This is a genomic window from Serratia sp. MMO-28 (assembly GCF_037199905.1).
GTDB lineage: Bacteria > Pseudomonadota > Gammaproteobacteria > Enterobacterales > Enterobacteriaceae > Chania > Chania oryzae.
This window is the reverse complement of record NZ_JBBCVB010000007.1, coordinates 172,047-229,717: the sequence shown is the minus strand read 5'-3', so window position 1 is coordinate 229,717 and position 57,671 is coordinate 172,047. Positions and strand designations below refer to the sequence as shown.

General features: G+C 54.4%; 46 protein-coding genes and 2 pseudogenes (2 of these 48 cut by a window edge). 32 read left to right on the top strand and 16 right to left on the bottom strand.

Annotated features, from left to right (window positions below; translation table 11 throughout):
- Positions 1-128: the beginning of a LysR substrate-binding domain-containing protein gene (locus WG891_RS08790; protein ID WP_337262149.1), read on the bottom strand. 790 nt of this gene lie to the left of the window's left edge; the window shows 128 of its 918 coding nt (coding positions 1-128); the start codon lies at positions 126-128; its stop codon lies off the left edge, out of view.
- Positions 129-269: 141 nt separating this feature from the next.
- Between WG891_RS08790 and WG891_RS08785 the strand changes: the two genes are divergently transcribed.
- Both WG891_RS08785 and WG891_RS08780 read left to right on the top strand, forming a co-directional pair.
- On the top strand, positions 270-1,424 hold the full coding sequence (locus WG891_RS08785; protein WP_337262148.1) for a pyridoxal phosphate-dependent aminotransferase: 1,155 nt from the start codon (positions 270-272) through the stop codon (positions 1,422-1,424).
- 33 nt (positions 1,425-1,457) lie between these two features.
- Entirely contained in the window at positions 1,458-2,240 is a 783-nt protein-coding gene (locus WG891_RS08780) for an ABC transporter substrate-binding protein (RefSeq protein ID WP_337262147.1), read from the top strand.
- Positions 2,241-2,936: 696 nt separating this feature from the next.
- Here the strand turns inward: WG891_RS08780 and WG891_RS08775 are convergent.
- Positions 2,937-3,665 (bottom strand): DNA -binding domain-containing protein, encoded by a 729-nt coding sequence (locus WG891_RS08775; RefSeq protein WP_156293748.1) that lies wholly within the window; start codon positions 3,663-3,665, stop codon positions 2,937-2,939.
- 270 nt (positions 3,666-3,935) lie between these two features.
- On the opposite strand from WG891_RS08775, the gene WG891_RS08770 reads away from it, so the two are divergent.
- The 18 genes from WG891_RS08770 (at position 3,936) to WG891_RS08685 (ending at position 27,652) form a co-directional block, all read left to right on the top strand.
- Positions 3,936-4,898 carry a type VI secretion system protein TssA gene (locus WG891_RS08770; RefSeq protein ID WP_156293747.1) on the top strand — a complete coding sequence of 321 codons (963 nt, stop codon included), beginning with the start codon at positions 3,936-3,938 and terminating at the stop codon, positions 4,896-4,898.
- A gap of 29 nt (positions 4,899-4,927) precedes the next feature.
- Positions 4,928-5,482 (top strand): type VI secretion system contractile sheath small subunit, encoded by a 555-nt coding sequence (gene tssB / locus WG891_RS08765; protein ID WP_156293746.1) that lies wholly within the window; start codon positions 4,928-4,930, stop codon positions 5,480-5,482.
- Complete coding sequence (tssC, locus tag WG891_RS08760) at positions 5,482-6,993, top strand: type VI secretion system contractile sheath large subunit (protein ID WP_156293745.1); 1,512 nt, start codon at positions 5,482-5,484, stop codon at positions 6,991-6,993. Before tssB ends, tssC begins: the two co-directional genes overlap by 1 nt.
- A gap of 219 nt (positions 6,994-7,212) precedes the next feature.
- Positions 7,213-7,731, top strand: coding sequence for an Hcp family type VI secretion system effector (locus WG891_RS08755; protein WP_156293744.1), 519 nt, complete (start codon positions 7,213-7,215; stop codon positions 7,729-7,731).
- Positions 7,732-7,796: 65 nt separating this feature from the next.
- Entirely contained in the window at positions 7,797-8,240 is a 444-nt protein-coding gene (locus WG891_RS08750; RefSeq protein WP_156293743.1) for a type VI secretion system baseplate subunit TssE, read from the top strand.
- A 29-nt stretch (positions 8,241-8,269) separates the two neighbouring features.
- A complete protein-coding gene (gene tssF, locus WG891_RS08745) occupies positions 8,270-10,114 on the top strand; it encodes a type VI secretion system baseplate subunit TssF (RefSeq protein ID WP_337262146.1) in 1,845 nt (614 codons plus the stop codon).
- A complete protein-coding gene (tssG, locus tag WG891_RS08740; protein ID WP_337262145.1) occupies positions 10,107-11,078 on the top strand; it encodes a type VI secretion system baseplate subunit TssG in 972 nt (323 codons plus the stop codon). Before tssF ends, tssG begins: the two co-directional genes overlap by 8 nt.
- Positions 11,079-11,095: 17 nt before the next feature.
- Entirely contained in the window at positions 11,096-13,687 is a 2,592-nt protein-coding gene (gene tssH / locus WG891_RS08735; RefSeq protein ID WP_337262144.1) for a type VI secretion system ATPase TssH, read from the top strand.
- Between the two features lie 48 nt (positions 13,688-13,735).
- Entirely contained in the window at positions 13,736-16,084 is a 2,349-nt protein-coding gene (gene vgrG, locus WG891_RS08730) for a type VI secretion system tip protein VgrG (RefSeq protein ID WP_337262143.1), read from the top strand.
- 16 nt (positions 16,085-16,100) lie between these two features.
- Positions 16,101-18,314, top strand: coding sequence for a DUF2169 family type VI secretion system accessory protein (locus WG891_RS08725; RefSeq protein ID WP_337262142.1), 2,214 nt, complete (start codon positions 16,101-16,103; stop codon positions 18,312-18,314).
- Between the two features lie 25 nt (positions 18,315-18,339).
- Positions 18,340-19,443 carry a pentapeptide repeat-containing protein gene (locus WG891_RS08720; protein ID WP_156293737.1) on the top strand — a complete coding sequence of 368 codons (1,104 nt, stop codon included), beginning with the start codon at positions 18,340-18,342 and terminating at the stop codon, positions 19,441-19,443.
- Entirely contained in the window at positions 19,436-20,044 is a 609-nt protein-coding gene (locus WG891_RS08715; RefSeq protein ID WP_156293736.1) for a DUF3540 domain-containing protein, read from the top strand. Before WG891_RS08720 ends, WG891_RS08715 begins: the two co-directional genes overlap by 8 nt.
- Positions 20,045-20,049: 5 nt before the next feature.
- Positions 20,050-20,415, top strand: a complete 366-nt coding sequence (locus tag WG891_RS08710; protein ID WP_156293735.1) for a PAAR-like domain-containing protein — start codon at positions 20,050-20,052, stop codon at positions 20,413-20,415.
- A complete protein-coding gene (tssJ, locus tag WG891_RS08705; protein ID WP_156293734.1) occupies positions 20,408-20,917 on the top strand; it encodes a type VI secretion system lipoprotein TssJ in 510 nt (169 codons plus the stop codon). The genes WG891_RS08710 and tssJ overlap by 8 nt, the downstream gene beginning before the upstream one ends.
- Before the next feature lies 1 nt (position 20,918).
- Positions 20,919-22,274, top strand: a complete 1,356-nt coding sequence (gene tssK, locus WG891_RS08700; protein WP_337262141.1) for a type VI secretion system baseplate subunit TssK — start codon at positions 20,919-20,921, stop codon at positions 22,272-22,274.
- Entirely contained in the window at positions 22,271-23,803 is a 1,533-nt protein-coding gene (icmH, locus tag WG891_RS08695; protein ID WP_337262140.1) for a type IVB secretion system protein IcmH/DotU, read from the top strand. Before tssK ends, icmH begins: the two co-directional genes overlap by 4 nt.
- Before the next feature lie 11 nt (positions 23,804-23,814).
- Positions 23,815-27,276 (top strand): type VI secretion system membrane subunit TssM, encoded by a 3,462-nt coding sequence (tssM, locus tag WG891_RS08690; protein ID WP_337262139.1) that lies wholly within the window; start codon positions 23,815-23,817, stop codon positions 27,274-27,276.
- A gap of 22 nt (positions 27,277-27,298) precedes the next feature.
- Positions 27,299-27,652 (top strand): DUF6277 family protein, encoded by a 354-nt coding sequence (locus WG891_RS08685; protein WP_156293731.1) that lies wholly within the window; start codon positions 27,299-27,301, stop codon positions 27,650-27,652.
- Between the two features lie 62 nt (positions 27,653-27,714).
- On the opposite strand, the gene ddlA is transcribed toward WG891_RS08685, so the two are convergent.
- Complete coding sequence (ddlA, locus tag WG891_RS08680) at positions 27,715-28,821, bottom strand: D-alanine--D-alanine ligase (RefSeq protein ID WP_337262138.1); 1,107 nt, start codon at positions 28,819-28,821, stop codon at positions 27,715-27,717.
- Between the two features lie 185 nt (positions 28,822-29,006).
- Here ddlA and map point away from each other — a divergent pair, with 185 nt between their 5' ends.
- A complete protein-coding gene (map, locus tag WG891_RS08675) occupies positions 29,007-29,825 on the top strand; it encodes a type I methionyl aminopeptidase (protein ID WP_337262137.1) in 819 nt (272 codons plus the stop codon).
- Positions 29,822-31,528 (top strand): D-lactate dehydrogenase, encoded by a 1,707-nt coding sequence (gene dld / locus WG891_RS08670; protein WP_337262136.1) that lies wholly within the window; start codon positions 29,822-29,824, stop codon positions 31,526-31,528. Before map ends, dld begins: the two co-directional genes overlap by 4 nt.
- 66 nt (positions 31,529-31,594) lie before the next feature.
- On the opposite strand, the gene WG891_RS08665 is transcribed toward dld, so the two are convergent.
- Positions 31,595-32,185 carry a Yip1 family protein gene (locus WG891_RS08665; RefSeq protein WP_337262135.1) on the bottom strand — a complete coding sequence of 197 codons (591 nt, stop codon included), beginning with the start codon at positions 32,183-32,185 and terminating at the stop codon, positions 31,595-31,597.
- A 291-nt stretch (positions 32,186-32,476) separates the two neighbouring features.
- Between WG891_RS08665 and WG891_RS08660 the strand changes: the two are divergent.
- Together WG891_RS08660 and WG891_RS08655 are read left to right on the top strand one after the other, a co-directional pair.
- Positions 32,477-32,880: pseudogene (locus WG891_RS08660) on the top strand (acyltransferase).
- 113 nt (positions 32,881-32,993) lie between these two features.
- Positions 32,994-33,827 carry a DUF1460 domain-containing protein gene (locus WG891_RS08655; protein ID WP_337262134.1) on the top strand — a complete coding sequence of 278 codons (834 nt, stop codon included), beginning with the start codon at positions 32,994-32,996 and terminating at the stop codon, positions 33,825-33,827.
- A gap of 43 nt (positions 33,828-33,870) precedes the next feature.
- Here the strand turns inward: WG891_RS08655 and WG891_RS08650 are convergent, their stop codons facing one another.
- Together WG891_RS08650 and ygfT are read right to left on the bottom strand one after the other, a co-directional pair.
- Positions 33,871-34,368, bottom strand: a complete 498-nt coding sequence (locus WG891_RS08650) for a 4Fe-4S dicluster domain-containing protein (protein WP_337262133.1) — start codon at positions 34,366-34,368, stop codon at positions 33,871-33,873.
- Positions 34,365-36,305, bottom strand: coding sequence for a formate-dependent uric acid utilization protein YgfT (gene ygfT / locus WG891_RS08645; protein ID WP_337262132.1), 1,941 nt, complete (start codon positions 36,303-36,305; stop codon positions 34,365-34,367). Before ygfT ends, WG891_RS08650 begins: the two co-directional genes overlap by 4 nt.
- Positions 36,306-36,703: 398 nt before the next feature.
- Between ygfT and WG891_RS08640 the strand changes: the two genes are divergently transcribed.
- Together WG891_RS08640 and fdhF are read left to right on the top strand one after the other, a co-directional pair.
- Positions 36,704-38,152 (top strand): nucleobase:cation symporter-2 family protein, encoded by a 1,449-nt coding sequence (locus WG891_RS08640; protein ID WP_337262131.1) that lies wholly within the window; start codon positions 36,704-36,706, stop codon positions 38,150-38,152.
- Between the two features lie 54 nt (positions 38,153-38,206).
- Positions 38,207-40,354: a formate dehydrogenase subunit alpha gene (gene fdhF, locus WG891_RS08635; RefSeq protein ID WP_337262130.1), complete on the top strand. Its 2,148-nt coding sequence runs from the start codon at positions 38,207-38,209 to the stop codon at positions 40,352-40,354.
- A 56-nt stretch (positions 40,355-40,410) separates the two neighbouring features.
- On the opposite strand, the gene WG891_RS08630 is transcribed toward fdhF, so the two are convergent.
- Both WG891_RS08630 and WG891_RS08625 read right to left on the bottom strand, forming a co-directional pair.
- Positions 40,411-40,869 (bottom strand): (2Fe-2S)-binding protein, encoded by a 459-nt coding sequence (locus WG891_RS08630; protein ID WP_337262129.1) that lies wholly within the window; start codon positions 40,867-40,869, stop codon positions 40,411-40,413.
- A 79-nt stretch (positions 40,870-40,948) separates the two neighbouring features.
- Entirely contained in the window at positions 40,949-44,164 is a 3,216-nt protein-coding gene (locus WG891_RS08625; RefSeq protein WP_337262128.1) for a molybdopterin cofactor-binding domain-containing protein, read from the bottom strand.
- 435 nt (positions 44,165-44,599) lie between these two features.
- Here WG891_RS08625 and WG891_RS08620 point away from each other — a divergent pair, with 435 nt between their 5' ends.
- The 3 genes and pseudogenes from WG891_RS08620 to WG891_RS08610 all read left to right on the top strand — a co-directional run bounded on the left by WG891_RS08620 (position 44,600) and on the right by WG891_RS08610 (position 46,527).
- Positions 44,600-45,412 (top strand): MetQ/NlpA family lipoprotein, encoded by an 813-nt coding sequence (locus WG891_RS08620; protein WP_337262127.1) that lies wholly within the window; start codon positions 44,600-44,602, stop codon positions 45,410-45,412.
- 134 nt (positions 45,413-45,546) lie between these two features.
- Positions 45,547-45,801 (top strand): annotated as a pseudogene (locus WG891_RS08615) (MerR family transcriptional regulator); the annotation flags it as partial.
- A 159-nt stretch (positions 45,802-45,960) separates the two neighbouring features.
- Positions 45,961-46,527 (top strand): GNAT family N-acetyltransferase, encoded by a 567-nt coding sequence (locus WG891_RS08610; protein ID WP_337262126.1) that lies wholly within the window; start codon positions 45,961-45,963, stop codon positions 46,525-46,527.
- Positions 46,528-46,566: 39 nt separating this feature from the next.
- On the opposite strand, the gene pbpG is transcribed toward WG891_RS08610, so the two are convergent.
- The 5 genes from pbpG to WG891_RS08585 all read right to left on the bottom strand — a co-directional run bounded on the left by pbpG (position 46,567) and on the right by WG891_RS08585 (position 51,835).
- Complete coding sequence (pbpG, locus tag WG891_RS08605) at positions 46,567-47,496, bottom strand: D-alanyl-D-alanine endopeptidase (protein ID WP_337262125.1); 930 nt, start codon at positions 47,494-47,496, stop codon at positions 46,567-46,569.
- A 160-nt stretch (positions 47,497-47,656) separates the two neighbouring features.
- The gene (locus WG891_RS08600) at positions 47,657-48,760 is read right to left on the bottom strand and encodes an adenosylhomocysteinase (RefSeq protein ID WP_076940991.1); all 1,104 of its coding nucleotides are present in this window, start codon (positions 48,758-48,760) and stop codon (positions 47,657-47,659) included.
- Positions 48,761-49,071: 311 nt separating this feature from the next.
- A complete protein-coding gene (locus WG891_RS08595) occupies positions 49,072-49,755 on the bottom strand; it encodes an outer membrane protein (RefSeq protein ID WP_337262124.1) in 684 nt (227 codons plus the stop codon).
- A gap of 146 nt (positions 49,756-49,901) precedes the next feature.
- Positions 49,902-50,522, bottom strand: a complete 621-nt coding sequence (locus WG891_RS08590) for a response regulator transcription factor (protein ID WP_337262123.1) — start codon at positions 50,520-50,522, stop codon at positions 49,902-49,904.
- Positions 50,522-51,835, bottom strand: a complete 1,314-nt coding sequence (locus tag WG891_RS08585) for a sensor histidine kinase (protein WP_337262122.1) — start codon at positions 51,833-51,835, stop codon at positions 50,522-50,524. The genes WG891_RS08590 and WG891_RS08585 overlap by 1 nt, the downstream gene beginning before the upstream one ends.
- Positions 51,836-51,952: 117 nt before the next feature.
- On the opposite strand from WG891_RS08585, the gene WG891_RS08580 reads away from it, so the two are divergent.
- The gene (locus WG891_RS08580) at positions 51,953-52,516 is read left to right on the top strand and encodes a DedA family protein (protein ID WP_337262121.1); all 564 of its coding nucleotides are present in this window, start codon (positions 51,953-51,955) and stop codon (positions 52,514-52,516) included.
- Position 52,517: 1 nt separating this feature from the next.
- On the opposite strand, the gene WG891_RS08575 is transcribed toward WG891_RS08580, so the two are convergent.
- From WG891_RS08575 to rhlE, 3 genes are all read right to left on the bottom strand, one after another.
- Positions 52,518-53,141, bottom strand: a complete 624-nt coding sequence (locus WG891_RS08575; protein WP_337262153.1) for a LysE family translocator — start codon at positions 53,139-53,141, stop codon at positions 52,518-52,520.
- A gap of 372 nt (positions 53,142-53,513) precedes the next feature.
- Positions 53,514-54,449: a tRNA dihydrouridine(16) synthase DusC gene (gene dusC, locus WG891_RS08570; RefSeq protein WP_337262120.1), complete on the bottom strand. Its 936-nt coding sequence runs from the start codon at positions 54,447-54,449 to the stop codon at positions 53,514-53,516.
- A 177-nt stretch (positions 54,450-54,626) separates the two neighbouring features.
- The gene (gene rhlE / locus WG891_RS08565) at positions 54,627-55,982 is read right to left on the bottom strand and encodes an ATP-dependent RNA helicase RhlE (protein ID WP_337262119.1); all 1,356 of its coding nucleotides are present in this window, start codon (positions 55,980-55,982) and stop codon (positions 54,627-54,629) included.
- 325 nt (positions 55,983-56,307) lie between these two features.
- Between rhlE and cecR the strand changes: the two genes are divergently transcribed.
- Both cecR and hlyD read left to right on the top strand, forming a co-directional pair.
- Positions 56,308-57,006, top strand: coding sequence for a transcriptional regulator CecR (cecR, locus tag WG891_RS08560; protein WP_337262118.1), 699 nt, complete (start codon positions 56,308-56,310; stop codon positions 57,004-57,006).
- A 38-nt stretch (positions 57,007-57,044) separates the two neighbouring features.
- Positions 57,045-57,671: the 5' portion of a secretion protein HlyD gene (hlyD, locus tag WG891_RS08555; RefSeq protein ID WP_337262117.1), read on the top strand. The gene runs 357 nt beyond the window's last position; only the first 627 of its 984 coding nucleotides appear in the window; its start codon is at positions 57,045-57,047; its stop codon lies beyond the right edge, outside the window.

Here is a 57,671-nt window from a genome sequence, read left to right as displayed (position 1 = left end):
CCAAGGATCTGGCGGCTGACCGCCCCCTGCGTCAGGTGCAACGCCTGCGCCGCATGGGTGAAATTAAGGCGCTGCGCCACCACCACAAAAGTTTTCAGCACGTCGAGTGACGGTAACGCTGTCTGCATGGCTAACCCTCTATTAACGCAAAAAAACCTCTTACCAGACATGATCTAAACGCATGGCTAGCATGACGAATTTTCTCTTGTTCGTCGATCCTAACTCATGCTTAATCGTTCCACACTTCATTCTTTTGTCCGGAGCCCATCATGCAGAGCGCCTGCTCCCAACGCTCGAAACTGCCAGACGTCGGCACCACCATTTTCACCGTGATCGGCCAACTGAGCGCCGAACACCAGGCACTGAATCTGTCCCAGGGGGCACCGAATTTTGCCTGCGATTTGCAGTTGGTGGAAGGTGTCGCCCAAGCCATGCGCGCAGGTCATAACCAATATGCCCCAATGAGCGGCGTGGCCGCCTTGCGCGTTGCGCTGGCGGAAAAAGTTGAACGCCTGTACGGCACGCGCTACGACGCGGATGACGAAATCACGGTCATCGCCAGCGCCAGCGAAGGGCTCTATTCCGCCATCAGCGCGCTGGTGCACCCCGGCGACGAGGTGATCTACTTTGAACCGGCGTTCGACAGCTACGCGCCGATCGTCCGTCTGCAAGGGGCAACACCGGTCGCCATCAAGCTTTCACTGCAGGATTTACGGATCGATTGGGACGAGGTGGCCGCCGCGATCAACGGCAAAACGCGGATGATCATCGTTAACAGCCCGCATAACCCCACCGGCAGCGTATTCAGCGAGCATGATATTGAGCGCCTGACCGCGCTGACGCGCCACACCGATATCGTCATTCTGTCTGATGAAGTCTACGAACACGTGGTATTCGACGGGGGCATCCACCACAGCATGGCGCGCCATCCGGCTCTGGCGGAACGCAGCGTGATCGTGTCGTCATTCGGCAAAACCTACCACGTCACCGGCTGGCGCGTCGGCTATTGCATGGCACCGGCGGCGCTGATGGAGGAGATCCGCAAGGTGCACCAGTTTATGGTGTTCTCGGCCGATACCCCGATGCAGTACGCCTTTGCCGCCGCGTTGAATAACCCGCAAAGCTATCTGGGGCTGGCAGATTTCTACCAGCAAAAACGCGATCTGCTGGCCAACGCACTGCAGGATTCACGTTTTGAATTGCTGCCAAGCGATGGCAGTTTCTTTATGCTGGCCCGCTTTAGCAGCTTCAGTAACGAAAGTGACAACGACTTTGCGGTGCGTTTGATCCGTGAAGCCAAAGTTGCCACCATCCCGCTATCGGCGTTTTACAGCGATGGCACCAATACCGGCATTATCCGTTTGAGTTTCTCGAAAGATAACGACACCCTGCTGGAAGGCGCACGCCGCCTGTGCCAGGTGTAACCCATTGATTCCGTTGCATAGGAAAGAACACCGATGAAAAAAACCTTAAACATGCTCATTGCCGCAGGCTGCCTGTTGGCTGCTGGCTCGACTTTCGCGGCGGAAAATAAGCTGCGCTTTGGTATTGAAGCTCTGTATCCGCCGTTCGAATCCAAATCCGCCAGCGGCCAGTTGGAAGGGTTTGATATCGATCTGGGTCACGCCGTCTGTGCTGCGGCAAAGCTTGAATGCAGTTGGGTAGAAACCTCGTTCGACAGCCTGATCCCGGCGCTGCAGGCGCGTAAGTTCGAGGCGATCAACTCAGCGATGAACGTCACCGATCAGCGCCGTGCGGCGATTGCCTTCACCGACTCGATTTATCAGGTGCCTAACCGTTTGATCGCCAAAGCCGACAGCGGCCTGCTGCCAGACGCCAAGTCACTGGCCGGCAAGCGCGTCGGGGTTCTACAAGGCTCGATCCAGGAAAACTATGCCAATGCGCATTGGGCTCCGCAGGGGGTCGACGTGGTGTCTTATCAGGATCAGAACCAGGTGTACCTTGACCTGACCTCTGGCCGCCTGGATGCCACGCTGATCATGGCCCCTGCCGGGCAGAGCGGTTTCCTGGCGCACCCGGACGGCAAAGGTTTTGCCTTTGTCGGTGAAGCGGTAAAAGACGGCAAAATTCTGGGTGAAGGCATTGCGTTTGGCTTACGCAAAGACGATGCCGCCCTGCTGAAGCAGTTGAACGAAGCTATCGCAAAAGTGAAGCAGCAAGGGACCATTAGCGCGCTGTCGAAGAAGTATTTTGGGGATATTGATGTGACGGTGAAGTAAGTATTTCCTGCCTACGCAGTTAATATCCATTAAATTAATATGGATACTAACTGCATCCCGCAGCCTATTTATACCCAAAATAATTCGAGTTGCTTGTAGGCGGCAACTGAATGACAAATCGGTCTTTGACCGATTTGAACAGCGCTTGCGCTGGCCCGTAGGGTGAGCCTCGAAGAGGCTCATCATCCCCAGGAGCTTACTCAAGATCAGACTGGGGTGAGTGACAAATCTGCTAAGCAGATTTGAACGCTGCTTGCAGCGGCCCCGAAGGGGCGAGGCCCAATACGGGCCGAGTCACGTAGCCAACACCCAAGCAACTTGAAGTATGACGGGTATAGATGCAGCTATTAAAGCATAATCACCTGCTCACAATCGTTATTTTATGAATGACGAGGGACTAAAATGTTTCCCAGGGGTGGGCTTTATCACCACAAATCAGACACATTTTCTAACATAAAATGTACGAGCAGAAAGTATGATGGTTCAGGTGAAACCCAACGAAAACCAGCATAGGGTCATCTCTACAATCCCCAGTCCACGCTGAATCACGCGTTAATTTAGTGCTTGCTACCCCCAACCTGGTGCACCATGAACGTTCAAAGGAAGGAAGTGTGAAGGTGGGGGAAGTCCTTTCCCCCATAGCAAATCAATATGTTAGCGAAGCAGTGAAGACCGGTTTAATCACGAATTATAAAGCTAGAGGTAGTTGAGATAGCCGTTAGTAATCAGATCATTGGCCTTTTTGAGCCGATAACGAATGTTCGCCCGCAACCAGCTGTCTGATGACCATTCACTTCTTACCCTTTCTTCACCAAAAATCTCAGAGGCAATATCTTTGTGCGTAAAACCTTGATTTCTATCATCAATAGTCTTAAGCAGTTCCAGACACTGTTTCTCTTTTTCATCGGTTTCACACTGATTGTTGATGATATTCTTAATGATATCGATATTCCTGTTTATTGTGTTGGTTTTCAGGCTCAACGGAATATACAAGAATAAATTTGAGTTCTCATTCAAGGTAATACCACCATCAGCGAAAAACTGAAAGTAGTTGTTATTATTGAATATTTTTATGCAGCATGTGTCATCCATCAGCCTGAGCGTGCGCTGATGGACTCCTGGCTTACCCGTGATACTCCCCCAGGTAAAATCACCGTAAGTGCTGAGTGCGAGCCTGATAGAGCGCTTGCTGAGCCTGGGAGACCAAAAGACATCTATGGGATCAGGATTACCAGGCTCCACATACTTCATTAGCCCCCACTTTTTTTCAGCTTCAAGATCTAAAATACTTTGTGTCCTTGCGGTATCATCGGATATTCCACTCACATAACAACCCTCTTCCATAGCTATTTCCCAATCACTTATGTACTGTGGGTTTCTCCGCAAACACTCCCAAGCAAAATCAGTATATACCAACTTTTTCATGGTGACATCCTTCGATTTGCAATATCCATTTCAAGCAAATCATAGTAACGATAGGATAAGAGATCATTAGAAGGGTGAAAAGTCAGGTGATAAATTTTATCCCTACACATTACCCCAGACACAAACTATTAATTACTCCATCGAAATTTTCCACATATTATGGAAAATAATGAAATTCATCAGAATCCAATGGAATTATCTTAGATAAAAATAGCTCTACCCTAGATTAGTGCTCATTTAACCAACGGATAAAAGGACCGGGTTAATAATATGGACTTTACCTCTCCTCAAGATTTATTCGGTGTTGAATTCGATCCACTGTATAGCGAAATAGAGGCAACGCTGGCGCAGCAGGATGAATCTTCCGATCCGCTTTCTATGTCACATGAGCAGCCGAAAATCAATTGGCCGCTGATTGCGGAACAATCAACCAAGCTGTTGGAACAATGCTACGATTTGCGAGTGGCGCTCTGGCAGATTAGAGCCAAGATGCATCAGGAAGGAGTCTGCGCCTTATTTCGCGGTTTAAATAAACTGGCCGAAAAAATCGAAGAAAACCGGGAGCCTATCTACCCTATTTCTGATGATAACTCGATAAATACTGGGCATGCGGCCGCGCTGTGTTGGTTATCGACCTCGCAATGTATTGCTGAATTAAAATCCGTACGCTTAACGGCGGAACATGCATATAACATACAGGATTTATTTAACTCCGAGTTTGAGGCCAATGAATCGAACCGTTTTTTGACAGCTTCATCCAACTCGTTAGTGGCAGTAAATACTTACTTCCAACAGAACGGTTACCCCGATTTGCTTGAGCAATTTATCAGCATTAGGAATTTCATTAAGAAAATTGAGAGTTATGCTAATCAATATTCTGATGGGTATCGGTTAGATTGTGATCAATTACATGCCTTCCTCTCAAAACACATTACGCTTCTTTCACAGTCAATTACCAACATAAATAGTAATGGTATAGACCAAGATGAAATAGCAACTCTTTCACTATCCACCTCGGTAGTGAATTCGAGTGATATTAATATCCGCTCACGTCAAGAGATTATTTTTATGCTAGATCGCATTTTAGAGTATTTCCAGAACTATGAACCTAGCCATCCGGCACCGATATTTATACGACGGACCAAGCAGATGATGGGGATGGACTTCATTTCTATTGTGGAGGATCTGCTTCCAGAGTCTTCGAGCACTTTACAACTGTTTACCGGTAAGTAACTCCTGAATAATCTTATGAGGACATCGAGATGGCCAAAGATTCAAGCTCACAAAAATTTATTGGCAGAAATAATGCCCCAAGGGTGCAAATAGAATATGACGTTGAAATTTACGGGGCCAATAAAAAAGTCGAGCTGCCATTTGTTACCGGCGTGATGGCGGATCTTTCCGGCCATCGTGATAAGCCGCTCGCCGCCGTTGAAGAACGCAAATTCCTGACCTTCGATCAGGACAACTTCGACGCCCGCATGCGTGCCATTAAGCCGCGGCTCAAATTCTATGTCGATAACACCTTGAGTGATGACGAAGAGTTGCTGGATATCGAACTTGAATTTGAATCCATGGATGACTTTTCTCCCGGAGCCATTGCCCGCCGAATACCTCAAATGGACAGGCTACTCGAAGCCCGCACGCACCTGGCGGAACTGATTACTTACATGGACGGCAAAGCCAGTGCAGAAGAAGTGGTTAAACAACTTCTTGAGCAACCCGACTTCTTACAACGCCTGGCTGCCGATGCGCAGAGTACGGTTAATCACCTCGGCCAGGATCTCAATAGTGAAGCCTCTGAGGGAGACGAATAGTGGAGAACCTGCAACAAGCACCAGCCAATAGTTTACCGGACGTTGAGGTCACCTTTGCTGACAACGAGTTGGACGAACTGCTCAAACGCTCGTTCCGCCCACGTACTGATGAAGCATCATCCGCCGTGCGCCGCGCAATAGGGACGCTTGCGGCTTACGCCAACAAAGGGAAAGTCAAGGTCAACCGAGATGTTGTGCTGACCATTGAATCTTTAGTCGCGGAGATCGACGAAAAGCTTTCAGAGCAGATGAACCATGTCCTGCACCATAAAGAATTTCAGAAACTGGAATCCGCCTGGCGTGGTCTGAGCTATCTGGTAAATAACACCGAAGTCAGTGAAACGCTGAAAATCCGCGTACTCAACATCAGCAAAGATGAACTGGCGAAAACGCTGCGCCGTTATCGGGGTTCAGCCTGGGATCAAAGCCCCATCTTCAAGCAGGTTTACGAGCATGAATATGGTCAATTTGGTGGCGAACCTTTTGGCTGCATGATTGGTGACTTTGAATTTGATCACAGCCCACAAAACGTCGCCCTGCTGACGGAATTAGCCAAGGTGGCCGCTGCGGCTCACTGCCCGTTTATCGCCTCAGCCTCTCCTAGCATTATGCAGATGAACAGCTGGCAGGAGCTCGGTAACCCACGTGATATCGGCAAAATCTTCACCACGCCAGAATATGCCCCCTGGAGGCGGCTGCGGGAAAGCAATGACTCACGTTATCTGGTACTGACGCTGCCACGTTTTCTTTCACGTTTGCCCTACGGGGCCAAAAGTCTGCCAATCGACGATTTTGCCTTTGAGGAAGTGGTCAGCCCCTACTCCATCGACGACTTTACCTGGGCCAACGCGGCCTATGCGATGGGGGTCAATATCAACCGTGCTTTCAATGAATACGGTTGGTGCTCACGGATCCGCGGTATCGAATCCGGCGGTTCAGTGGAAGAGCTCCCGGCGTATGCCTTCCCGTCTGACGAAGGAGGTTACGAACTGACCTGCCCAACCGAGCTGGCCATTTCCGATCGCCGTGAAAACGAATTATCCAATTCCGGTTTTCTACCGCTGGTCTACAGAAAACACTCGGACTTTGCCGCCTTTATCGGCTCATGCACGCTGCATTCCCCCGCACTGTATGAAGACCCTGATGCGACGGCAAACGCCAAACTTTCAGCACGTTTGCCCTACATTTTTGCCACCTGCCGCTTTGCTCATTACCTCAAATGTATTGTGCGCGACAAGATTGGTTCGTTCCGCTCTCGTGATGATATGCAAGTTTGGCTGAACGACTGGCTGATGAACTATGTGGATGGTGATCCCTCCATCTCCACGGAAGCCACCAAAGCCAAACGGCCACTGGCTGCCGCAGAAGTCCGGGTTGAAGACGTGGAAGACGATCCGGGCTTTTACCGGGCTCATTTCTACCTGCGCCCTCACTACCAGTTGGAAGGGATGACGGTATCCCTACGGCTAGTTTCCAAACTCCCTTCCAGCAAAGAAGGCAAAGAGCAATAGCAATAGCAATAGCAATAGCAATAGCAATAGCAATAGGCCACAAAACGCGTGCCCGGAACCATTCTGCGCCTCACCACGCAGGGTCTGGCATCGCTATGGCAATTCATCGGCCCCATTAAGGAGGTGTAACAAAGGAAAAAATATTTTTATCCATAAGAATCAGTTTATTACCGAGAAATTTCAACACGAATTTAATGACATTAATTCAGGAGTGAAAGAATGGCTGCGTTAGTAGATTACTTTCTCAAAATTGAAGGGGTAGAAGGCGAATCACCGGATCAGAACTATGCAGGCTGGATCCAGTTACAAGCTTGGCAATGGTCAGAAGAGAACGCCGGGCGCTGGGGATTCGGCAGCGGTGGCGGTTCCGGTAAGGTTGAGATGAAAGATTTTGAATTCCGCATGGTCAGCAACAAGGCTTCGCCCAAGCTGTTTCTGATGTGTGCTACTGGCGATCATATCCCACAGGCCAAACTGGTTTGCCGTAAATCAGGGAGTGGCCAGCAAGACTTCCTGACCGTCACCTTCAGTAATTGCCTGGTTTCCTCTTTCAAAACCGTCGGCAATATGCCCCTGGGCATCGCAGAAAAGCTGGATGTCGACACCGTTCTGCCAACGGATGTGATCAGTCTGAACTTTGCTCGCATTGAGCTTGAATACAAAGAGCAAAAGAACGATGGCTCAATGGGCGCGGTGATCAAATCGGGTTACGACCTGAAACTGAACTCACGGGTTTAACACCGCTAATCAGGCTGCTCCAGAAGCCTGGAGCAGCCTACCAGTACTGCTAGGGAAGGCTAATCATGACCATTTCAGCCCCGATACTTTTCGACAAATTGAGCCTGCGCCATGAGCACACCCGCCTGCCACACTGGCGTGAAGTCCTGCTGCGGGATATTGAGTGTTTGCTGAATGACTCCGCTCACAGCGCTGCGCTGAAATTGGGGCATCACCCTCATTGCGAAACCTCAGTGGTCAATTTCGGTCTGCCTTCGCTGAGCCAACAGGTGCCGATCAACACCGATCTGATGGCGCTCGCACGCCATATACAACGCATCATCGCGACTTTTGAACCGCGTCTGGATCCGCGCTCAATCAAGGTGGTTCCGTTAATTGATAAAGACCACACCTGGGTGTTGGCCATCCTGTTTGATATCCATGCCAGATGCCATCTCCCCGGCGAAGAACAGCTGATGAATCTGCGCATCGCCCTTGATTACTCCTATGGAATGGTACGCGTTATCTAAACAATGCAGGATAAAAGGAACAGGTCATCATGCTAAGCGAAAATTTTCTCGCTTTATATAACGAAGAGTTGCGTTACCTACGTGAAGACGGGCGGCGCTTTGCACAAATGCATCCGCAGGTTGCCCAGCACCTGGGGCTGCATGTTGATGGCGTGCTCGATCCTTTCGTTGAGCGCTTGCTTGAAGGCACCGCATTCCTCAGTTCGCGCATTCAAGAACGCCTCAATAACGAGCACCCCGAGTTCGCCCTGCAAATGTTAGGCCGTCTGGCCCCTTTGTGGTACACCCCGTTGCCGTCGATTGCCACCATCGCCATGACGCCGGATCTGACTTCCCCCCAGTGGCATTCACACGTCATTCTGCCGAAAGGGAGCCGCGTAAGCTTAAACGACCAGTCGCTGAACCATCGGCGGGCCAATTTCTCTACCGGGCGCACGCTGAAAATTCAGCCGGTGACCATTGAACATGCCGACTGTAGCAGCACCCCTCCGGCCAATTTGCCACACGCGGTGGCCAGCCAACTGCGCGATGGGCAAGCGCACCTGGCGCTTCGTCTCAGCACTCAAGGGGTCGCAGCATTATCCGAGCTGGATCTCGCGCCCTTAAACCTGACGCTGGCTGGGGATATGGTGCATGCCAATCAGGTGATGAGCACGCTGCTCAACCACACGTTGCGCATTGTCGTCTGGGCAAAAACGGAACAGCGTCCGTTGATGAAGGTGCTCACTAAACAGCAACTGCGCCAGGGGGGCTTAAATCGGGATGAAGCCTTGCTCCCAAGCCATATCAGCGAACTGCCCGGCAGCCGTCTGCTACGCGAATATTTTGCTGCACCATCACGCTTTTTCAGCCTTGAACTGCACGGCCTGAATGACTTCTTGCAACAAGGTGAGCGAGTGCACGCCTTCGAAGTTCTGTTTGTCTTGAACCAACGGCCGCTGCATTTGATCGACCGGGTACATGCGCAGGATTTCCGTCTGTTTGCCACACCGATCATCAACCTGTACAAGCGCCGTTGCAGCCCGGTACTCATCAATAATGAGCACATCGAATACCCGATCATCGTCGATCAGTTGAACCCGCGTCTGTACGAAATCCATCACCTGCTGAGCGTGCAAGGATTACTGACCGATGGCGGCAATATTCCTTTCTCCCCGCTGCATGGACATGGGCATTTTGACGACGATGATAATCTGGCGGGATACAGTATCCGCCGGCGGCGTGAGTTCAGAGAAAACAACGGTCAGAAAGCGTCGCCCATGCCCCATGACAGCCTGTTTATCTCTCTGTCTCCTGGCAACACCGGCTTTGATATCGATCGCGTGAAATCGCTGTCGATCGAAGCCATGGTCTGTGAGCGCCACCTGATCCCCAATCAGTTGCAGCATGCGCAATTCCAATTGGATATTGCCCTGCCTATCGGCGCAGTTGAAATGCTGCGCTCACCTTCACGACCGCAAGGCGTACCCGATATCGCCCAAGCCTGGCGCGCCCTGCAGCTGATTGCCAATAACCCATTACGTTACGCCCAGCCAGAAGTCAGTGACTGTTCCGGATTGCTGAAAGACTGGTTATCGCTGTTTTGCCCCCCCGGTGAAGCTAGCCAATATAAACGCATCACCAGCCTCAATCATGCCAGCATCAGCCACAGCTTCGAGCGCTATACCGCCCCAGGGCCACTGGCCTGGGTACGTGGCGTTGAGGCGACTCTCGACTTAAACAGCCAGCACCACAGTGATAAAGGCGTTCTGCTGTTCGCCAGGATCCTGCATCACGCCTTAGCAGAATACGGCGAGCTGGGGCAGAGCTTACGCATGTGCGTCAAGGTTGACGGAGAAGCTGTCTCACAGTGGGGGCCGATCAGCCATGTCTAATACACCCGCCCTGATCGTGGGCCTTTCTGCCAGCCAGGATTTCTTCGAGCTGTTGCGCCGTATTGAACGGGCCACGCCGTACGAACCCCGCTTAGGAACCGCGGGCGTGCGTAGCCACCGACGCTTGAAGATCGTTCAGCCGGCAGATATGGCCTTTGCTCCGCGCGAAGTGGCCGATGTCAGACAACGGCCGAATGAACCTGGCGATGCGCCGCAGGTGACCATCACCTGTCGCCACTTCGGCTTGTTTGCCCCTTATGGGCCGCTGCCCATTCACGTCACAGAACAGGCGCGTAATGAATTGCTGGCCAAACGCAATCAGGCTTTTCAGGATTTTGCCAGCATCCTTAGCCAACGCATGGCTATTTTGCATTACCGCGCCTGGGCACAGCTCAACGTGGCGGTAGGGCATGATCGGGCAGCAGCCAACCCTTTCCTGCAGCATGTCCGTCAAATTGCGGGCGTCAACGCAAAGCAACCGTTGAACCCGCACATCGTGCGCGTTCGTACGCTTTTTCCCGGTGCTTATCTGCCCGGCCAAGGCTCTCTATGGAAACTACAGGAAATCCTGAAGCACTACTTTTCCGTTCCGATCCACCTCATCCCCCATAAGGGATTATGGATCGATGACGCCCGCCACGCAGAAAACCAGCGTCTGGGAACGTTGGGAACAACCAGGATGGGACGACGCTTTTTTGATGCTCAACACAGCCTGGTAGTCAACATCGGACCGCTATCTGCCCCTGAGTATTTTACCTATCAACGGGGCAGCGAGCGCCTGAAAACCCTGGTGCATCTGTGCCATGACTTCGTGCGGCACCGGATGATTCTGGATGTGAATCTGCTTATCCAGACGTCCCCTCACATGGCCTGCCGCCTTGGTCAAGGCAACCTTAGCCGTCACTGCTGGTTAAAACCAGGCTCGGCTTTACGTATTCAACCGCTTTACAGAACGGTTACTTAACTTTAGGAGCGACAAAGATGTATCAGCGTGAACGCCTTTTTAACCAGCTCGGCGCCTTCGCCTATAAAACCTTTGTTGAGGCAACCCGGCTCTGCCGCAGTTACCGACACGAATATGTAGAGCTTGAGCATTGGCTAAAAGTCTTGGTGGACCAGCAGAAGGGCGATGTGCCTGCACTTCTGGCGCACTATGGGCTGAATCAGGCCGTCATTTCGGCGCGCCTGGATCACATTATTCAGTGCATGCCTAACCGCAATACGGCAGTACAGGACCTCTCATCGCGGCTGGAATCCGCCGTGGAGTCTGGCCTGCTGATCAATCAGGTGATGGGAGCACGGCGCTCGATCCGAACCTCTCACATCCTGCTTGGATTATTGCAGGATGTGCAGCATCAGCGCTGGCTTTACCGCTTGTGCGACGAGTTCAAGAAGCTGCCCATCCCGCAAATTGCGCAGGAATACGAAAGCCTGCTGAACGGTTCGATAGAACATGAGGAGGCACAGCCTGACGAGGGCGCTCAAGATACCGCCTCCGGCCTAAGCAGACCCTCGGCGGAAGGCCAGGCAGCACTGGATAAATGGTGTATCGATCTCACGGCGCAGGCCACTGCCGGTGAGATTGACCCCGTTATTGGCCGCGAAGCCGAATTACGCCAGGTGATCGATATCCTGTCACGCCGCCGCCAGAACAACCCCATTCTGGTGGGGGAAGCGGGGGTAGGTAAGACCGCCGTGGTTGAAGCACTGGCCAGAAGACTGGTCAGTGGCGAAGTGCCCCCGCTATTGCGTGGAGCTCGTCTGCTGTCACTCGATCTTGGCCGGATGCAGGCCGGTGCCAGTATGCGCGGCGAGTTTGAGGCGCGCCTGAAGGCATTGATCGACGGTATCAGCCAATCTGACACCCCGATTATCCTGTTCTGTGACGAAGCCCATACGTTGGTGGGCGCTGGCGGCCAGGCGGGAACGGGCGATGCGGTTAACTTGCTAAAGCCGATGCTGGCAAGGGGAGCACTGCGGATGATTGCCGCCACTACCTGGTCTGAGTACAAACAGTTCATCGAACCGGACTCTGCCCTTACCCGCCGTTTCCAAAGGGTACTGATTGGTGAACCGAATGAGCCGACTGCGGTAGATATGTTGCGGGCCATCGCCCCACACTTTGCACAACATCACAATGTGACCATTCGCGATAGCGCCATCCTGGCAGCGGTACGCCTGTCACTGCGTAACCTGCCTTCACGCCAGCTACCGGATAAAGCCATCAGCCTGCTGGATACCGCCTGCGCCCGTGTTGCACTGAGTCAACATGCCGCGCCCCAAGCCATCGAACAGCGGGCCGCACGGCTCGGCATTCTGCACACCGAGCTTTCTTATCTGCAAAGAGAGCATCAGTTGGGGGCAAGCGTCAATCAACGGTTGGCAGAAGTTGAAGCCGATATCGCATTGCTGGGAGGTGAGTTGGCAGCATTACAACAACGTCATCAACACGAACAAGAGTTGGTCAAAACGTTGCTGCCAACGGCAGATGCGGGCCACGCGATAACGGAACATGCCCGCTGGCCGGAACTGGCTGCGCTACAGCAGGAGGCACCGTTGGTGTACCCGTGGGTGGATGAGCAGACAATCGCCGAAGTCCTGTCGGATTGGACCGGCATCCCCAGCGGCAAAATGCTGCAGGATGATATTGAATGCGTCCTGAATCTGGAACAGCACCTGAGCAGGTGTATTTTCGGGCAAAGCAGTGCCATCAAAGAAATTGCGCAGGCTGTGCGCACGGCTCGCGCCGGTATTCAACCTCAGGAGCGGCCGTTAGGCATCTTTCTGCTGGCCGGGCCTACGGGCACCGGTAAAACAGAAACCGCCAACGTGCTGGCCGATCTGCTGTATGGCGGGGCTCACAACCTGATCACTTTCAACATGAGTGAATTCCAGGAAGCGCACACGCTGTCGACGCTGAAAGGCGCGCCGCCGGGTTATGTCGGCTATGGCAAAGGCGGCAAACTGACTGAAGCGGTGCGACGTAAACCGTACTCTGTGATCCTGCTGGATGAGTTTGACAAAGCTCACCCCGATATTCACGACGCCTTTTACCAGGTGTTCGACAAAGGTTGGATGGAAGATGCGGAAGGGCGCATCGTCAGCTTCCGCCAGTGCTTCATTCTGTTGACCTGCAACCAGGGGGCAGAAGACATTGAGCAGGCCTACCAAGCCGACAACGCGATTAAAATTTCGGCCCTCAAGCCGATTGTCTATAACGCTCTCCTGCCCCGTTTTGCTCCTGCATTGCTGGCCCGGGTCAACATCATTCCTTATCTGCCGCTGCAACAAAACGCCTTGGAACAGATTGCGGCCCATTATCTCGCACGCTTGCAGCAACGCCTGGCGCATGAGATTGGCGCCACTTTACTTGCCGAAGGAGATATCCCTTTGTGGATCGCCGAGCGTATCTCAAGCCATCCAAACCGGGGGCGCGCGGTAGAAGAGTTATTGCGCCAGACCATCTTACCGGCGATCGGCAACGAAGTGTTGCGGCGAAAACAGGAAAGCGCCCCACTGCAGAAAATCAAACTGATGATTGAGGACGCCAACCTGAGCCTGGAGTTTTCTTAATCTCAGTTTATGGCCATTGCGTAACTCTTAGTTAAAAACGAGGTCATTATGCCTTTGATCGAAATAGAGAATAAGTTGTTATCGGGGTTTGACGCTTTCCCTCTCAGCTTTACGACCCAAGAGCGACTGTCGAAAAATCCACTATATAGTCTGGAGTTTCAGGCGGCTGATTCAGACATCGATCTGGTCAGCCTATTAGGCGAGATTATCAAAGTCAGAATAGAGTTACCTGACTCTGCCGGTTACCGCACTTTCTTTACCTATGTGGTGGCTGGTAATGACGAAGGGCAGCGGCAAAACCAGTTCGTCTATCGGCTGGAACTAAGCACCTGGCTGTGGTTCCTGATGCAGAATCGCAATTGTCGGATCTTTCAGGATCTGAATATTATCAGCATTATTGAACAGGTCTTTACCCGCTATCACTTCGCTGATTACCGCTTTGACTTGATAGGCAACTACCCGCTGCGCGAGTACTGCGTTCAATTTGCCGAAACTGACTTCGCCTTTATCAACCGATTACTGGAAGACGAAGGGATTTGGTATTACTTCGAGCATAGCGATGAAAAGCATACGCTAGTGATTACCGACCGACAGCAGTTTGCCCCGTTGGAAGGCAACTATGCGCAACTGAGCTTCCTGCCAGACAGTGAGGAGATGCGGGCAATTCGCGAAGGGGTGCAACGTCTCCAGCGCTCCCAACGCATCCACGCCAGCGAGGTTGTGTTACGTGACTTCGATTTCCTTAACCCACGCAGTACGCTGCAGACCCATATCGAACAGTCCCGTCAGCATCTGCAAGGCGTTCCTTTGGAATGGTACGACTATGCTGCCGGCTACACCGATACCCAGCACGGGGAAAACATTGCCCGCCTGCGTTTGGAAGCGATGCAAAGCAACGGTCAACTGCTTTCCGGTGAAAGTAACGCCACCGGCCTGATGGCAGGGCGAGCATTCACGCTGCTGCAGCACCCGGACAATAGCCGTAACCGGGCATTCAAATTGATCGCTTGTGATTACAGCTTCTTACAGGACGGGCCTGACAGCAGCAGCCAGGGGCGGAATGTGACCTGCCGCTTTATGGCGCTCAATGACGATATCGTTTATCGCCCACTGTGTGTCACCCCGCGGCCACAGGTTCCCGGCGTGCAGAGCGCCACCGTGGTAGGGGCTCGGGAGTCAGAAGTCCACACTGACGAGTTTGCGCGTATTCGTGTTCATTTTCACTGGGATCGTTACAAGACCACAGAAGAAGACAGCTCCTGCTGGATCCGCGTCGTTCAGGCGTGGGCAGGTAAAGGCTGGGGCGTTCTCGCCATGCCGCGCGTGGGCCAGGAAGTCTTGATTAACTACGTTGATGGCGATCTGGATCGCCCCATGGTGACAGGGATCGTCTATAACGGAGAAAACCCGCCGCCCTACCGCTTACCGGAACAGATCAATTACTCCGGTTTTGTCTCCCGATCGCTGCGCTTTGGCAAGCCGCAGCATGCAAGCCAACTGACCTTTGACGACAAGCGTAATAACGAGCGCGTCATGCTGCACGCAGAGCGTGACTTACAGAAAACCATTGAACGCAACTGCTCCACCGCCGTGGGTCAGGATCAATACGAAACGGTAGAGCGCACCAAGACTGACTGGTTCAGCAACCATGTTTCGTATAAAGACGTCAGTTTTTCAGTCACCGGATTCAGTGCTTCAGCAACGGGGCTCAGCCTCTCGGCGACCGGTATCTCTTTCAGTTTAACCGGATTAAGTACCGGACTGACGCTTATCAATACTTCTTTTACCGGTATAGGAACCTCCTTCACCGGGGTGAGTACCTCGTTCACCGGCCTAAGTACCTCATTCACCGGGATGAGTACCAGTATGACCGGCATGAGCACGTCACTCACCGGCAACAGTAACTCCTTTACCGGTTGCAGTAACAGCATCACCGGCAGTAGCCACAGCCAGACCGGCTACAGCAGTAGCGTCACCGGTAAAAGCACCAGTATGACCGGCTCCAGCACCAGTATGACGGGAGAGAGCGCCTCGTTTACCGGCGTCACCTTCAGCTGTGTGGGCAGCAGTACCAGCAAAACCGGTATCAGCATGAGTACCACGGGCTCCTCGACCAGCGTCGTCGGCAGCAGCGTCGGCATGACCGGTTGCAGCATTTCCACTACCGGCAGCAGCGTCAGTACCACCGGTAGCAGCGTCAGCACCACCGGCAGCAGCATCAGTACCACCGGCAGCACCGTCAGCGCGGTTGGCAGCAGCATCAGTAACACCGGCAACAGCATCAGCACCACCGGTTGCAGCATCGGTACTACCGGGTTGGGTATCAGCTATACCGCCATGGAGTACTCAGACAAAGGGGTCGATCTGAAAACCCGCGGCATGCAGATGAAAAATTAAGCAAAAGGAATCCGGAATGCGCATCATTTGCCCACAACAACTCGTTGTACTGAAAAACAGCTACCAGATCGGACGGGAAAGCTCTCTGGGGATCAGCATCGTCGCGGGGTGCTATCTCTCCACTCCCGATCACTTTATCACGGCCCCCCAGATCTGGCATGCCATACAGGCGGCCCCCCGTTCATTCCAGATGCTGGATTGCGCGGAGCCCAAGCCGTTCGCAGAATTCTTATTGGCCGGGCATGCAGGCATTGGGGAAGAGGTCCGAACGTTAGACGTTCAGGCCAAAGTCGGCTCATTGGCACGCCGCTGGCGTATTGAAGGTGAAAGCCATAAAGCAGGCCTGCACGCCATGCCATTTAGCCGTATGCCCATGGACCACCCACAGAGCTGGGGAGGAAAAGACTGCAAAGAGAATCCCCTCGGGCGCGGCTACAGCGACAACCGTAATCCGACTCTGATGTCGATAGGCTTTGACGGAGCGGCTATCGCCCGCTCTCCGCTGGCGGCCCCAACCCCGATCCCCCATGACTTTCAGTTGCGTAAAAGCCACATCGATAACGTGGCCCCGGCCATGACGGATAAACATTACCTGGAAACCTATTTCCCGGGCTTACCGCCGAATATTGATCGCCGTTATTTCCAGATGGCTGCACCTTCACAGTGGCTGAAAACCGCAGAATGGCCGGACATCATTCCTTATGAACTTCACGGTTTTCGCCCTCATGGGGAGGCATTAGCCGGGACTTTCCCTGCCGTGCGGGCTCGAGCCTTTGTTTGGCGTCAACACCAATCCTCACCACAAGAGCTGCAGCTACAGCGCAAAACGCTGTGGTTACTGCCCGATGAAAACGTCGGGCTGCTGGTTTTCACCGGCAGCGTGCCGCTGACCCACTTATTTGATGAACCGGTACACACGTTGCTGGCGGGGCTGGACAGCATCAGCACCTTGCGTGAAACCGAACATTATCAACAGGTCTATGCCCGCCGCAGTCTGGCGGGAGCACCCAATTTTACCTTCCTTAACGATTGCGAACTGATGCCTGTGGACATGCCGCTGAACGTGATCCGCAATTTGGCTGACCACCCCTATTCCCGCAATTACAGAGCCACGCCGCAATCTGCAGAAGAGAGCCAGCGCTTTTATCAGCAAGTGCACGAGGCCATTAAACAACAGCAACAGCAGCCGCAACCCGAATTACCCCCTGCTGCCAAAGCCCCTCCTGCCGAGGACAATGAGGCGGGCACCCTGTGGCTGCAGCGCAACGAGAGCAGCGCAGAAAATATCATGTTCAACGGCACTGATTTTTCGGCCTTGACGCTGAAAAACCGGCAGTTCCGCTACTGCACCTTTAATCATTGCCGCTTTTCTGACACCGCCCTGAGCGATTGCACCTTTGAATCTTGTCAGTTTCTTTACTGCCAGATCGACAATGCCAACTGGCATAACGTACAGATGAACGGTTGTTTTATGCAACACACTGATGCCTGTAAAAGCCGTTTTAACGGCTGTCAGTATGAAAAAACCGCTCTGGAATCAACCCGGTTCGTCCAATGCCGCTTCACCGATTCACGCTGGCAACACTGTATCGTCAAACAAAGCGATCTGAGTCTCAGCCAGTTTGAACAATGCACCGCAGACGGCGGTTTCTACTCTGAGACGCTGTTTAGCCAGTCTCAGCACGATCAATGCTTGTTAACATCATGCATTTTCGAAAAATGCACGGGCTTGAACGCCAAATTTGCCGACAGCACGTTGGAGAAAAGCTCATTCATCGACAGTCAATGGCAGGGCATACACTTTACCCAGTGTCAGATATACAGCTTTACCACCGGCCTTGGCGTCGATCTTTCCGCAAGCCACTTTGAGCAATGCAGCCTGGATAAGGTGGGATTCAGCAAAGCCAATCTGCAAGCCAGTACGTTCATTCATTGCTCAGTGATCGAGGGCGTCTACGATCATGCCAATCTGGATCAGGCCACCATCACTTTTTGTGATATGGCCTTATTACGCCTCAAAGATGCCTGCCTGACGCACAGTGTTTGGCAAGCAACCAGCCTGCAGCAAGGCATTCTCTATAACGCCGACCTACGTGATGCCAGTTTCCAGCGTTGCAACCTGGCGGGCGCAAACCTGGGCATGACCAGCCAGAATATGACCACTCGCTTTGAACAATGCCTGCTTGAGAAAACCCATTGGCTGCCTCGACGCTACAAAGTCCCGGCTTAAGTCACCCTCTGACAGGAGAATTAAGATGAGCGAATTAGAGTACAGCACGATCCCACCGAAAGAACCTCGGCGGATCGTGGGGAAACACTTCAAGGGGCGCACCCTGAATAATCTGGTTCTTTCCAAGGTCTATTTTATTGATTGCAGCTTCTCAGATCTTGCCATCAATAACGGCAGCGTGCGCGATTGTCACTTTGAAAACTGCCGTTTTAGCCAGATTACACTGCAGGCTGGCAGCGTGGAAAACTGCTCTTTCCGCTACAACCATCTGCACCATATCAGTGCCAGTGCGCTCTCGGCTTGCCAGATCAGCCACGTCGAGAGCGAATGGCGGCAATGCACGCTGCACCGTTGCCAGATTGAAAGCTGGCTGTTAGCCAACTGCCAGATGGAACATGCCGATTGGCAGGAGCTTCAGCTTTCTTATCTCACCGTGGCCAATACCCCGATTGCCGACCTACAGATGTTTGACGGATCTCTGCAGGATGCCAGCTGGTATGGTTGTTCTCTATCGCAAGCCAATTGGCAGCGGGTGAAGATTAGCCGCCAGGTTATGGGCTGTTGCACGCTGGATCAGTGCCGCTACCAGCAGATCAGCGGTAAGACATTGGTCTGGAGCCGGTGCGAACTCAGGCAAACCGAGTTTCACAAACTCCCCTTGGAGAACGCCAGCTTCCATAAAACGCGGTTGAGTGTATGCAATCTGAGCGACAGTAATCTCAGTTCAGCACACTTCGGTGAAGCCACTCTCGATCGCTGTGATTTCACTCAGGCGAAATTGCAGGGAGCCTGTTTTACCGATGCCAAACTGAGTACTTGCCAGCTGAATGCCGCCGATCTGCAACAAGCTTCTTTGCTGCGCGCTCAGTTAGAGCTCTGCGATCTCACCCAGGCCAACCTGAGCCGGGCCGATCTGCGCAGTTGCGATCTACGCACTTCATCGCTTCAGGCCTGCAAAATCCACGCCACCCGTCTGCACGGTGCCCAGTTACAAATGCTGGATACCCCTTTGACCTTACCAGACCCCTTACTGATGCAAATCGACAGTTGGTACGACCGGCATCAGCCAGGGCCACAAACCCGAACAGCAGTTTCCCCCATTCCTTCAGGAGCGAGTCGTTATGTCTGAACTTATTTCATCTGCCTCTGCGCGCAGTGCTGAACGTTTTTCTCAATCGACGCGCGCGCTACGCCAGATGCATGTGATGCCGAACATCATCGTCGATCAGGTCATGGCCGACGGTCCGGGCCACCTTTACCTGCAACAGTATCCCGAACTGGAAGTCATCACGGCAGCCAGTTGCCTGGTATCGCCACAGCCGGGCGATAGGGTCAGCGCGGTTTTGTACCATCACCAGGCTTTTGTCACCGCCATCCTGCAACGCCAACAGCCCGATGCACCACTGGTGTTAAACAGCGGTAATGTCCCGCTGCACCTGCTGGCACCCGCTTTAGAGATCCACAGCCCTGAGCGCGTTGAAATTCACACCGGCCACTTTTCCGTGGTGGCACGCATCAGCCAGTGGGTCGCCCAAACTCTGCATCAGGTGGTCGATACGCTGTTTGTTCAGGCCAAACATGCGCACCGGCAGGTAGAAAACACCGACGAGGTTCAAGCGCGCCACATCAGCCAGCACGCTGAGCAAAGCTTACTGATCAACAGCCGTATCGGCTCCTTAAACGCTTCCGCCGTACTGAGAATTGACGGCGGTCAAATCCATATGGGGTAAATCAAATGACAGCAGCCAATACCTGCGCGGATGGCATGAGCCTTGCCGGATCTGACGCGATGATCCCGATACCAGGCCCCAACTTCGCGCCGAATGCCAACGGTATGAAAAACGTCGGCAATTATTACAACGGCGCCAGTAACGAACAGAATACGTGCACTCTGCGTACCAGCACCATTGATACCGGCATCATTCTGGGGGCGGCCTCGGGGACCAGTTGCGCCAAGCTGGACCCGATGCAAGGCTCGACAAAATATTTTATTCATGGAAGCCCAGCGACACGTTTAGGAGATATGAGTATGACCAATAACCACAATGCGTCATCGACCCAAATCACCCCTAGCCAAACTAAGTGCTTTATCAATGTGTAGCCGGTTCCATTATCACTCTCTGCCCATTCTGATGGGATGGGCACTGCTCAGCGGCTGTAGCTGGTTTTCCTCCGCACCGGAAATCCCGCCGCAGCAGCGACAGATTGCTCTGCAGTTGAATGCCGCACCAGTGATCAACCCTGGTGCCAATGGTCAGGCACAGCCGGTGAAAATCTGCGTCATTGAAACCAATCTCGATGGCTGGACACCACCGGGCCTGTACCAAGGGACACCCTGTAGCGATATCAACGTCGGTGGTGAAGTCATTAGCGTGAGCCAATACATTCTGGCTCCGTTAGAGACACGCCGGTATCTGCGTGAAGCCCCTTTCGACCAAGAGCGCTGGCTGGTGATTGCCGCTGAATTTCAAGACGCCAGTAAGGGTAAAAACCTGATGCAACTGAAGTCCGCTGCCCGTACTGATTTCAACCCTGTGGTGAAGGTGGATGGCTGTAGTTTGCTGCTCTCCAACACCCCCCCAGTCGTTTCAAAGGAAAAGTAATATGCTGCCAAAACAACGTGTTGCCTGGGTTGAGGGAATGTTGATGGAACCACAGCATTTCCAACAGCAGGAACGCTATCTGGAACATCTTATCGATATGCGTGCGCGTAGCATGAGTGCCCTCGCCTGGGGTTTCCAGACGCTTAGTATCAATCAGGGCCTGCTGGATCAGGGCAAATTCGCCCTGAACAAAGCCAGCGGTGTATTCCCCGATGGCACCCCCTTCCATATGGAAAATAGTGAACCCTTGCCGCTGCCGTTTGACCCCGGAGAGAACTGCCAAGGCAATATCCTCTGTCTTTCCGTTCTGATGGATATCCCTGGCAATACCTACATCGACCTGACCGGGGGCAAGCAGGGGTGCCGCTTTAGCGCAGTCGACGCCGAGGTTCAGGACCGTAACCACGGTATTACTGCAGAAGGCACTCCTCAGATCACCACCTTGCAGCTCGGGCAGTTACAAACCAGATTAAATCTGCGTGGCGCTGTCAGTGATGCGGAATCCGTGTTGCCCGTCGCCCTTATCAAAGAGCGCACCCGGGACGGCCGCCTGATCCTGGATGACAATTTTCTGCCACCGATGCTGGATTTTCGTGCCACAGGCTGGCTGGAAAATGCCACCACCGAACTTTTGGGCCTGATCGTACAACGATTGGAAGCGGTTTATCGCCCTGACGTTCCGTTATCCATGGGGGGGTTATCCGAACTGCTGGAATTGCTTTTGCTGCAAACGCTCAGTGAATACAATTTAAAGCTCTCGCATCTCGTCACCCAGCGCCACGTTCATCCCGAGTGCTTGTTCCAACTGCTACTGGGGCTGCTTGGCCGGTTGAGCACCATTCCCGGGGGAGAAAAACCCTGGGCTCGCCAGGACTTGTTTTACGCACACCACGAGCCGCACAACGGTTATTTCTCACTGTTTGCCGCGCTGCGCCGCGCCTTGTCTCTGGTGATCGAAGCTCCAGCCGTCGCCCTGCCATTTGTTGAACGCGGCGACAACATTTATCTGTGCCAGAACGATGCCCAACTGCGCCTGGAAAAACTGATCTTTACCGTCAACGCAAAATTACCAGCGGACACCATACGCACCTATTTCCCAGCCCAAACCAAACTGGGCCCGGTCGAAAAGATCGTCCAGCTAATCGATCTGCAGCTTCCTGGGGCCAGGATGATGCCGATGGCCTCCCCCCCCAGGCATATCCCTTATTACCCCAACAGTGTCTATTTTGAGGTCGATCACTCCGATCCGATTTATCAGGAAATGATGTCCGGTACCGCTATCGCGCTCAGCATCGTCGGGGACTTCCCCGAACTGCGTTTTGAAGCCTGGGGATTAAGGCAAGGGAGAGTCGGATGAATGATTTTGAACGCCAGATCCGTGAGGCCATTTCTGCCGCGCGCAATGGTGTACGGCATGCGGAACAATCGCTGACCAATCCTATTTGGCAGGCCAAAAGCAGCGTGGCTTCTCTCAGCGGTATTCTGCCCAACGCTGCCGCCTCGGGCTCACCGGCGCGGGCAGAGGAACAGGAGGCCCACTATGACAAACCTGCCAACGAGGCCTTAGAACCCACGGCGGAGGGTTATCCACCTGCTCACCATTATGCAGCCTCAGACAACGTGGCCAGAAGAGCACCGGCGCAAAACAGGCCCTATCGATTAGCGACCGAACGCCCCGGGGTGTTAGCAGGCACCTGGGATAACCCCTATATCGCTGCGGCCATGCCTCTGCTGCTCCTGGTAGAACGCCTGCGCGCCAACCCTGCCAGCAGAATGGGCGAAATCAGGCCATCACTGGTGAGGGAGATCCAGTATTTCCAACAGAGCCTGCAGCGGCAAAACAGCCTGGCAGAGGATGTTCATCACCTCTCTTACCTGTGTTGTACCTACATCGACGGCATTTTCCCTAACCTGCAGACGTCAGAATCGTTCAATCGCAGTCTGTTGGTAGAATTTCACCGCAATGCCTGGGGTGGGGAGGACTGCTTTGAGCATCTGCAGGAATATCTGGAATCACCCAAGCAAAACCGCCAAGTGCTGGAGTTTTACGATCTCATTCTATCGCTGGGGTTCGAGGGCAAATTCCAGATGGTGGAACACGGTGGCGTGCTCTTGATGGACTTGCGCAACCGCCTGCATACCCTGCTCTACGGGCAACATGCCACCGAATCGCTGGCCATCGCGCAGGCCGAAACCGGTTCACCAAGACGTCCCTACGTCAAGGCGTTAAAAATATTCTGCTATGGTCTGATCCTGTGCCTGTGCGCGTACGCTATCAGCGCCTGGTATCTGCATGAACAATCGCGCCAGATCCGCAGCGATATCCTGGCTTGGGTACCGCCAGAACCCCGAAAGATCAACATCATGGAGACGCTGCCCAACCCCTTGTCGAAAATCCTGAACGAAGGCTGGTTGGAAGTACGAAAAGACCCGCGCGGCTGGCTGCTGATTTTTACTTCAGATGGTGCCTTCCGCACCGGCCAAGCCCAGCTTTCGGAAGAGTTCCTCAACAAACGCAATATCGAACGCTTGGGGGAAGCCTTGGCGCCATGGCCTGGCGATCTCGAGGTCATCGGCCATACGGATAGCCAGCCCTTCCGCAATAACTCCAGTAACTCCAACCTCAAACTGTCTGAAGCCAGAGCCATCGTGGTGGCCGACAAGCTACGGGAATCCACCGATATCAACCAGATGCATCAACGTGAAATCAATGCAATTGGGCGTGGCGAAAGTGAGCCGCTGGCCGACAACACCACCGAAGAAGGCCGCCGCCGAAACCGTCGTGTCGACATTCTTTGGAAGATCGGCAAACGCGATGCCGATCGGGCCATGCAGGAGTTTATTGATAGCAGTACCCCCGCGCTCTTGGATACCAACAGACAATAATAGGGATGGTTATGATACGCCGACTTCTGATTTTGATGATCGCTCTGGTACTTTGCTATGCCGTCTGGTGGGTAGGCCCACTGATCGCAATTGGTCCTTATTTCCCATTGGGCGGTGTTTGGGTTCGAAAAATCATTATCACACTCATCCTGTGCTGGGCGTTATGGCCCTTTGTCGCAGTGTGTCTGGGTTGGATTTTTCGCCATCTGCGAGCGCCACTGCCGCAGCGCAAGAAAAAAACCGTGCAGTTGGATCGCGTTTCCGCACGTTTTTATGATGCGCTACGCACGCTGCAACATGTCAGCCTCGCAGGCTCAAAAACGCGCTGGCAACGCTGGCGCGAACGCAGAAAACGCCAATATATCGATGAGAAACCCTGGTTTCTGGTCATGGGCCCGCCTGGATGTGGGAAAACCTCACTGATCTATGAAAGTGGTGAACATTTTTTGCTGTCGGAGCAATATGGCCTGGCGCAAACGACCGACATCGGCCCAACTCAGGACTGTAACTGGTGGCTGACCGAACGCGCCGTTTATATTGATACGGCTGGCGAATGGATCCTGCTGCACGGGCAGAGTGAAGAAGCGGGCATCGCCAAACAGAAACTGTTCTCCATGATCCGCAAGCACCGACGTTACCCAGGCATCGATGGGATCATTCTCTGCCTGGATGCCGAAATGCTGCTGCATGCTTCCCTGACCGAACGCAAGTCGTTGGCAGATACGCTGCGCGTTCGCATTCAAGAAACGGCCGCCAGTTTTCACACCGATATTGCCGTCTATCTTTTGCTGAATAATATCGACCGACTGCCGGGCGGCGAAGTCTTCCTTTCACTGATCGGCGAAGATCTTCTCGCTGAAGGGCTTGGGATCAGCCTCACCTGCGACGCGCAGGGCCACAATAACTTCGACGCCGATGAAGCGCGCTACCGTGAGTTGCAGGTTAAAGTCAGCCGCTACGTCCTGGAAATCCTGCATGACGCCCCCAGCGCAGAAGTGCGTCAGCAACTCCTGCTGTTTACAGAAAGCCTGGGCGCTTTGCACAAACCGTTGTTCAGTCTATTCGAGCAGGTCTTTCCCGCCACCCCGATCGGTTATTCCGGCTGTCTGCGGCAATTCTGGCTGGGTAGCACCCTGACGCTATCCTGCTGGGAAGACAGCTTTGAAACCCGTGCCATCGGGCCTATCTACTACCCGGCACTCAGCAACGCCATTACCGAACGCGGGATCCTGCATTCCTCAGGCCCGCTGCCATTACGCAACCGCCTGATGCTGGTGGGCCGCTACCTTCTGGTCACATTGTTACTGTGCCTGACGCTGCTGATGCTGGGCAGCCGCTATTTCTGGGAATATGACTATATCGCCTATGCCTCGGCGCGTTTTGAGGAAACCAAGCGTATCGTGCGCGATATTCCTTTAACCAACCAAATCAATGACGATCTGGTGGCCGCCTTTGAACAACTGGGTTATATCGGGACCCAGTTCCTGGAAAGTTCCCCGCCCGTTCTGACCCCTTATTTTGAACACCGTCTGCTCAATCAGGTCATGCTGCAAACCTACCACCGGCATCTGAACAAGATCTTCTGGCCTGCGGTCGAGAATTACGTCGCCAATGAGTTGCGTAAAGATTCGCTATCTGACAATGACGACGGATACGACACCCTGAAAATCTATCTGATGCTTGGCCACCCGGAACGCCGCTCAGCGGAAGCGCTGGAAAACTGGTTTATGAACCGCTGGAACGACTTTGCTCCTCAGGGCTATACCCTCAGCGAACGCAAGCTATTCAGCTATCATCTGCGCGAGCTGTTTGCTGATACCTCGGCCAATGCGCCCAAAGCCAAAATGGACGACGAACTGATCCGTACCGCGCGAATCAAAGCCATGAGGATCCCGATTCATATTCGGGTAGTGCAGCGCATTCAGGACAAACCGCTGCCGCCACGGATTGAAAATATTACGCTGGCAGATATGGCCGGCCCCAGCGTGACCCTGATGTTGCGCCGTAAAAGCCCAAGCACCGTGACAGATCTCGCGATCCCAGGTTTTTACACCCGGGCCAGCTATCACGATGTGTTTCTGGCGCAGTTGCAGGAAGCCTCCGAAGCCATGATTCAGGAGCAGAGCTGGGTGCTTAGCGACAGTAAAGACTCCGTCAGTCAGGTCAATCTATTGGCCACCGCGCAAAAGCTGTCCGATGAAGCACGGAAATATTATCTGATGGAGTACGCCAACCAGTGGGATGCGCTGCTGAATGACATCCGCGTACGCCCCATCAACGATCTGGATGATGCGGCGCTACTAGCACGTCAATTCTCCGATCCCTCCTCGCCACTCGCTAATCTGGTGCGCTTTGCCACACGGGAAACCACGCTCAGCGCCAATAGCCAGGATGATATGACCAGTTGGTTCGATTCCCAGCGTTCCAAGCTGAATCAGGCACGCCGTAATGTGATCGATCAGATGTCTGGTGAACGCTCGCGCTTTCGGCTGACGCCGGAGAAAAGCGTTGAAGATCGCTTCGAACTGCTGCGCCGGCTTGGCTACCAGCTACAGCAGTCCTCAACCAGCAACAGCGATCCCCTCGCCAACGCTTTTGAGCAGATCTACAACCAATTGATTACGCTGTCAGTTTCGCTGCGTGCAGGCCAGATCCTGCCTAAAAACAGCGATTTTAACCGCTTGCAGATTGATATGGCCCGCCAGCCAGAGCCGGTACGCAGCGTGATGATGGATCTGTTATCCACCGGCCAAAACCAAAGCCTGCAACAAAGCAAAGAAAACCTGAACAAAGGCGTCTCTTCTATTGCATCGGACTTATGTAATAAAACCGTCAGCGGGCGCTACCCCTTCAACCGTGCTGCGAGAGAGGAAATTGGTATCACCGATTTCAGCCGCATGTTCAGCCAGAATGGCGCAATGCAAAGCTTTTTTGACCAGAATCTGGCGCCTTATGTCGATACCGGCGGCAACCGCTGGCAGGTGAAGCCAGAAAGCGCTGGCGTGGTAAGCGCCAAAACGCTCGGTGCCTTCGAGAATGCTTCTTTGATTCGTGACACCTTCTTCGACGCCTCAGGCAAGATGGCGATGTCTATGATTATTCGCCCTATTTCATTGTCTCCGAACATTTTGGAAGCCGTGCTGGATGTGGACGGCCAGGTTCTTTCCTATAGCCACGGCTACAGCCAGCCGATGCGCGTTGACTGGCCAGGGCCGAAAGGCGGGGTCTATATCCGCCTGACGTTTAAAACACAGAGCGGAAAGATTGAAACCGTCAGTTTTGACGGGCCTTGGGCCATTTTCCGCATGTACGACGCCAGTAACCCGGTGAAGCTCAGCAGCAATAGCCGTGAACTGACGATCGCCATGAATGCGATCAGCGGATTTTTCAAAGTAGAACTCAGCTCAACCATGAAGGACTACCCGCTGTGGTCGCAGGCGCTGAGCCAATTTTCATGCCCCAAAAACCTGTAACCATAAAAGAAGGAAAGATGAAATGCTTGATCCGAAAACCATAAAAGATGTCATGCAATCCAGTTCCGGTCTGGGCCAGCAGGCCCAGTCTGAATTACAGAAGCCGTTTGTTAAAGGTATGCAGAATATGGAGATGTCGGGAGCCGATGCGGCCAGAAATATCATGCAATCGGTCAATCAGTCATGCCAGACCATGATGGATGATATGAACAAAATCCTGAATGGAGTCCAGGATAACGTCGACGCTCATCAGAAAATGCAACGCGAAGAGCGGCCAAAAGACTTCGAAACGGCAATGAAAGACTTACGGACCACGTTGTCCACTGGCTTTCCTGAAGAGATGAAGAATATGTTTGATAAAGTACCAAAAGTTTAATTGAATCAAAAAGTAAAATAAAAATTAATGCAGAGAGGGCCCCCTCTCTGCATGTGAAGATGCTAGGCCCGATCAAACACCGAGCTGTTCAACCCGCGATCCTGCTGATGGCGCTCCAGCGCCAACTCGATCAATATCGTGATCAACTGGGTATAACTCACCCCGCTGGCTCCCCACAGTTTCGGGTACATGCTGATATTGGTGAACCCTGGCAGCGTATTGACTTCGTTGATGATCACCTGATTATCTGGCGTCAGGAACACGTCGACGCGCGCCATCCCCAAACAGTCCAAGGCCTTAAACGCCTGCAAAGCCACATCGCGGATTTTGTCGCTGGTTGCCTGATCGATCGCCGCCGGCACCACCACCTGCGCGCCCTGCTCGTTAATGTATTTGGTGTCGTAAGAATAGAACTCATCGCTCAACACAATCTCACCGCAAACGCTGGCCTGCGGCCGATCGTTACCCAGCACCGCACATTCAATCTCACGGCCAGCAATCGCCGACTCCACCAACACTTTGTGATCAAAGCTGAATGCCAGCGCGATCGCCTGCTCAAATTCGGCCAAGTCGTGCACTTTGCTGACGCCAACGGAAGAGCCCTGATTAGCCGGTTTAACAAACAGTGGCAACCCCAGGCGCTCGGCCAATTGTGCAAAACTGTGTTGCTGGCGGTTGGCGCGCGTCAGCGTCACGAACGGCGCGATTGCCAGCCCGGCATCACGCAGCAGGCGTTTGGTGACGTCTTTATCCATGCTGACCGCCGAGCCCAGCACCCCAGCGCCAACAAAGGGAATATTGGCCATGCGCAACAGCCCCTGCAGCGAACCATCCTCCCCCAGCGTGCCGTGGACGATCGGGAATACCACGTCGAGCTGGCCTAGCGCACCGGCACCGTCGGCCGCAATCAGTTGCTGCTTCTCCTGCCCCGGTATCAGCGCGACGTTTTTATTCGAATGATTGAGCGCAATCAGCGCCGGGTTTTCCGCATTCAGCAGAAAATTTGAGGCATCGTTAATGTGCCATTGCCCTGTTTTATCAATCCCCAACAGCGTGACGTCAAACTTCTCTTTGTCGATTGCATCCAGAATATTTTTTGCCGATTGGAGCGAAACCTCATGTTCCGCCGATTTACCGCCAAAGATCACCCCAACACGTAATTTAGTCACGCCCGAAATCCTTCTGAAAAGTCATGGCAAGAAAGCCACCCATCACAATAAACGCATTGGCGGGTGCCAGCAATCATCACCTTCAGGAAAGTTCGTGCGCCGTGGAATAGCAAACGCCTCCCCCACAAAGCGTATATAATTCACCGACAAATCGCTTATGGATTGACACGAAAGGAAATAATCGGGTGAAAGAGATTGTCCTCAAAACTCCGGAGGAGATTGCCAAAATGCGCCACTCTGGCGCGCTGTTGGCCAAGGTGTTTGCTATGCTCGATGGGGTCATTCGCGAAGGCATCACCACCATGGAGATTAACGATCGCACCGAGGCATTTATCGTCGATGAACTGAAGTCACGCCCGGCCAGCAAGGGCCAGTATGATTTCCCCTACGTGCTGAATACCTCGATCGACGAAGTGATCTGCCACGGCATGCCTTCAGCCAGTAAAATTCTGCGTTCAGGCATGATCGTCAACGTCGATATCACGCTGGAAAACGGCGGCTTTATTGCCGACTCCAGCAAAATGTATGCTATCGGCCAAATAACTCCGGTCGCCAAGCGGTTAGTGAATAACGTGTATGAGGCTATGTGGCAAGGCATTCGCGCGGTAAAACCAGGGGCAACGCTGGGGGATATCGGCCACGCGATTCAGCGCCACGCCGAACAGGCCGGGTACAGCGTCGTGCGTGAATACTGCGGCCACGGCATTGGCCGCAACATGCACGAAGGCCCGGCGGTGCTGCATTACGGCCAGCCGGGAAGCGGAACGGTATTGCAGGAAGGGATGGTGTTTACCATCGAACCGATGATTAACCAGGGCGATCACCGCATCAAGCTGAAGAAAGATGGCTGGACAGTGGTCACCCGCGACAAGAAACTGTCTGCCCAATGGGAGCACACCGTGGCGGTTACCGCTAGCGGGGTAGAAATCCTGACGCTGCGTGACGAAGAGCGCCAGGCAGGGTATACAGATCGCTACTCAATCACAACAGGGAGCTCGGCATGACGCAGTCCGCCAACCAGGCATTTATCAATCAGCTCAAGAATATCGTCGGCAACACACAGGTGCTAACCGGCGATCGCAACACCGAACGTTATCGCAAAGGCTTCCGTTCCGGCGAAGGCAAGGCGCTGGCGGTGGTGTTCCCTACCCGCCTGCTGCAGCTGTGGCAGATCCTGCAAGCCTGCGTGGCGGCCGATAAAATTGTCATCATGCAGGCTGCCAACACCGGCCTCACCGAAGGCTCGACGCCCAGCGGCGATGATTACGATCGTGAGATCGTAATTGTCAGCACCCTGCGGCTCGATGATATTCAGGTGCTGGATCAGGGCAAGCAGGTGGTCGGTTTCCCTGGCAGCACGCTGCATAAGCTGGAAAAGTTGCTCAAGCCTTACAACCGTGAACCGCATTCGGTCATCGGCTCTTCGTGCATCGGTGCTTCGGTGATCGGCGGCGTGTGCAACAACTCCGGCGGTTCACTGGTCAAGCGTGGCCCGGCCTATACCGAAATGGCGTTGTACGCCAAGCTGGATGCCGACGGGCAGTTGCGGTTGGTTAACCATCTGGGCATCAAGCTCGGAGATACGCCAGAAGAGATCCTCAGTCGTTTAGAAAAAGGGGATTACCGCCCGGAAGATATCGAATACGGTGAGCTGCGCGCCTCGGACAACGAATACGCCAGCCGGGTGCGCGACGTGGATGCCGATACCCCTTCGCGCTTCAACGCCGATAAACGCCGTTTATACGAAGCCTCCGGCTGTGCCGGTAAACTGGCGGTATTTGCCGTGCGCCTGGATACCTTTGCCAAAGAAGATAAAGAACAGGTGTTTTATATCGGCACCAACGATACCGCCGTGCTGACCGAGCTGCGCCGCCATATGCTCAGCCAGTTCGAAAACCTGCCGGTGGCCGGTGAGTACATGCACCGCGATATCTTCGATATTGCCGAAGTATACGGCAAAGACACCTTTATGATGATCGACAAACTCGGCACCGACCAGCTACCGCGCTTCTTCACCCTGAAAGGCTTTGTGGATGCCCGCCTCAACAAACTGCCGCTGCTGCCGCACAACCTCACCGACTGCGTAATGCAGAAGCTCAGCAAGCTGGCCCCCAGCCATCTGCCGAAGCGGATGAAAGAGTACCGCATCCGTTTTGAGCACTACCTGCTGCTGAAAATGTCGGGCCCTGGGGTGGAAGAAGCACAGCAGTATCTGCAAAGCTACTTCGCACAGGCCAACGGTGATTTCTTTGTTTGCACGCCGGAAGAGGGCAAGAAGGCTTTCCTGCACCGCTTTGCCGCTGCGGGTGCCGCCATACGCTACCACGCCGTGCATGCCAATCAGGTGGAGGATATTCTGGCGCTGGACATCGCGCTGCGCCGCAACGACACCGAATGGTTTGAAACCCTGCCGCCGGAAATCGACAGCCAATTGGTACACAAGCTGTATTACGGCCACTTTATGTGCCATGTGTTCCATCAGGATTACGTGCTGAAGAAAGGCGCCGATTGCCATGCCTTAAAAGAGCAGATGCTGGCGATCCTCGATCGGCGTGGTGCGGAATACCCTGCCGAGCACAACGTTGGCCATCTGTATCACGCCAAACCGGATTTGCAGGCCTTCTATAAAGATGCCGATCCGACCAACAGTTTCAACCCCGGCCTGGGTAAAACCAGTAAGCAGAAGTTCTGGGGCGAGCGTAGCTGACAGCCGCAGGCATTGAACGCAAAAACCCCTTATGCCATAACGGCATAAGGGGCAGTATGACAAACGTCAGAAGAACCAGGAACCATACCCCCACAGCACCACCGTCAGCCCAAGCAGCAGCTCAAGGAGCAGAACGCCGATAGCCAACGTCGAGCTGGAGAAGATAAACCCTTCTTTACGGTCGATCCCCAGGAAATTCGGGATGCCGATATACAGCAGATAGGCGGAATAACTGAGGCCGATAATACCGGCCAACAGGCACAGCCAAAGCACCGGATACAGCGCTACGACGCCGCTGAGGAACATCGGCGTGGCCACATAACCGGCAAACACCATGCAGCGGTGCAGGCTGGGGCGAGTTTCATAGCGTCGGGCCATCCAGTGGATCACTTTCCCCATCGCCGCCACACCGGCCAGCATCAGCAGGTAAAACGCAATGGCGGTATAGAAGGCAGTGACCATATCCAGACGGATGGCATTACCACTCCCCGAGAGCCAGCCGAGCCGCGTGGTGCCGATGTAAGTGCAAACCACCGGTATCAACGCCATCAAGAGAACGTGGTGGGTGTACAGGTGCGAGATGCTTTCATTCTCGCTTTGAATGTTTTTGAACTCGGTGCGGGGATGCGCCAGCAGCCCCCAAACATGATTGACCATGGAACACCTCCTCATTTCACCGCAGACCGCGAGCGGCGAACCCAAACATACCCCCTGGCGGATAAAACACCGCATGAGGAGTGCGGCCACGGGGCGCTTCCCCTGTATCCATTATAGTCTTTGATGGAAAAAACGTACGCCACGCCAGCGCAGGGCTGAGTCACGCCCTGCAAATTTAAGTAATCGGTGTATAGTCAAGCTGTTGCACTACCTTAATCGAGGGATACCATGTCCGCTAAAATTCGCACCCGCCAAAGCGGGATCAATCAGGTCCAGGCTGGGCAGAATGTGATGGTGATCGAACCCAGCAACCTGTATGGCTGCCAACTGGGTGACGATGTTTTCGTCGGGCCGTTTGTCGAAATCCAGAAAAACGTCAGTATTGGGGCGCGCAGCAAGATCCAGTCTCACAGTTTTATCTGTGAATACGTCACCATCGGTGAAGATTGCTTTATCGGCCACGGCTTGATGTTCGCCAACGATCTGTTCAAAAGCGGCGCTCCCAATGCCGATCCGGCCAGTTGGGGGCGCACCAGGATCGGCAACCGGGTTGCGATTGGTTCCGGCGCAACCATCCTGGCCGTTGACATCTGTGATGATGCCGTAATCGGCGCCGGTGCCGTGGTCTGCAAAATATCAGCCGAAAAGGCATTTATGCCGGTAATCCGGCCAAGCTGTTGCGAGAGCTTGCCTAGGTGAATGAGGCGATCATTGATTAACTGTATTGATGTTTAGGCTTAGTTTAGTTTCCAATCGCCATAGTGATATTGATAATCGTTATCAATCATCAGCGATATGGGGAATAAAGATGCGCAGGTTTGCCTTAATGATGTTGATCCCGGCAATGTTGGGATGTAGCGCTAAAAAATCTGTCGAGAACCCGGTAGAATCAGCGCCGGAAACGGCTCACCAGCAAAGTATGACGATGAAAATGAACGATGAAACAGTAAACAAACTGCATGCCATCCTGGCGTTGCACGCGGCGGTGCCTGAGGCCGATAAAGGCCAGACGATCGACCTGCTCTCACAGGCGTTCCTCGGCACCCCTTATGTTGCCAATGTGCTGATTGGCTCTGCCACTACGCCGGAACAGTTGGTGATCGACTTCCACGGGTTAGACTGTTTTACCTACCTGGATTACGTTGAGGCGCTCAGAGAGGCCACCACTGACCAACAGTTTATTGAAAATCTGATTCAGACCCGCTATGTGAAGGGTGAGATCGACTTTCTGCATCGCAAGCATTTCTTCACCGATTGGGCGCAAAAAGAGCATATTCTTGCCGACGACATTACCGCGCAGCTTAGCCCGCATGCCGTCACCCTGGTGAAGCACCTCAATCGTAAAGCGGATGGCGATGCTTACCTGCCCGGCCTGCCGGTGGTGGAACGCCACGTTACCTATATTCCCAGTGAGTTTGTTGACGATAACGTGATTCGCCAGTTACAGACCGGCGACTATATCGGCATCTATACCAAACTCGCCGGGTTAGACGTCACCCACATCGGTTTCTTTATTATGACGCAGGACGGCCCGGTGCTGCGCAATGCCTCTTCGCGCAAAGAAAACATGCAAGTGGTGGATTCACCCTTTGCCGCTTATGTGATGAATACGCCGGGCATTCTGGTCCTGCGCCCGCGTTAATCCCGGTATTCGGTGGTGAGTCTGGCGATAATTCGAGCCAGGTTTATCTGTCTGCATAAAACACCACCGGATGCGCCAAACTGGCGGTAGCGATTTGCCGCTGTTTTTGTAATGCCGCCAGTTGTATCGCGGTCACTTTACTTAATGCCGCCGTTGGGCAAACGTCCACGCAGGCGGGGCCGCGCTCACGGGTTGCACACAGATCGCATTTCACCATCACTGGCGGAACCCCTGCCGTGACTTCAATAGTAATAGCACCAAACGGGCAAGCCACCGCGCACCCCTGGCAGCCGATGCAACGCCCGGCATCGGCCTCAACCCGTTCAGCTCCCATCGTCAACGCACCGGTTGGGCAGGCGGCCACGCATGGCGCATTCTCACACTGATGACACATCACCGGTACGCTGAGGTTATCCAAACGCAGCACCTTCAGGCGCGGATGGAACGCCGCGCCCTCGGCCACATGTTCCAACGCGCAGGCGATTTCACAGGTGCGGCAACCGATGCAGGCCTGCGGGTTGGCAGCAATAAAACTGGTCATATCCCCTCCTTCTGCGTAAACATCGCCAGCATTTCCTGTGCTGCCTGACGCCCGGTGACCATCGCGGTCACCACCAGATCGGCCCCATGTCGCGCATCGCCGCCGGCAAATATCTTGTCGTTGCTGGTTTGCATCGTTCCGCGCCCTTTCCCCCCCGTGCAGATTTGCCCCCAACGATCGAGCTTGATACCGTGCCCACGTAGCCACGGCATATCGTGTGCCTGGAAACCGAAGGCCATCACCAGCACATCGGCCGGTAATTCAAACTCTGAACCGGCAATCGCGCGCGGACGGCGACGCCCGTCTGGCCCCGCTTCCCCCATCTCGGTGCGAATCATCCCGACGGCACTCACCTGCCCTTTACGATTACGCCGGATGTACTGCGGCTGGACATTGAAAAGGAATTCCACCCCTTCTTCCCGGGCGTTGACCACTTCTTTCTTCGAACCCGGCATACTGAGTTCATCACGGCGGTAGGCGCAGGTCACGCTGGCAGCACCGCGGCGGATCGCCGTACGCAGGCAATCCATCGCCGTATCGCCGCCCCCTAATACCACCACCCGTTTAGCATGAAGCTCGGTGAGTGGGTATTCCGCGCTCTCTGCCAGCCCCATCACCTCGCGGGTGCTGGCGATCAGGAACGGCAATGCCTGAATCACACCCGGTGCGTCTTCTCCTGCTAAACCCGCAGTCATCATGCCGTAAGTGCCAACGCCGAGAAAAACGGCGTCGTAGTTCGCCACCAGATCGCTGAACGCCACGTCACGCCCCACTTCCTGATTCAAATAGAAGTGAATGCCCATCTCGCTGAAGATTTCCCGCCTGACGCTCAACAGGCTTTTATCCAGCTTGAACGGCGGGATACCGAAGGTCAGCAGCCCACCGATCTCCGGGTGCCGATCGAAGACATCCACCTGAACGCCGGAACGCGCCAGAATATCGGCGCAGCCTAGCCCGGCAGGGCCAGCGCCGATCACCGCTACCCGCTCTTGACGCGGGGCAACGTCCCCGACACTTGGGCGCCACCCCATTGCCAGCGCCGTATCGGTGATATAGCTTTCTAAATTACCCACGGCCACGGAGCCGCCTACCTGCTTCAAGGTACAGGCCCCTTCACACAGCCGATCCTGCGGGCAGACCCGGCCACAAATTTCTGGCAGTGAGCTGCTTTGGTGGCATAGCTCCGCCGCCTCGATAATCTTTCCTTCATTAACCAACCGAATAAAATCCGGAATAGCGTTATGCAGCGGGCAGGTCCAGTTACACCAGGCTTTTTGTGCACAGTAGAGACAGCGTTCACTCTCGTATTCGGCAGCGCATGCCGCCAACGGGTGGTATATCTCATTGAAATGGGTTTTTCGCGTTTCGGCATCGCGCTTGTTGGCCCCGACACGCGGCGATTTGCTCAGGAATGACTCACGCCGCGCGCCGTGGCGCTCCTGCAACGGTTGCCCCTGAGCAGAGCGAGTTTGTCGTTCACGACGTAGCTGATTAAGCGCGGCGTCATCCATCAGGCGCAACGCCGAAGTCGGGCAACTCGCGACACAGGCTTGCAGCCCGGAAGGATGCTGGCTACACAGATCGCATTTCTGCGCCAGCGGTGGCGCGTCCTCGTGATTAGCCACCATCTCAATGGCGCCAAACGGACAGGCTATGACGCAGTTCTTGCAGCCAATACACGCCTCCTGCTTGAGCTGAATACTGTCGTTAGCAAACCAGAGCGCCTGCGTCGGGCAGGAGGCGACGCAGGGGGCATCGTTACAGTGACGACAGGTGGTGGCGCTGCTGACATTACGCTGAGGTAGCACGTGGATACGCGGCAGGAAATCACCACGCAGCTGCGGCCAGGTATCCTGCTGATGTGCGGTAACGCAGGCGATCTCACAAACATGGCAGCCAATGCAGTTCGCGGCATCGGCAACAATAAACTTATTCATTGGCTCCCTTTTATTATTCTGACATTCACATCAGGTCGCGATGCAATAATCAGGCGATGTTTACCTCCCGCACGGGCCTAAGTTGATTTTTGTGAATTGGCTCAAAAAAACACGCCGTTCGGCGACGCGGGGCGTATCAATAAAACCACGACAGAATCATATGGCGATCCAGAATGATTCGACTTCTCTCATAATGAGAAACCTATCATCCCTGCGTCTCCCAATCTCCCCTCCCATCGCTCCCCAGAAACGGCGCTTTCTGTGATAGTCGACTCATTTCAACAAATTTATCGCCTTAGAATAAAAAACTGGCATTCCCTAAGCATGGATATAGCGGATTTTTCATCATTTTTATTCGCTACGCGGCCCACTGTTGGATATTCAAGGAGAAGGAAATTATGAGCGCCATTGATTCTCAACCCCCCTCGATCACTGGTAGCCCCCATGCGACAGATGAGGTGGATCGTGTCCTGCCCCCAGGAAAGCTGATTATTCTGGGGTTACAGCACGTTCTGGTTATGTATGCAGGAGCCGTTGCCGTCCCACTGATGATTGGTGACCGGCTGGGTTTAAGCAAAGACACGATCGCCCTACTGATCAGTTCCGATCTGTTTTGCTGCGGCGTGGTGACGTTACTGCAATGCATCGGTATCGGGCGGATAATGGGGATCCGTCTGCCGGTTATCATGTCGGTGACTTTCGCGGCCGTCACGCCAATGCTGGCTATCGGTATCCGTCCTGATATCGGGTTAATGGGTATTTTTGGTGCCACTATCGGCGCCGGTATTATCACCACCTTTATCGCACCGCTGATTGGCAGACTGATGCCGCTGTTCCCTCCGCTCGTGACCGGTGTGATCATTACCTCTATAGGCCTGAGCATCATGCAGGTCGGCATTGATTGGGCGGCGGGTGGTAAGGGCAACCCCGAGTATGGCAGCCCTGTCTATCTGTGCATCTCATTTGCCGTGCTGCTGTTTATCCTACTGGTGACCCGCTTTGCCAAAGGCTTTCTCTCCAACGTGGCGGTGCTGCTGGGGATTATCTTCGGCTTTGTTCTGTCGATGATGATGAATGAAGTCAACCTGAATGGCCTGAATGACGCTAAATGGTTCGCCATCGTCACGCCGATGGCTCTGGGAACACCGATTTTCGACCCGGTATCGATTCTGATCATGACCGCGGTGGTGGTTATCGTGTTTATTGAGTCGATGGGGATGTTTCTCGCACTGGGTGAAATTGTCGGACGCAAACTCTCGCCGCAGGATATCGTGCGCGGCCTGCGCGTAGACGCTGTCGGCACCCTATTCGGCGGCGTGTTTAATAGTTTTCCGCATACTTCGTTTTCACAGAATATCGGGCTGGTCGGCGTCACCGGCGTTCATAGCCGCTGGGTTTGCGTGGCTTCAGGCGGCATTCTGATCACCTTCGGCATGGTGCCGAAAATGGCGATCCTGGTCGCATCCATCCCACAGTTCGTGCTGGGCGGCGCTGGGCTGGTGATGTTTGGTATGGTGCTGGCAACGGGGATCCGTATCCTGGCCCGTATCAACTATTCCACCAACCGCTATAACCTCTATATCGTCGCCATTAGCCTTGGCGTGGGCCTGACGCCAACGCTATCGCACGATTTCTTCTCGAAATTCCCGGAAGTGCTGCAACCCCTGCTGCACAGCGGGATCATGCTGGCCACCTTCAGCGCCGTGACTCTGAATCTGTTTTTCAACGGTTATAACAAGCACACTGGCCTGATTCCCGATAGCCACACCGTTAAGCGTCAGCCACGTACCGTGCGTATGTGGTTGCTGATGCGTAAGGTTAAACAACAGCAACAACAGGACGAATAAGGCAATTCTGGTTTGCCGCAGGGTTGCTGAAACATTAAAAGGAGCCTAGTTCACATGAAAGATGTCATCACCGTATGCCCCTACTGTGCAGCCGGTTGTAAGATCAAACTGGTGACTGAAGCAGGAAAGATTGTCCGCGCCGAAGCGGCGATGGGCAAAAACAACCAGGGGACCCTGTGCCTGAAAGGCTATTATGGCTGGGACTTCATTAATGATACGCAGATCCTCACGCCACGCCTGAAAACCCCGATGATCCGCCGTCAGCGCGGCGGCAAGCTGGAGGCCGTCTCCTGGGAGGAGGCGCTCAGTTACGTTGCCACTCGCCTCAGCGCGATTAAAGAGCAGTATGGCCCGGATGCCATTCAGACCACCGGTTCTTCCCGCGGAACGGGTAACGAAACCAACTATGTGATGCAAAAATTCGCGCGCGCCGTGATTGGCACCAATAACGTCGACTGCTGCGCACGCGTCTGACACGGCCCTTCGGTTGCAGGTCTGCACCAATCGGTCGGTAATGGCGCCATGAGCAATGCCATTACAGAGATTGATCATACCGATCTCGTGTTTATCTTCGGGTATAACCCGGCAGATTCACACCCGATCGTGGCGAATCACGTGATTAACGCCAAGCGCAACGGGGCAAAAATTATTGTCTGTGATCCGCGCAAAATCGAAACCGCGCGCATCGCCGATATGCACATTGCGCTGAACAACGGCTCGAACATCGCGCTGCTCAACGCCATCGGGCAGGTGATTATTGAAGAGGATCTGTACGACAAATCCTTTGTCGCCAACCGTTCCGAGGGCTTTGAGGAGTATCGCAAAATCGTCGCGGGCTACAAGCCGGAGTCGGTGGAAGATGTCACCGGCGTCAGCGCGCAGCAAATTCGCGCCTGCGCCCGCCTGTACGCCAACGCGAAATCCGCCGTTATTCTGTGGGGCATGGGCGTGACCCAATTCTACCAGGGCGTGGAAACCGTCCGTTCGCTGACCAGCCTGGCGATCCTGACCGGCAACCTGGGCAGACCGAACGTCGGCGTAAACCCGGTTCGGGGTCAGAACAACGTGCAGGGTGCCTGCGATATGGGGGCGCTGCCGGATACCTACCCCGGGTACCAGTACGTCAAGTTCGCGGAAAACCGCGAAAAGTTCGCCGCAGCCTGGGGCGTAGACAGCCTGCCTGCGCACACCGGCTATCGCATCAGTGAACTGCCGCACCGCGTGGCGCAGGGGGAAGTGCGGGCCGCCTATATCATGGGGGAAGATCCGTTACAAACCGATGCCGAACTGCCAGCCGTGCGTAAGGCGTTTGACGATCTGGAGCTGGTTATCGTCCAGGATATTTTCATGACCAAAACCGCTGCGGCAGCGGATGTGATCTTGCCTTCCACCTCGTGGGGGGAGCATGAAGGGGTTTACACCGCTGCGGATCGCGGCTTCCAGCGTTTCTTTAAAGCGGTGGAACCGAAGTGGGATCTGAAAACCGACTGGCAGATTATCAGCGAAATCGCCACCCGCATGGGCTACCCGATGCACTACAACAACACCCAGGAGATCTGGGACGAGCTGCGGCACCTGTGCCCGAACTTCTACGGTGCCACCTATGAGAAAATCGGCGAGTTGGGGTATATACAGTGGCCCTGCCGCGACGAATCCGCAGCGGATCAGGGCACCTCTTATCTGTTTAAAGAGAAATTCTCGACGCCGAACGGGCTGGCGCAGTTCTTCACCTGCGACTGGGTTGCACCGATCGACAAACTCACCGATGAATATCCGCTGGTGCTCTCCACCGTGCGCGAAGTAGGCCACTACTCCAGCCGTTCAATGACCGGCAACTGTGCGGCTCTGGCAATGCTCGCGGATGAACCAGGTTACGCGCAGATCAACACCGCCGATGCCGAACGCTTGAACATTGCCGATGAAGCGCTGGTGTGGATCAACTCGCGTAAGGGGCGCGTCATCACCCGCGCGCAGGTGAGCGATCGCCCGAACAGAGGGGCGATCTACATGACCTATCAGTGGTGGATTGGCGCCTGTAACGAACTGGTAGCGGATAACCTGAGCCCGATAACCAAAACGCCAGAGTATAAGTACTGCGCCGTTAACATTGAGAGGATTGCCGATCAGCGCGCCGCCGAACAGTATGTGGTTGAAGAGTACAACAAGCTGAAAGCCCGACTGCGCGCAAGCGCCATGGGTTAAATCACCAGGCGACCGGGGCTCCCCGGCCGCCGTTTAGCTGGGCCGGGAAACGTTCATTACGATTCCAACGCATGGTGAACAGAGTCAATAATCGGCTGATAGCCAGTGCAGCGGCAGATATTCCCCTCCAGCGCATCCTTGAGCTGTTCATCACTCGGCTGAGGATGTTTACTCAGCAATGCGGTGGTGCTCACCAGCACACCGGGGGTACAAAACCCGCACTGCACACCGCCTTTTTCAACGAACGCCGTCTGCAGCTTTTGCGTCAACGGATTATCGTTCAGCCCCTCCAGGGTGGTGATCTCCGCCTCATCGCACTGCCCGGCCAACACCAGACAGGAACAGACCACATTGCCGTCCATAATCACCGTACAGGCCCCACATTCACCAATCGAACATCCCTCTTTGGTGGCAGTCAGATGCAGAGTATCGCGCACCAGATCCAACAGACGCATATTCCCTGTCACCTTGGCTTCCACCAGTTTGCCATTCACCTTCACTTTGATTGTGCTCATTATTTTTCCCATTATGCAGAACGCTACCTCGCCCTGTGATTGCCCACTCGGTTAAATGCCACGAGCGGGCACGCCAGTCTCACTTCCGACACACCTGCTGCGCCTGCGCCATCATGTCGCGGAACATACTGATAAACACCGGCTGCTTATAAGCCGCTGACCAACGTTTACCAATGGCGGCATAAATCAGCTTATCCAGCACCTCGCAGGCGCTGGCAATGGTGTCGCTCGTCAGCTTCTGGCCCTGCAAGCAGCGCTCTACGTCCAGCATACGCTGCGGCTTGCTGAACAGTGCACCATCCACCAGCCGACAGTAGCTCACAGCACCTTCGGCATCAAACTCCAGCAGCGCGGTCAGGCTCTGACGCGTAATATTCAGCGCGTTACGCCGCCCAAGCTGATGATAAAAGCCTTGCGCATTCGGCCTGGCCAGCGGTGGTAATATCACCTTGGTCAGCAATTCGTCCGGCTGACGCTGAGTTTTATATCCAGAGAGCAAAAATTCACCGAGCGACAGCGTGCGCACGCCGGTGCGGGAGCGCAACTCCACGCGCGCATCGTAGATAATGGCGGGCGGGATCGAGTCACCGCAAGGAGCGGCATTGACGATATTGCCGCCGATCGTTGCGCGGTTACGAATCTGGTACGAACCCACAGTCCGGCACGCCTGCACCAACAGCGGGAAGCGCTCACGCAGCAGAGGATGTTCGGTAATACGGTTGAAGGTCACCGCCGCACCGAGAGCGATTTCGTGGGTGTTGGGATCTTCGCTTATCTGAGTCAATTCCTTCAGACGAGAAATATCCACCAGCTTCATTGGCCGGGTCTGCAATCTCCCCTGCACGATAACGTCCGTACCACCAGCAATGGCCGTGACGCCATCATTTGCCAATAGCGCCAGCGCCTCCTCAAGGCTCTGCGGACGCATCACCGTCACGTCAGTCAGGCGCAATACCTGTTTTTTGTTTTCCGCCTCAAGCATCATTTCACTCTGGCGGGCCGGTTTTTTCAGGTTATAGCCGAGAATCACCTGCTCCAGCGTCAGCGGCAAGGTGTTGAAGCGCGTGCCCAGCGCGAAGCTGACCGCGTTATTAATTGCCGCTGCCGCCAGTTCCGTTGCGGGTTCACCGATCCCTTTCGCCCCGAGCGGCCCGGCCATATCCGGGTTCTCGACGCCAATCACCGTAATCGGCGGAATATCTTTGATGGTGGGCAGCAGATAGCTGTCGAAGTTTTCCGACTTCACCTGGCCATTTTCAATATTAAAGTCCTCCAGCAGCGCATAGCCGAACCCCTGCGCGACCCCGCCGCAAACCTGCCCGGCAAAACCGACGGGATTGAGGACATGCCCAACGTCATGCGCGGCGGTCACATGCAACAAATCGGTCTTACCGGTACTGGTATTGACCCGCACTTCGGCTATCTGGCAACCGTAAACCCAGGTGAAATAAGGGCTGCCGCACCCTTTTTCTTCATCCCAGTGGATAGGCGGCGGCACAAACCAACCATATTCAGTCAGGCTGACACTGGCCCATTTGGTGCTGTTGACCGCCGTTTTAAAATCGATGCGCTGACGTTGATCCTGCTTGTTGATGATATAGCCCCCCTGCCAGAGGGTATTGGCAAGATCCTGCGTGCCGATGCCATCGCCGACCACGCTGAGAATGCGCTGCTTGATCTTATCCGCCGCATCAAGAATAGCCCCGCCGCCAACCAAGGTCCCGCGGGTAGCTGCCGTGGAGCCGCCGTCGCCAATCACCGAGGTCGGCGGTTCACTGAAGTGGATATCCGTCAGTGCAATGCCAAAGGCCTGTGCTGCAATCAGCGACATGGTGGTTTGCAGGCCTTGGCCGTTTTCCGATACCGACGTCGAGATATTCACGCTACCGTCTTCATTGACCTGAATCAGCGCCGTCGAAGTATCAACGCCTTCCGCACCGATAGAACAACCGCGATAGCTTAACGCCAGGCCAATGCCGTAGCGGTTCACACCACCCTGCTGGTTCAACGCGTGGTAATGCTGTCGCTTAGCCATAAACTCCGCCGAGGTTGTCGCCTTTTTCAGCACTTCCACGGCCGAGACGGTATGTTTATCAAATACTTGCCCCGTCACCGAAGTATCCCCCTGACGCAGGGCGTTCTTTTCGCGCAGCGCTACCGGTGACATCTGCAGATAGTCAGCGATCTCATCCATAAAAGACTCGTTGGCGAACACCACCTGTGGAGAGCCGAAGCCACGCATCGCCGAGGTATAGCTGTTGTTGGTGTAGACCCCTGTCACCTCGATATGCACATTAGGAATGCGGTAGGGCCCCGCCGCCTGCACCGAGGAGCGCCAGGTGACGAACGGCGTCGACGCCGCATAGCCGCCACTATCGGCCAGGATATCGATCTTCATCGCCAGAATATGGCCTTCGTCATCGAAGCCGGCTTTGTACTTCATTTTGTAGGGATGACGTTTGCAGCTTTCGATGATCGATTGCTCGCGGTTATAGGCAAACTTTACCGGCTGCCCGGTCAGGCGCGTCAACAGCGCCGAACGGCATGCCAGATGGTCGATGATGTCGTCTTTACCACCGAACGATCCCCCCATTACCGCGCGTTTGACGTTAATTTGGCTCTGCGGGCACCCCATAAACTTCGCTACAAAGCTGCGCACACGATGCGGGTTCTGGATCGAACCGGAAATAATCAGGCTGCCATCGGTGGGATCCAGCCAGGTGAGGACCACTTCCGGCTCAATGTAGGCATGTTCCTGAAAACCGACTTCATATTCGCGCTCCAGCACGTGGCGGGCCTGAGCGAATCCCTGCTTAACATCACCTTTGAGGGTGTGATGATAGGCCGCAATGTTGTCGCTCCGCTCTGGGTGAATCAGGCGCGCTCCCGGAGCCAAGGCCTGCTCAACGTCGGTGATCGGCGCATAGGGCGTGTAACGCACACGGATTTTATCGGCAGCTTCGCAGGCCGCCGCATAGCTGGTCGCCGCTACCACGGCAATCACATCGCCGTGAAACACCACTTCGTCTTTAATGATCGGCAGGTAGTCTTTAACGATGATCCCGACAACCGGCGTACCGGGGATATCCTGGTAGGTGGCGATCTTAACGACCCCCTCGACCGACAGTGCATCACTGAGATCAAGCTCTTCTACTTTACCGGCGGGAATATCCGCATAGCGGCAAACGCCAAATAGCATTCCTGGCAACACGATATCATCACCGTAAACAGCAGTTCCCTTAACTTTCGCCATGCCATCTACGCGTCCTGGCAGCGCTGAACGTAACGCACACATACTATTCCCCTATTGTCATCCGTTGATGGCAAACCCGGTTTAGCCAATGCAAACGATTGCAATCGACCCAGGGCAACGCCTTCTCACCGTTAACAGATCCAATATTTATGCCAAGAATAAGATGTCTGATTTTTACGCTCTATTTTTGCTACCTCTGCCACACGGTGCTTTAATTGACTGAGAAAAAACCCCCTAATAACTTCCCACGCCTCCTTGGCTGCCTGTTAAATTTCTCAAATTGATAAGGCGCATCTTCTCATAATAATAATCTCCACTTTCCGCAGGCTGGCGTTTACGCCAAAAGCGAGGCAAGCCAACGCACATGCAACTTGAAGTATGAAGGGTATACTGAGTAATCGTTTGACTTCACTCTAAAGCCGCGGTTATCTATCAGCATAAAACCACTGATTTTATTGTTTTTTCAGGGAGAACTTGATGACAACAACCTGGCGTTGCGCCCCCTTGGCCGCTGCCTTATCGGCCATGCTGCTGCTATCGGGCTGTGAGCAAAAAACCGATCCAAATCATATTAAAGTCGGCGTGATTAACGGTGCCGAGCAGGATGTGGCCGAAGTTGCCAAACGGGTAGCCAAAGAGAAATTTGGCCTGGAGGTAGAACTGGTCGGTTTCAGCGGCTCGCTGCTGCCTAACGATGCCACCGATAAAGGCGAACTGGATGCCAACGTGTTCCAGCATCGGCCGTTTTTGGCCCAGCAGAATCACGATCACGGCTACAAGCTGGTCGCCGTCGGCAATACCTTTGTGTTCCCGATGGCGGGCTACTCGAAGAAAATCACCTCGCTGACAGAGCTGCAGGACGGGGCGGTGATTGCCATCCCCAACGATCCCACCAACCTCGGCCGCGCGCTGCTGCTGTTGAAAAAGGTTGGGCTGATCGATCTTAAAGAGGGCAAAGGTTTGCTGCCAACCTCATTGGATATCAGCGCCAACCCGCATAATTACCAGATCATGGAGTTGGAAGGCGCGCAGCTTCCCCATGTGCTGGACGATCCTAAAGTCGCCGTTGCGGTCATCAGCACTACCTACATCAACCAAACCGGCCTGACGCCAACCAAAGATGGCATTTTTATTGAAGATAAAGAGTCGCCATACACCAATATCGTGGTGGCCCGCGCCGACAACAAAGATGCGCAGAACGTGCAGAACTTCGTAAAGGCCTACGAGTCCGATGAGGTAGCCAAAGCGGCAGAAAAAATCTTCAACGGCGGTGCCATAAAAGGTTGGTAACCGCACGCTTAGCCTGTTGCAGGCTCCTTGCGTGAGCCTGCACCTTCCCCAAGCCATCACTCCTGTTTCCTCTTGACCCTGACGCCACGTCAGGCTTTATATTCTTATGACCTGAAGCTGCAGGAGATAACCCAATGTTATTAAAAGTGGGCGAACTGGCGCGCCGTTCGGGAATGACCTTCAGAACGCTGCATTACTACGACAGTATTGGTTTGTTGATCCCCTCGGCACGTTCCGACGCCGGATATCGTTTGTATAACCGCGCGGATATTACCCGCCTGCACCATATTCAGGCGTTGCGCCGCATGGGAGTCACGCTGGCAGAAATCGCAGCACTCCTGGCCCGTTCCGAGCTGTCTCTACCGGCGGTGATTGCACAACTGATGTCTCGCGCTGGCAGATAACCGCCATCACACCCCCTTTGAGTGCGCGGCCAGGCACTCAGAGGGTATTTGCTTCTAACGCTCTACAGGTACGTATTACCGAAATGAATGTATCCCTCGTTCAACGTATAATGTGTGGATTCGTCATCACTGACAAGGATCGCTATGTCACTTGTAACCCCACCGGCCGCGCTGGTTATCGCTGATGCCAGCATTGAGGATATGGCTGCCATTCAACAGATTTACGCCCATCACGTGCTGCATGGAGTGGCTTCGTTCGAAGAAACCCCGCCTTCGCGGGATGAAATGCAGGAGCGTCGCAACAAAGTACTGGCGGCTGGGTTACCGTGGCTGGTGGCCAGACTGGACGGACACGTGGTGGGATACTGCTACGCCACGCCATATCGGCCGCGCCCGGCTTACCGCTATACGGTTGAAGATTCGGTCTATATCGCCGAAGGCCTGCAAGGACACGGCATCGGTAAGGCCCTGCTCAGCTCGTTGATTGCCCGCTGTGAGCAGGGCCCATGGCGGCAGATGCTGGCAGTCATTGGTAATGCGCAAAGCAACGCAGGCTCGCTGGCGCTGCACAGTAAACTGGGGTTCAGCAGCGTCGGCACCCTAAGTGGCGTTGGCTTTAAATTTGGTGGCTGGTTGGATACTCACATCATGCAACGCACGTTGGGTGAAGGGAGCCACACGCTTCCGGTTACTGACGTTCAGCCTGAGTAGAAAATCACCTGCCGCAGCCCGGCAGGTGATGCCGATGGCTTATTCCGTGTCGTTTTTTGCCAAACGCCCGTCTTTCTGGCGGCGATAGTCGCGCGCCGCCGCCGGGATCGGCGTTACCTTACCGGTTTCGATCCAGGTACGCAGGCGCGAAGCATCCGCAAAGTGGGTATATTTGCCAAAAGCGTCCAACACCACGAGCGACACCGAGCGGTTGCCGATCACGGTGCGCATCGCCAGGCAATGCCCGGCCTGGTTGGTAAAGCCGGTTTTGGTCAGTTGGATATTCCACTTCTGGTTATAGACCAGGTGATTGGTATTGCGGAACGGCAAGGTGTAGTTAGGATCTTTGAACGTCGCCATACGTTCAGTCGTGGTGCTCAACTGGCCGATCAGCGGATATTGTTTAGTGGCAATCAGCAACTTGGTCAGATCGCGGGCGGTGGACACATTGTGAATCGACAACCCGGTTGGCTCGACGTAATGGGTATGAGTCATGCCCAGAGATTTAGCCTTGGCGTTCATCGCCTTGATAAAGGCATTGTAACCCCCAGGATAGTGATGTGCCAAGCTGGCGGCGGCGCGGTTTTCTGACGACATCAACGCCAGCAGCAGCATTTCCTTGCGGCTGATTTCACTGTTCAGGCGCACGCGTGAATACACTCCTTTCATCTCCGGCGTATGGCTGATATCCACGGCCAGCACTTCATCCAGCGGCAAATGCGCATCCAGCGTTACCATCGCAGTCATCAGCTTGGTGATCGAGGCGATCGGCACGACTTCATCCGGGTTACGTGCATAGAGCACCTTGTGGCTCTGCATATCCACCACCATCGCACTGCCGGAAGCCAGCTCAGGCTGGGTCGCGTGCGCGGCAACCTTTTTCTCACTGGCTAGCGCCCGCGGCACCAGGCCAATGCCCGCTTGCAAAGCGAGCAGGGTTAGAACCAAAACACGGATTTTCACATGCATTACTCTTCACGGAGAAAGGGGAAACCTAATGCGTTGAATTATAAGTGAGGGATATGAATTTAGCACAGTGATTGTTAACAGCTATTTGTGACAAATTCTGTCGAAGCGAAAATTGGGCAAACCGCGAGCGCACGGGGCTGTGCGCTCGGCTTAACAAAAGTTACAGTGCCGGTTGCCAGGCCGACTGCGGTAACAGATACACCCCGGCGGGCTGCTGTGCGCCTACACCGACAATATGGCCGATCCCCGCCGCCATTACCGCCAGGGTGACATCAAAGGCATTCAGGCTGTCACCATAGCCCGCCGTCAGGTTAAACATTGAGCCGTTCGCCAGCAGATACAGCGTTTTTCCGGCCAATTGATAGGCATTAACAAACGGCAGCGGTTCGCTGCACGGCAAGGTTTGCAGGAAACCCACATCAATCTCTTCCGCCACATGGCCCACGTTGAGGATAAATACCCCCTCTTTCGCCTGTTGCAGATGCGCGGCAGACAGCACGTTCTTCGCCCCGGTTGCTGTGGCAATCACGTCGGCCTGTGCCATTGCCGCAGCCAGATCGACAACCGCCCAGCCGTCGTAACGCGCCTGTAAAGCCCGCGCCGGATCGATTTCTGCCACGATCACCTGCCCACCATAGGCCTTGGCGGCGGCAGCTACGCCCTGGCCCACCAGACCATAACCGATCACCAGCACGCATTTTTCATGCAGTGTTAAATGGGTAGTCTGGAAGAACGTGTGCCAAGCGGTGAGCCCCACCATATGGCGGTTATGCAGCCCTTCTTTCACCGGCAGGTCATCCCAGTTGAAAATCGGGTAGCGCGGCGCAATGCCGCCCAGGCGGTTGATGCCTGAACCGGTGGCTTCCAACCCGGCCTTAATCTGCGGGCCGCTGGCTGACTGGTGCAGACGCGTGGTGAGATCGGCCCCCATCTCGCAAAGATGTGTCGGGTTCCAGTCCAGCGCGCGATCAAAAGACGCAGACCAGTCGGCCTCGCTCATATCACGCCAGGCATAGGCTTCGGCACCGTGGCGCTCCAGCCAGGCCACCACGTCATCCTGAACCGTTGTCGGGTTACAGGTGGTGAGATAAATCGCCGCCCCTTTCCCCAATAACCCCGCCACCAGCGGTGCCATTTTCAAATCCAAGTGCATATTGCAGGCCAGACGCACACCGTGCAGATCCGGCAATGCCGCAACCGCCGCACGGGTGCGCGGCATATGGCGCATCGCCCAGTTCAACTCACCGTCAAAATCCTGATACATTTGTTGCTCCTCCGCTACACCACAGGATAGCTAAGGGAAATGTGCTAATCTGTCGCGAACCTAGCACTCTCCCATCACTGAGATTTATACCCAAAGGGATTTCCATCGTTATCTTACAACAGAGGCATATCCATTACCTTTCAAGTTGCGGATCGCCGACAAATGGAATGACGTGGATTGAAATAAAGAGCCTATGGTGGCGTTTACAAAGAAGGGGATAATTTCCCGCTTATCCAATCTGGCAAGCGGGAAATTATCATAGACACAGGATAATAACAGACACAGCAGTAATAAATGAAACTCAGCAAAGATTAGAACAGATAACGCGCACCCAGCACCACTTCGCTGGAAACCAGACGGGCTTTCATTTGCTCGTCCTTCAGCCCTCTGACGTTGTTGAAGTTGTTGTAACCACTTTCAACATTGCCCATATCAACGTAACGGTAACCCAGATCGAAGCTCAGGCGCTCAATAGGGGCATAGCTGATCCCGGCCCCCAGAGAGTAGGCCAGATTGGTTTGGCTGTTTGAACCATATTGACGTGAGGTATTACCCTGCCAGCCATCAGATTCAACTTTAGCGATACCCAGGCCAAGGGTGCCATAAATCGAGAAGTCATAACCCAGCGCATAATCACGGTAAGCATTGAGCATTAAACGTTGCACATCCACTTTATGGTGATTAAAGCTGCTGGCAAAGATGGTTGACCCGCTGGTGTATTCGCTCTTCTTCTTGAAAACGTATTCACCTTCGGTGCGCCAGCCATTACCAAACTGATAACCTGCGGCAATAGCCCCATTAAAGAAATTTTCTCTTTCATTGCCGCTGACAAAACTCCCAACGCCTGGACGGCTACTGGTATCCATATTTTTTGCCGATTGCTCAACGTGCAATAACTTCAGTGAGCCGTAATAGCCTTGCAAAGCATCATCAGCAAAAGACTGGCCAGAAATAGCCGCTAAAGAAATAACCAGCACAAGAGGTTTAATATTCATGCGTTCCTCGCTCTAAATAAATTAATAATGATGTAAAGCATCGCAATCTGGCTTATTTCACATCATCGCAACAGATTCCGTTAAAATAGCCAGCCCAGCGCGAGGAAACAATTCGGTTGATTACTTAATCTTGTAGGTGTTTTTACCTAGTTCATATTTTTAGTCAGCAGCCCACCGTAAATGGTAATTAATTTAACCAGAGAGTTAACGTCCAGTTTGGCAAACAGATTGGCGCGATGCGCTTCAACGGTGCGCGGTGACAGGGTTAAATCATGGGCAATTTCTTTGCTGGATTTACCCTCCATAATCAGCAGAGTGATTTCGTATTCACGTGCAGAGAGCGTGCTGAGCTTGTCTGTCAATTCGGCATTTTCTGCGCGTTGTTTCTGCAGCAAATACTGATGCTCCAATGCTGCGCTGACGGTTTCGATCAGCAAATCTGCATCAATAGGCTTGGTCAGGAACTCAAAAGCGCCATTTTTGAACGCGCGTCGGCACAGATCAATATTACCGTGGCCGGTCATAATGATGACCGGGATTGCCAGCCCCTGCCGCTGCCACTCTTCCAGCAGCAGCAGCCCGCTTTTACCCGGCATACGGATATCCAGCAGCAAACAACCCGATATGGCCTGCGGCTCCTGCATCTGTTGCTGGAAATCCAGCACGCTTTCATAGGCCCGCGTTTGCCAACCCATGGTAGCCAATAATGAGCTGAGCGAACAGCGGATGGCCTGATCGTCATCAATCAGATAGATAAACGGCTCCATCACTCCTCCTGAGCGTTAAAGGGGAACCACAGGGTGAAACAGGCCCCCTGCCCGGCAATATTTTCTACTTTAATACTGCCGCCAAGGCGGTGGATCAAGGTTTCAGCCAGCGCCATACCCAAGCCTAGGCCGTCTGGGCGAGTGGTGAAAAAGGGCATAAACACCTGTTGCAACGCCTGTTCAGAGAGCCCAGGCCCACCGTCTTTGAGCTGCAACGTAATGCCTTGCTCGGAGGCCACGGCGCTGATGGCCACCCAGGACGCCGCCTGATGTTGCTGCGCCTGAATGGCATTGGTCAGAATATTATGAAAAATCTGCTCAATCCACAGCGGTTCAGCCCGCAGTGGGGGCAAGGTTGCTGGCAAGCGGTTGATCACATTAACCCTCCCGCTTTGGATCTCATTTTCCAGCAGCATGGTGACACGCGACCAGATCTCACCCAGATTTACCGCTTGAAACGCCACCCGATCATGAGTCAGCTTTTGCCGGAACTGCAGCAGCAGTGCGCTGATACGCTTTATCTGGATCACGGCAGCATCCAGCAGTGGCGGCACCTGGTGTGCCTGTTGTTGATTAAGCAGGCGCAGCGCGGCCTGGTTATAGCTCAGAATCGCCGTTAACGGCTGGTTCAGTTCATGAACAATGCCGGTGGTGATTTCGCCCATCGCATTAAGCCGGGTCAATTCCGAGAAATGTTCACGCAGAACGGCAATGTTGCGCTGGCGTTTTTGCACACGATACTGGCTGACAAAATAGATAATCCCCGCCCAACCGAGTGACGCTAGCAACATCAGCAGCCACGGTAAGCGCGCCCAATCAGGATCGCGACTGGCAGAGAGTTCAAAAGGCTGCAAAGCGCTGGCGACCTCTTTATCCCACTGCCAATAGGCAGGTTGCCAGCGCCCGCCGAGTTCGATCAGCTCAGCATTCTGCCAACTAAGACGAATATGCCGAAAATAGTGGCTCTGCGGCAGTTCGGCCAGCAGCAGGTTAAGATCGATCAGCAACGCAAAATGCTGATCATTGAGCCAATAAGTGCCCTTACCGGCGGGCAACAGGGTATGGGGTGCCGCCGCAGACGGTAACGGTTTCCAGGCAAGGATCTGGGGGAATTTCTCTTGAATGACTGAAGGATCGCTGGTTACGGACAGCAATGAAAGAATCGTTTCATGCTGCGCGAGTTTGACCGTGATATCGCGATGTAAAATACGAAAATCGATGGATTGCTCTTCATATTGCTGCTGCAAAGCATAAATAATCAGCCCACTGCCAGAGAGCAAAGATAACAGCAACCAGATACCGACCTTGAGCATAATAATTCCATGTTATCCTGGGATAACTTTATAACGAGTAAAAGATTTTATATATTGAGGCCAAACGGGCAACACACGCTTAATATCAGCAGCTGATCGCAATCGATAAGGGAAAATATGACGGATCTGGCCCATTATATCACGCAATATGGCTATTGGGCGCTGTTAATCGGTTGCCTGCTGGAAGGGGAAACCATTACCCTGCTGGGTGGCATTGCGGCACACAACGGATTTCTGCGCTTACCACTGGTGATCGCGGTGGTGGCACTTGGCGGCACGTTGGGCGATCAGTTGCTCTATTTTGCCGGGCGCTATTTTGGTGGCCGGGTCATTGCACGCATCAAGAATCAGCAGCAGCGCATTGAGCGCGCGCAACGGCTGATTGCCCGCCACCCGATGCTGTTCGTGATTGGCGTGCGTTTTATGTATGGTTTCCGCATTATCGGCCCGGTGCTGATCGGCGCCAGCAAATTGCCCCCTTCGCTGTTTATCCCGCTGAATATCCTTGGCGCAATCCTCTGGGCAACGCTCTTTGTGCTGCTGGGCTATTTTGGCGGCCAGGCTATCGGCAGTTTCGTCAGCGGTTATGATAAAAAGCTCTACAGCCTGCTGTTTTGTGCGCTGGTGATCGCCGCCATCCTGTTGCTGCGCTATTGGTGGCGGCGCAAACGTAAAGCCTAAGCTATTTATTGAACATCAGTTTCAGGCCCAGCAACGCCAGAACGCTGCCGCCCAAGCGATCAAACCAGGCTTTGAAACGCAGATACACCCGGCGCGGGCGTGGCGATGACAGCACAAATGCCACAAAGGCATACCACAGCAAGTCGACCGCGAGGGCAATCAGCGGCAGCACGATATACAGCACTGGTTCAATTGTATGGCTGAGCAGCGCGGCAAATACGCTGCCGAACACGATAGCGGTGTTCGGATTGCCCAACTGGGTCAGCAACCCGGTGGTAAATGCCCGGCGAAAACCCAATTGCTGCCCCCCGGTGGCTTCTACCCTCAATGGCTGGCTGGCAGCGCGCAGCATCCTGAATGCCAGATAAATCAGATAAGCGCCCCCCAGCATTTTCAGCGTAGTGTACAGCCAGGGTAGCGCCAGCAGCAGAGACTGCAGGCCGAGCAGGGCAATCAGCGCGAAGACAAAACACCCTGTCCCCATGCCTAATGCCACTGCAATGCCGTCACGACGCGACGAGGCCACAGCGGTGCGCGCCACCAGAATAAAACTTTGCCCTGGGCTCATCGCCCCCAGCGTAATCGCGCCGGTAATGCTCAATACTGACAACATCGTTTCGCTCATCATGTCCCTGTTCTCCACGAAATCCTGGGTTTAAATCTGCGCGTAGGTAACTACAAAAGCAACGGGAAATATCACTAGGCTAGGCAGTGCCCTTCAATTGATCATGATGCCGTCGCTGTGCCAAAGACCTATCAGGTAGGCCTGTGTTCAAACCCGACAACGCAACGGGCAGGCTTTGGGGCGCGCTACACCAAAGGCTTATGGAAGAGGCCTACCGCTTGCTGCAACAGCGCCATCTTACCCTCAGCGATATCAGTGAATTACTCGGCTTTTCATCTCAGGTGCCTTCAGCCGTTTCTTTCGCAACAAGATGAACGTTTCGCCACTGCGCTACCACAACGGGTTCGCGGTGTATGAGAAAGGGTAACTCGTTCAGATCGCCCGGTTAATCACCCGCGCGATATCACCTGAGGTTTTCAGCACGCGGGCTTCAGTAAACAGCGCGCTGGCCTCCTGATACTCTTTGCGCAGATAGCCCAGCCACTGTTTGATGCGCGCCACGTGATACAAACCGGTATCGCCCTGCTTTTCCAGATGGACATATTTTTGCAGCAACTGCACCACCTGCGGCCAAGGCATGCGCGGCTCATTGTATTTCACCATCCGGCTCAGGTTAGGCAGGTTCAGCGCGCCACGCCCCAGCATCACCGCGTCACAGCCGGTCACCTGCATACAGTCCTGCGCGCTCTGGTAATCCCAGATTTCACCGTTGGCGATCACCGGAATGGATAGACGCTGGCGGATCTCACCTATTGCGGGCCAGTTGATGCGATCGGCCTGATAACCGTCCATTTTGGTGCGGCCATGCACCGCCAGCTCGCTGGCCCCTGCCTGCTGTACCGCGTCGGCGATTTCAAAACTGCGGCTGCTCGAATCCCAGCCCAGCCGCACTTTAACCGAAACCGGTAAGTGGGCCGGTACTGCAGAGCGCATCGCTTTAGCCCCCTGATAGATCAGCTCAGGATCTTTCAGCAAGGTCGCTCCACCGCCGCTGCCGTTAACGTGCTTGGAAGGGCAACCACAGTTCAGATCGACGCCGTAAGATCCCAGCTCCACCGCGCGGGCAGCGTTTTCCGCCAGCCATTGTGGGTATTGGCCAAGCAGTTGTACGCGAACCAGCGTACCTGAAGGGGTACGGCTGGCATGTTCAAGCTCGGGGCATAAACGATAGAAGGATTTAGCGGGCAGCAGTTGATCGACCACGCGCAAAAATTCGGTGATGCAGAGATCGTAATCGTTCACCTCGGTGAGCAATTCCCGCACCAGAGAGTCGAGAACCCCCTCCATCGGAGCTAAAAATACGCGCATGACTACCCCAGCTAAAAAAGACGCGCCATGATACGGGCGAAAGGCAGCATCAGACAAGCCTCCTGCCAAGTTGGGCGTCCAGAATTGCACACTTCAATGTCATCTGTAGCGCGTGAAAAAAAGCGAAAAAAAACCGCCAATCGATGGCGGTTCATTATAGATCAACGGGTTGGCGAATCACTCGCCCGGTTTGCGGCTACGCGGACGGCGCGCAGGTGCCCCGGAACGCGGTTTGCCATCGCCCTGCGGGCGGGCGCTGCCACCAGCACGATTTTCACGCTGGCCGCCGCCATTACCGCTGCGTTGCCCGGCACGCTGACCACCGCCGTTGCCATGCGGCGCACCACGGCCACCGCCCTGGCGCCCGTTGATGATCGGCTCCGCTTTAATCGACGGATCCGGCTCATAACCTGGCAGGGCAATACGCGGGATTTCACGCTTCAGCAGGCGCTCGATATCGCGCAGCAGTTTGTGTTCGTCCACGCACACCAGCGAAATCGCTTCACCGGTGCATTCGGCACGGCCGGTGCGGCCAATGCGGTGCACGTAATCTTCCGGTACGTTGGGCAACTCGTAGTTCACCACGTGTGGCAACTGATCGATATCCAGACCGCGCGCGGCGATATCGGTGGCCACCAGCACACGGATTTTGCCGTCTTTAAAGTCGGCCAGCGCACGGGTGCGCGCGCCTTGGCTTTTGTTGCCATGGATCGCCGCCGCGGTGATGCCGTCTTTATTCAGTTGCTCGGCCAGATGGTTGGCACCATGCTTAGTGCGGTTAAAGACCAGCACCTGCTTCCAATCCCCTTCGCCAATCATCTGGGACAGCAGCTCACGCTTGCGCTTCTTATCCACAAAATGAACGCTCTGTTCGATCTGCTCGGAAGCGGTGTTGCGACGCGCAACTTCCACCGATGCTGGGTTGTGCAGCAGCTTGTTGGCCAGCCCCTTGATCTCGTCAGAGAAAGTGGCGGAGAACAGCAGGTTCTGGCGCTTCGGCGGCAGCTTGGACAGCACGCGGCGGATATCATGGATAAAGCCCATATCCAGCATGCGGTCTGCTTCATCCAGCACCAGAATTTCAATTTTGGACAGATCAACCGCGTTCTGATGCTCCAGATCCAGCAGACGCCCCGGTGTTGCCACCAGAATATCGACGCCGCCGCGCAGCTTCATCATCTGCGGGTTGATGCTGACGCCGCCAAACACTACCAGCGAACGCAGGCGCAGGTGTTTGCTGTAGGCATCCACGTTTTCGCCAATCTGTGCAGCCAACTCGCGGGTTGGCGTCAGGATCAGCGCCCGCACCGGGCGACGGCCTTTGGTCGGATGATCATGCTTGCTCAGCAACTGCAACAACGGCAGGGTAAAACCAGCGGTTTTACCGGTACCGGTCTGGGCGCTGGCCATCAGGTCACGACCTGCCAATACCACAGGGATTGCCTGACGTTGAATTGGCGTAGGTTCGCGATAGCCCTGTTCTTCAACAGCGCGCAGAATTTCGGCACTTAAGCCGAGGTTTTCAAATGACATAGTAGAGAAAAACTCCAGATCCCCCCTAACCTAACAATGTTCGGTGCAGTTTCCTGGGAGGATGATCAGACGGGGCATAAGGCGGCGCTCGCGTTTTTTGTTAGCGGCACAACCTCGGCATACCACGAGGGATTGGCACAAACTGCAGTGCACCAAGCTGAGGATTGTAACAGAAGTCGAACAAAAAAAAGCAATTTTGCGTGATAAGAGCAGATTATCGCCTAAAAAAGACCAGCCCCCAACAATAGTCCTAAGATTTTGTTTACATTCCGTACCATCGGGCCTAAAGTTAATCAATCATATGATTAACTTTAGCGAGTCAGTCATGTCAGCAGCGGAAAATCAGCTTATACCCAGCCGGGCACGCGGTGAGCAAGCGCGCCAGCAACTGCTCGCGGCCGCCATTGAAGTGTTTGGCGAATACGGCATTCAAGGGGCGACTACCCGGGAAATCGCCCAGCGCGCCGGGCAGAATATCGCCGCCATCACCTACTATTTCAATTCGAAAGAAGGCCTGTATCTGGCGGTGGCACAGTGGATCGCCGACTTTATTCAGCAGGCGTTCCATTCGCCAAGCCAGGAAGTCGAACATTTCTGGCTGCTGCCTGCATCACAACGCACGCCGGAACAGTATCTGTACCACCTCAAGCGTGGTTTGCTGGATTTCAGTGCGCTGATGACCCAGCCGCAGACGCTCAACCTGAGCAAAATCATGTCGCGCGAACAGCTTTCCCCTACCGACGCCTATCCGCTGATCCACCAGCAGGTGATTGCCCCCTTGCACCAGATGCTGTGCCGCCTATTGGCGGGCTATACCGGCCTTGATGCGCAATCGACCAAGATTGTGCTGCACACCCATGCGCTGATTGGCGAGGTGTTATCGTTCCGCGTCGCGCGTGAAACCGTGCGCCGTCAGGCGGGCTGGCAGCAGATCGGCAGCGATGAGGCCGCGCAGATCGGCGCCGTGCTGGCTGAACATATCGAGATTCTGGTTTGTGGGCTGCGCCAGCGTTACGGCGCATAAATCCCCCTTCTTTCACACTGCAACCGACAGGAAGCATTATGAACAAGAAAAGAATTGGCATTATCGGCATCGTTATCCTGTTAATTGCCGCCGTCTACGGCTTTTGGCATTACCAGCAGCAACAGGAAAAACCACTGACGCTGTACGGTAACGTCGATATCCGCACGGTGAACCTGGGCTTTCGCGTTGACGGGCGTCTGGCATCGCTGGCGGTCGACGAAGGGGACAGCGTGCAGCCAGGGCAATTGCTCGGCAAGCTGGATGATGCCCCATACCTTAACGCGCTGCAGCAGGCACAGGCCAACGTCGCCAGCGCGGCCGCCAAGCTGGCGCTGTTGCAGGCCGGTTATCGTGACGAAGAGATCGCCCAGGTGCGCTCAGAAGTGGCGCAGCGCCTCTCGGCCTTCAACTATGCCGATAGCTTCTTCCAACGGCAGCAGGGTTTGTGGGCGAAAAAGGCCACCTCAGCCGACGCACTGGAAGACGCCCGCACCGCGCGCAATCAGGCGCAGGCCAACCTGCAGGCGGCGAAAGATAAACTGGCGCAATACCTGAGCGGTAACCGCCCGCAGGAGATCGCCGAAGCCAAGGCCAACCTGGCGCAGGCCGAAGCGGTCTTGGCGCAGGCACAGTTGAATCTGCAAGACACCACGCTGACCTCCCCT

What these genes read in the sequence shown, in the direction of transcription:
- WG891_RS08785 (WP_337262148.1), top strand. Translation starts at nt 270, where the DNA reads ATGCAGAGCGCCTGCTCCCAACGCTCGAAACTGCCAGACGTCGGCACC.
- WG891_RS08780 (WP_337262147.1), top strand. Translation starts at nt 1,458, where the DNA reads ATGAAAAAAACCTTAAACATGCTCATTGCCGCAGGCTGCCTGTTGGCT.
- WG891_RS08775 (WP_156293748.1), bottom strand. Translation starts at nt 3,665, where the DNA reads ATGAAAAAGTTGGTATATACTGATTTTGCTTGGGAGTGTTTGCGGAGA.
- WG891_RS08770 (WP_156293747.1), top strand. Translation starts at nt 3,936, where the DNA reads ATGGACTTTACCTCTCCTCAAGATTTATTCGGTGTTGAATTCGATCCA.
- tssB (WP_156293746.1), top strand. Translation starts at nt 4,928, where the DNA reads ATGGCCAAAGATTCAAGCTCACAAAAATTTATTGGCAGAAATAATGCC.
- WG891_RS08755 (WP_156293744.1), top strand. Translation starts at nt 7,213, where the DNA reads ATGGCTGCGTTAGTAGATTACTTTCTCAAAATTGAAGGGGTAGAAGGC.
- WG891_RS08750 (WP_156293743.1), top strand. Translation starts at nt 7,797, where the DNA reads ATGACCATTTCAGCCCCGATACTTTTCGACAAATTGAGCCTGCGCCAT.
- tssF (WP_337262146.1), top strand. Translation starts at nt 8,270, where the DNA reads ATGCTAAGCGAAAATTTTCTCGCTTTATATAACGAAGAGTTGCGTTAC.
- tssG (WP_337262145.1), top strand. Translation starts at nt 10,107, where the DNA reads ATGTCTAATACACCCGCCCTGATCGTGGGCCTTTCTGCCAGCCAGGAT.
- tssH (WP_337262144.1), top strand. Translation starts at nt 11,096, where the DNA reads ATGTATCAGCGTGAACGCCTTTTTAACCAGCTCGGCGCCTTCGCCTAT.
- vgrG (WP_337262143.1), top strand. Translation starts at nt 13,736, where the DNA reads ATGCCTTTGATCGAAATAGAGAATAAGTTGTTATCGGGGTTTGACGCT.
- WG891_RS08725 (WP_337262142.1), top strand. Translation starts at nt 16,101, where the DNA reads ATGCGCATCATTTGCCCACAACAACTCGTTGTACTGAAAAACAGCTAC.
- WG891_RS08720 (WP_156293737.1), top strand. Translation starts at nt 18,340, where the DNA reads ATGAGCGAATTAGAGTACAGCACGATCCCACCGAAAGAACCTCGGCGG.
- WG891_RS08715 (WP_156293736.1), top strand. Translation starts at nt 19,436, where the DNA reads ATGTCTGAACTTATTTCATCTGCCTCTGCGCGCAGTGCTGAACGTTTT.
- WG891_RS08710 (WP_156293735.1), top strand. Translation starts at nt 20,050, where the DNA reads ATGACAGCAGCCAATACCTGCGCGGATGGCATGAGCCTTGCCGGATCT.
- tssJ (WP_156293734.1), top strand. Translation starts at nt 20,408, where the DNA reads ATGTGTAGCCGGTTCCATTATCACTCTCTGCCCATTCTGATGGGATGG.
- tssK (WP_337262141.1), top strand. Translation starts at nt 20,919, where the DNA reads ATGCTGCCAAAACAACGTGTTGCCTGGGTTGAGGGAATGTTGATGGAA.
- icmH (WP_337262140.1), top strand. Translation starts at nt 22,271, where the DNA reads ATGAATGATTTTGAACGCCAGATCCGTGAGGCCATTTCTGCCGCGCGC.
- tssM (WP_337262139.1), top strand. Translation starts at nt 23,815, where the DNA reads ATGATACGCCGACTTCTGATTTTGATGATCGCTCTGGTACTTTGCTAT.
- WG891_RS08685 (WP_156293731.1), top strand. Translation starts at nt 27,299, where the DNA reads ATGCTTGATCCGAAAACCATAAAAGATGTCATGCAATCCAGTTCCGGT.
- dld (WP_337262136.1), top strand. Translation starts at nt 29,822, where the DNA reads ATGACGCAGTCCGCCAACCAGGCATTTATCAATCAGCTCAAGAATATC.
- WG891_RS08665 (WP_337262135.1), bottom strand. Translation starts at nt 32,185, where the DNA reads ATGGTCAATCATGTTTGGGGGCTGCTGGCGCATCCCCGCACCGAGTTC.
- WG891_RS08655 (WP_337262134.1), top strand. Translation starts at nt 32,994, where the DNA reads ATGCGCAGGTTTGCCTTAATGATGTTGATCCCGGCAATGTTGGGATGT.
- WG891_RS08650 (WP_337262133.1), bottom strand. Translation starts at nt 34,368, where the DNA reads ATGACCAGTTTTATTGCTGCCAACCCGCAGGCCTGCATCGGTTGCCGC.
- ygfT (WP_337262132.1), bottom strand. Translation starts at nt 36,305, where the DNA reads ATGAATAAGTTTATTGTTGCCGATGCCGCGAACTGCATTGGCTGCCAT.
- WG891_RS08640 (WP_337262131.1), top strand. Translation starts at nt 36,704, where the DNA reads ATGAGCGCCATTGATTCTCAACCCCCCTCGATCACTGGTAGCCCCCAT.
- WG891_RS08630 (WP_337262129.1), bottom strand. Translation starts at nt 40,869, where the DNA reads ATGAGCACAATCAAAGTGAAGGTGAATGGCAAACTGGTGGAAGCCAAG.
- WG891_RS08625 (WP_337262128.1), bottom strand. Translation starts at nt 44,164, where the DNA reads ATGTGTGCGTTACGTTCAGCGCTGCCAGGACGCGTAGATGGCATGGCG.
- WG891_RS08620 (WP_337262127.1), top strand. Translation starts at nt 44,600, where the DNA reads ATGACAACAACCTGGCGTTGCGCCCCCTTGGCCGCTGCCTTATCGGCC.
- WG891_RS08610 (WP_337262126.1), top strand. Translation starts at nt 45,961, where the DNA reads ATGTCACTTGTAACCCCACCGGCCGCGCTGGTTATCGCTGATGCCAGC.
- pbpG (WP_337262125.1), bottom strand. Translation starts at nt 47,496, where the DNA reads ATGCATGTGAAAATCCGTGTTTTGGTTCTAACCCTGCTCGCTTTGCAA.
- WG891_RS08600 (WP_076940991.1), bottom strand. Translation starts at nt 48,760, where the DNA reads ATGTATCAGGATTTTGACGGTGAGTTGAACTGGGCGATGCGCCATATG.
- WG891_RS08595 (WP_337262124.1), bottom strand. Translation starts at nt 49,755, where the DNA reads ATGAATATTAAACCTCTTGTGCTGGTTATTTCTTTAGCGGCTATTTCT.
- WG891_RS08590 (WP_337262123.1), bottom strand. Translation starts at nt 50,522, where the DNA reads ATGGAGCCGTTTATCTATCTGATTGATGACGATCAGGCCATCCGCTGT.
- WG891_RS08585 (WP_337262122.1), bottom strand. Translation starts at nt 51,835, where the DNA reads ATGCTCAAGGTCGGTATCTGGTTGCTGTTATCTTTGCTCTCTGGCAGT.
- WG891_RS08580 (WP_337262121.1), top strand. Translation starts at nt 51,953, where the DNA reads ATGACGGATCTGGCCCATTATATCACGCAATATGGCTATTGGGCGCTG.
- WG891_RS08575 (WP_337262153.1), bottom strand. Translation starts at nt 53,141, where the DNA reads ATGAGCGAAACGATGTTGTCAGTATTGAGCATTACCGGCGCGATTACG.
- dusC (WP_337262120.1), bottom strand. Translation starts at nt 54,449, where the DNA reads ATGCGCGTATTTTTAGCTCCGATGGAGGGGGTTCTCGACTCTCTGGTG.
- rhlE (WP_337262119.1), bottom strand. Translation starts at nt 55,982, where the DNA reads ATGTCATTTGAAAACCTCGGCTTAAGTGCCGAAATTCTGCGCGCTGTT.
- cecR (WP_337262118.1), top strand. Translation starts at nt 56,308, where the DNA reads ATGTCAGCAGCGGAAAATCAGCTTATACCCAGCCGGGCACGCGGTGAG.